Origin of the sequence: Rhodococcus sp. NPDC127593 (assembly GCF_042671975.1) — a bacterium.
GTDB lineage: Bacteria > Actinomycetota > Actinomycetes > Mycobacteriales > Mycobacteriaceae > Rhodococcus_F.
Map to the genome: position 1 here is coordinate 114,181 of NZ_JBHXWI010000017.1, position 54,423 is coordinate 168,603.

The following is a 54,423-nucleotide window of genomic DNA, read 5'->3' on the forward strand; positions in this document are numbered from 1 at the left end:
CCTGATGATCGCGCCGGCCACCTCGTCGGCCGTCTCCCTCTCCTGTGTGTCACCACCCGGCCGGGGCCACACCACGGTCGTCGACCGCACCGCGTGCGGGGCCAACGCCGATACGAGCAGCAATTCGGCGGCGTTCGGCACGGACGGTGTCGGTTTCGCCGACGCAGCCCATGCGGGAGCAGCGCTCGGCGCCGGACTGGGCGGCGGTGTCGGTGCGGCCGAGGCGCGTCGTGGCGCCGTCGCCGCGGTGGCGGTCGGGCCCGAGAGCGTCGCCATCGGAACGGTCGACAGTGCCGGTCCCGCGCTGGTGCTGAGCGGTCCGGGAGGGCAGGCGCTCGTCGCGGATCCGGCCAAGGGCGTGGTGTGCGCCGCAGGACCGTCGCTCGCCATCAATTTCCTTGCAGGTCAAGCGTGTCTGAGCGATGGCATAACAGTGTGGCGCCTTCCCTGAACGGCACCCCGGTCCGCGTCGTATGGTGACGGTAGTCACAATGGGCTGACGCAACTGCCGTAGGACATACGGCAGTGAGATCGGAGGTGGTCGATGACGACCAGCGTTCGAGTTCCCCGGCCCGCGTCCGTGCCACGGACGGAGCTGCACGTCGACCCGCGGTTCCTGCCGCTCGCCGACCGGTTCTTCGCGATGTACCGGCAACCTCAGCACGGTGGCGGGGCGCTCACCGCGTATTTCCGGGGTGAGAAGGTCCTCGACATCTGGGCGGGCTGGGCCGACCGCGACCGCCGTTGGGACCGCGACACCGTCGCCCTGTCGTTCTCGACGGGAAAGGGCGTGGCCGGCACGGTCGTCCACCGGCTCGCCGAACGCCGGCTGATCGACTACGACGCGCCCGTCGCGCGCTACTGGCCCGAGTTCGGCGCGGCAGGCAAAACCGACATCACGGTCCGCGAACTCCTCACCCACCGAGCCGGACTGCACAAGGTCCGGGGTCTGATGCGGAGCCCGCTCGATCTCCTCGACTACGACGCCGTCGTCCAGGCCCTCGCGGCCACCCCTGCGGATCCGCGCAGGCTGCGCGGTCCCGGGTATCACGCCGTCACCTACGGGTGGCTGGTCGCCGAACTGATCGCCCGCGTCACCGGAAAGCCGTTCGTCCAGGTCGTGCAGGACGAGATCGCCGGCCCGCTCGGCGTCGACGACTTCTGGTATCAGGTTCCCGGACAGCACCGTCCGCGGATCGCGAAGCTGTTTCCGCACATCAACCCGGCCGGGCTCAACTGGGAGCTCACGTCGAACGTGCTCTCGCTCGTCGGCCCCACCCGCGGCCTCGCCGAGGCGGCAATGCCTCAGGGATTCGACATGCTGGTCCGGAATCCGGCGGTGCACGACGCGGTGATGCCCGGCTGGAACGGCGTGTTCAGCGCGCGGGCGCTCGCGCGCATGTACGGCGCCATCGCCAACGGAGGCAGGTTGGACGGGCACCGGTTCCTGCGCAAGTCCACCATCGCGCAGATGTCGCAGGTGCAGACCAGCGACCGCGACTACGTCCTCGGTATCCGGCCGCAGTGGTCCCTCGGCTACCACCGGCCGATCCTCGCGTCCCGGGAACAACCACGGAACGCGATCGGGCACTACGGCGTCGGCGGGTCCGGCGCCTACGCGGACCTCGACAGCGGACTGTCCCTGGGCTTCGTCACCAACCGCCTCGGCAGTTCCCTCACGGCTCTCGGTGATCTTCGTCTGGCCCGGCTCGGTGTCGAGGCGCAGGCGATCGTCCGGAACGGCAAGTAACCACGAAAGGAATCCTGATGAGTGATCACGTGTACCGAGTTGTCGAGGTCGTCGGTTCGTCGAGCGACAGCACCGACGCGGCCATCAAGAACGCCATCGCGCGGACCAACGAGACCGTGCGCAACGTCGAGTGGTTCGAGGTCGTCGAGACCAGGGGCCACGTCGAGAACGGCGCCATCGCGCACTACCAGGTCACGGTGAAGGTCGGATTCCGTGTGGAGCCGGGCGACGCGGTCTGACATCCGCACGGTTCTCGCGCAAAATTGGAACACGTTATAGTCTGGTGTCACATCCCGACGTCGAACTGCGCGTACTCAGGTAGGGGAGAACCGTGGCTTATGTGATCACGCAGCCGTGCTGCAACGACGCCTCGTGCGTCGATGTCTGTCCGGTCAACTGCATCCATCCCACACCGGACGAGAAGCCGTTCGCCACCACGGAAATGCTGTACATCGACCCGGACACCTGCATCGACTGCGGGGCCTGCGTCGAGGAGTGCCCGGTGGAGGCCATCTACGCGGAGAACGACCTCGAAGAGGTCGACGAGCCGTACCTCGACATCAACGCGCAGTACTACACCAAGCACCCCATCGGCCCCGACTGGCCCGAGCCGCTCACGCTGCCGCAGATCGACGCAGCCCTCGGCACGCTCCACGTCGCGGTCGTGGGGTCGGGCCCGGCCGCCTGCTACGCCGCGATGGAACTGACCGCGAAGCCACGCGTCGAGGTCGACATCTTCGACCGGCTGCCCACCCCGTACGGGCTGGTGCGCGCCGGTGTCGCGCCGGACCATCCGGGCACCAAGGGCGTCACGGACCAGTTCCGCTCGGTCGTCGGCAAGCGCACGGTGCACTGCCACTTCAACGTGGAAGTGGGCCGGGACGTGAGCCACGAGGAACTGCTCGCGCACCACCACGCCGTCATATACGCGGTCGGCGCGGCAGGCGACCGCGCACTGGGCATTCCCGGCGAGGATCTCGTCGGCAGCCACGCCGCCACCGAGTTCGTGGCCTGGTACAACGGTCACCCCGACTACGCCGACCGCACGTTCGACCTGTCGGGGGAACGGGCCGTCATCGTCGGCAACGGCAACGTGGCACTCGACGTGGCCCGCATCCTCGTCACCGATCCGGAGATCCTGGCCAAGACGGATCTCGCGGACCATGCCCTCGAGGCCCTGCGGGCGAGCAACATCCGTGAGGTCGTCGTTCTCGGCCGCCGGGGCCCCGCCCAGGCCGCCTACACCAACCCCGAACTCCTGGCGCTCGGGCGAATGCCGAACGTGGACATCGTCGTCGACCCGGAGGAAGCGGTGCTCGACCCGGCGAGCCGCGCGTTCATCGACGGCGACGAGGCCGAGCCGTCGCAGCGCCACAAGGTGCGGCAGGTCGAGGAGTTCGCACGGCGCACCGCAGATCCGGCGAAGAAGCGGATCGTGCTGCGTTTCCTGACGTCACCCGTGGAGATTCTCGGCACCGACGCTGTCGAATCGGTGCGCATCGCGAAGAACGAGTTGGTCGCGGACGCATCCGGCAGGCTCAGCGCCAAACCGTCCGACGTCACCACGACGCTGGACACCGGCCTGGTGCTGCGCTCGATCGGCTATCGCGGTCAACCCGTGGCCGATCTCCCCTTCGACGACCGGCGCGGCGTCATCCCCAACGAGAACGGCAGGGTGATCGATCCGGAGACCGGAGCGCCGGTGCCCGGCGTATACGTGGCCGGCTGGATCAAACGCGGGCCGACCGGCGTGATCGGCACCAACAAGTACTGCTCCGCGGAGACGGTCAGGATGCTGATCGACGACTTCTCCGCCGGGCGGCTCGACGCGCCCGCCGAACGAGAGGCCCTCGACCGGCTGATCGCCGAGCGTGCGCCCGACGCCGTCGACTACCAGGGCTGGCAGCGGATCGACAAGACCGAACGTGCCGGGGGCAGGGCGGCCGGCCGGACGCGCACCAAGCTGATCACCATCGAGAGCATGCTCGCCGCCGCCCGCGCCGATACCTGATCGTGAGCGCTTCTTGACCACACGGTGACTCCACTTCCCCGCAGGCCGCGGAGCGGCAACGATTGCGGGCAAATTGCTCGCGGCCGGATGATGTGTGTTAATGGCAGTGCGCGATTGATAGGTCCGTCGGGGACGCGCGTTGCACACGTCGTCGAACGAGAGTGGTCATATGGGCAAGTCAGGAATCGGTTTTTCCAGGAACAAGCACTGGTCTTCGCGCGTCGCCGTCGCACTGACCGGGGCCGTCGTCTCCGGAACTGCGCTGGTCGGGGCCGCACAGGCCGCGCCGCTCTTTCCCGGTGGACCGGAGATTCCGAGTCTTCCCACCCTGCCGGGACTGCCCGGCGCGCCGCAGCTGCCGCTTCCCGAACCGGCACCCGCGCCCGCGAACTTCTCGGCTCCGTCCCTCAACCCGGGTGCGGGCGAGGTCGTGGGTGTCGCGCAACCGGTGATCATCCGCTTCAACGAGGCGATCGGCGACCGCGCCGCCGCCGAGCGTGCGATCAAGGTCACCACCAGCCAGCCGGTCGAGGGTGGTTTCTACTGGATCAACGACAGCCAGGTGCGCTGGAAGCCCACCGAGTTCTGGCCCGAGAACACCGAGGTCACCGTGGATGCCGGCGATTCGCACTCCACGTTCACCATCGGCGACGCGCTGGTGGCGACCGCGGACGACAACACCAAGCAGATCACCGTCACCCGGAACGGCGAAGTGGTCAAGACCATGCCGACGTCGATGGGTAAGACCGATCACGAGACGCCGAACGGCACGTACATCATCGGCGACAAGTTCCGTGACATGTACATGGACTCGTCCACGTACGGTGTCCCGGTCGACTCGGCCGAGGGGTACCGCACGTACGTGGAGTACGCCACCCGCATGTCGTACAGCGGCATCTTCGTCCACGCCGCACCGTGGTCGGTGGACGCCCAGGGCAACACGAACGTCAGCCACGGCTGCCTCAACGTGAGCACCGAGGACGCCAAGTGGTTCTACGAGAACTCGAAGAAGGGCGACGCCGTGGTCGTGCAGAACACCGCGGGCGGCGTGCTGAACGGCTCCGACGGTCTCGGCGACTGGAACCGCTGAACCTGATCCGACCGCGTTCTTCCCGTAGCCCGCACAGTTCAATGTGCGGGCTACGGCAATTTACCGGCTATTCGTAAACGGTCGTCAGACTGCGGCAGTGAGATCGAGTCCGGAACGAACCCTGCCGTCGCCGGGAAAGCAGGGATTGCTCGGGCGTCCGTGGCGGGACTACGCGCTGTTCGCAGCGCTGGTGGGCCCCAATCTGGTTCTGCTCGTTCTGTTCACCTACCGGCCCCTGGTCGACAACATCCGGCTGTCGTTCTTCGACTGGAACATCGCCGACCCCGTCGCCACGTTCGTCGGCTGGGGCAACTACCGCGAGTGGTGGAGCCGGCCCGACACCTGGCAGATCGTCGGGAACACCGTCGTGTTCACCGTCGCGACCGTTGTGGGATCGATGGTCGCCGGTCTCGCGCTCGCCGTGCTGCTGGACCGTAACCTGCACGGCCGCAACCTCGTCCGCTCGGCGATCTTCGCGCCGTTCGTCATTTCGGGCGCCGCGATCGGCGTGGCGTTCCAGTTCGTGTTCGATCCCCGTTTCGGGTTGATCCAGGACCTCCTGCACCGTGCCGGGGTCGACTCCGTTCCCGACTTCTATCAGGATCCGCACTGGGCGCTGTTCATGGTGACGGTCACCTACATGTGGAAGAACCTCGGCTACACGTTCGTGATCTACCTTGCGGCACTGCAGGGTACGCGACGTGAGCTGACGGAGGCCGCGGAGATCGACGGGGCGGGCCGGTGGACGACGTTCCGCCGGGTCGTGCTCCCGCAGTTGCGTCCGACCACCTACTTCCTCTCGATCACGGTGATGCTGGGCTCCCTTCAGGTGTTCGACATCATCAACGTGATGACCCGGGGCGGTCCACTCGGTACCGGAACCACCACGATGGTCTACCAGGTCTACAACGAGTCGTTCCGCAACTTCCGTGCCGGCTACGGCGCCACCGTTGCCACGATCATGTTCCTGGTCCTGCTCGGGATCACCGTCTACCAGGTGCGGATCATGGATCGCGGTGACGCCCGGTGACCGCGGACATCGTGCGCGATCAGCGCAGCACGGATGTGCCGGTGACGGCAGACCCGGCCCGTGACCATCGCCGGCGGGAAGCGCTCGTGACGGTCCTGGGATACGCCGCGACGGTGGCGGTGCTGGTCATGGTGGCCCTGCCGCTGTACTGGATCGTGATGACGTCCTTCAAGGATCGTCCGGACGTCTACACCCTGCCGGTCACCTGGTGGCCCGGCACCTTTCATCCCGAGAACTACTCGGAGGCCACCACGTCGGTGCCGTTCTGGACGTTCCTGCGCAACTCGGTGATCATCACCGGGGTGCTGGCCGTCGTGAAGTTCGCGCTCGGCGTGTTCAGCGCCTACGGTCTGGTGTTCCTGCGGTTCCCGGGCAAGAACCTCGTGTTCCTCGGCATCATCGCCGCATTGATGGTGCCCAACCAGATCACGGTCATCTCCAACTACGCACTCGTCGCCGAATGGGGCTGGCGAAACAGCTTTCACGGCATCATCGTTCCGCTCGCCGGAGTCGCGTTCGGAACGTTCCTGATGCGCAACCACTTCCTGTCGATACCCACCGAGATCATCGAGGCCGCCCGGATGGACGGCGCGGGCCACTTCCGGCTGCTGTGGCGGGTGGTCCTGCCGGTATCGGGCCCCACCATGGTGGCGTTCGCGATCATCACCGTCGTCACCGAGTGGAACGAATACCTGTGGCCGTTCCTGATGGCCGACGATGCGTCCGTCGCGCCGCTGCCGATCGGGCTGACTCAACTCCAGAACAACGACGGGCTCACCAACTGGGGCCCGGTCATGGCGGGAACGGTACTCACGATGCTGCCGATTCTCGCGGTTTTCCTTGTGCTGCAACGGCACATGATCAAGGGCCTCACATCGGGTGCGGTCAAGGGATAGCGGAGAACGAGGAGAGACATGAATCGGATGAACCGTCGGGGATTCCTCGGGCTGGCGGGCGCGGTGGCCGCCGGCGCCGCGCTGACGGCGTGTGCCGGGTCGGGGTCGGGCTCGTCGGCGACGTCCGGTGCGGCGGGCGACGCGAACACCATCACGTTCTGGTCCAACCACCCCGGCAAGTCCCAGGACGTCGAACGTGAACTGATCAACCGGTTCCAGGCGAAATACCCCGATCTCACCGTGAACCTCGTCGACGGCGGAAAGAACTACGAGGAGGTGTCGCAGAAGTTCAACGCGGCCCTGTCGGGCGGCGAACTGCCCGACGTCGTGGTGCTGTCGGACGTCTGGTGGTTCAACTACGCCCTGACCGGTGCCATCGAACCGCTCGACGGACTGTTCGGTGAGGTCGGGGTCGACTCCTCCGATTACGTCGATTCGCTGCTCGCCGACTACCTGTTCGCGGGCAAGCACTACGCCCTTCCGTACGCGCGGTCGACGCCGCTGTTCTACTACAACAAGCAGGTGTGGACGCAGGCCGGACTGCCCGATCGCGGGCCCGCCACCTGGCAGGAGTTCGACGAATGGGGTCCCGAACTGCAGCGGGTGATGGGCGGTGGCAAGCTGGCCCACGGCTGGGGCGACGCCAAGAACTACCTGGGCTGGACGTTCGAGGGACCGGTCTGGACGTTCGGCGGGGCGTATTCGGACCAGTGGGACCTGAAGTTCGGCGACGAGAAGACGCTCGCCGCGGGGACGTTCCTGAAGGACATGATCCACACGAAGAAATACGCGGCCGTGTCGAGCGACATCGCCAACGAATTCGGCGCGGGCATCCTCGCCTCGACGATCGCGTCGACCGGTGACCTGTCGGGGATCACCAAGTCGGCCGCGTTCGACTTCGGCACCGCCTTCCTCCCCGCGTCGGGCGCGCCGGGCTGCCCGACCGGCGGCGCGGGCCTCGCGATTCCGGCGCGGATCTCCGACGAGCGGAAGAAGAACGCGCTGACGTTCATCGACTTCGTGACCAACGGCGAGAACACCGCGTACTTCTCCCAGAACGTCGGGTACATGCCCGTCCGCAAGTCCGCTGTCGAAGACCCGAGCATGAAGGCGTACCTCGCCGCGAACCCCAACGCGCGCACCGCCGTCGACCAGCTCGCGAAGACCCGGTCGCAGGACTACGCCCGGGTCTTCGTACCCGGCGGCGACCAGATCATCGGCACCGGACTCGAACAGATCGCGCTGCAGAACGCGGACGTGGCGACGACGTTCGCGGGCGTCGGGACGCAACTCCAGCAGATCATCGACCGTCAGATCACACCCAAGCTGCCCCAGTAGGAGGAGAAGGAACATTCATGGCCCACGTGCAGTTCGCAGGTGTCACCCACCGCTATTCCGGAGCCGATCGACCCGCGGTCGATCGGCTGGACCTCGACATCGCGGACGGTGAGTTCCTCGTCCTCGTGGGTCCGTCCGGGTGCGGTAAGTCGACCAGCCTGCGGATGCTGGCCGGCCTCGAGGCCGTCGAGGCGGGCCGCATCGCGATCGGCGGCACCGACGTCACCGCGCTGCCGCCCCGGGCGCGGGACGTGGCCATGGTGTTCCAGAGTTACGCGCTGTACCCGAACATGACCGTCGCCGACAACATGGGTTTCGCGCTCCGCAACGCCGGCGTCGGGAAGGTGGAACGCACCGAGCGGGTGCTGGAAGCGGCGCGGATGCTCGAACTCGAACCGCTACTGGATCGCAAACCGGCGAAACTGTCCGGCGGGCAACGTCAACGGGTCGCGATGGGCCGGGCCATCGTGCGGCACCCCAAGGTGTTCTGCATGGACGAACCGCTGAGCAACCTCGACGCCAAGCTGCGGGTGAGCACGCGCTCGCAGATCGCGGGCCTGCAGCGCCGGCTCGGCACGACCACCGTGTACGTCACCCACGACCAGGTGGAGGCCATGACGATGGGCGACCGGGTCGCGGTCATGCAGGGCGGGCGCCTCCAGCAGGTCGCACGGCCCCGCGATCTCTACGACAACCCGGTCAACACGTTCGTCGCCGGGTTCATCGGCTCGCCCGGGATGAACCTCATGGACACCCCGATCCGCGACGGCGTCGCCGAGCTGGGCGACCTGCGAATTCCGGTGCCACACTCGGCGATCGGGGACGGTTCCGTGATCGTCGGGGTGCGTCCGGAGGCGTGGACGCTGGTGGGGGCGTGGCGCAAGGACTCGTACACGGTCGAGACCGACCTGCTCGAGGAACTCGGGGCGGAGTCCTTCGTGTACGGGTCCGGCACGTCCGGGAAGGTGGTGGTGCGGGTGGATCGCACCCGCACCGTCGCCGCGGGGGAGAGGTTGCACCTGCAGCCGAAGCCGGGCGAGGTGTACTTCTTCTCCGCGGCGACGGGGAACCGTCTGCGGTAGCCGGGCTCTCATCTGTTGCCAATGTATCTAATACTCGCTATCAGTTTCTGGCTGTCTGTCACCGCGGATTGATGTCTGCGGAATTCGTGGGCTGCCGGTCGTTGGGGTGCGCAAGGGCGCCGACGGAGGGCCGGTTGCCTTCTCGGCGCACGGGTTCGAGTCCCCAACTCTGTAGCCGCGCGGGCCGGGGCGCTGATCTGTGCAGGTCTGTATCAGGTTGTGCGGGAGCGACTCCCGAGAGTGCGAAGGTATTATTGGGGTGCCGGGTGCCGGGTGCCGGGTGCCGGGTGCCGGGTTCGGCAGGATGGGAGGCGTCGCCAGCCGATCAGCGCAATGTTGCGGACGAGCGATATTGGTGCGATGTATCGGATCTGCAAGGATCGCGGTTCGTGTCTCGAGGGAGCAGCGGGCGGGGCGCGGCCGGATGCTCGACGACGCGGCCCGGGGCCAGCCGATGGTGATGCGGTGTGGCGGGATCGATTGACCCGGTTCACAGGTGGCGCGGATCGAGCGGTTCTTGTCGGAGGTCGGCGTTACAGTCGAGGCCCTGCGAGAGGTGGCGTGGCAGAGGGCGGGGAAAGGGGGGTGATCGATGAGCTTGTCGGGGATGGCAGCTCTTCTCGGAAGACCGATCGGGCCGGGTTTGTTCGGGTTGTGCCTGGCGCCGGGTCGGCCGGCATGATCGGGCCGGGATCAACTGCGCCGCGGCAGTTCGCGTTCACCACCCGCGCCCACGTGGCGGTCGACGACGCGACCGGCGAACCGATCGGACTCGACGATGTCGACACCAGGGTGGGGTGGCTGCTCGACCTGATTGCGGCGGCCGGCACCGAGTTGGTGGCGCGGTTGTGGCAGCCGGTCACGTTCGACGTGCTCGCCGCCGGACGGGACCACCAGGACCGCAGGCTGCCCGCACAGGGTCACGTCGCCGCGGCCCGCCTCGGCTGGAACCCGACCTACCCGCACGGGGTGTATGTGCCCTCGCGCGTGACGCGGGTGGTGACCGCGCAGGTGATGGCGACCCTGCGAACCGTTGCCTATCGGGACGCTGCGATCACGGCACTGTCTGCGCAGTTCGACCCGGCCACCGGTCGTCTGACCACACCCACCTCCGCCGCCGACTTTGTGCCACCGGGCTTCGCCCGGGGAGTGCAACGCCAGCTCATCGCACACTTTCACCGCACCGACGGGGCACAGTCGATTCGGTTGCGGATCACCGACGTTCAGCGACCACCGCAGACGAGCGCGATGGCCCGGCTCTCGGCCGCCGATCGGGAGCTCGCGCAGATCACCGCGACAGGCGGTGAGCTGGTGTTGACGGTGAAGCTGCCGACCTGCCCGGCCCCGGCGGGGCGGGCGCAGTGGCGGCGGGTCCGGCTGACCGCCGCGATCCCCGCGCACCTGCACGGTCGGGCGATCACCGACTGGCATCTGCCGACCCTGGTCCTCGACCACCGGGGTCTGTTGTGGCGGTGCGCGGCGACCGAACTCGTCCCCACCGACGACGACCTGAGATCACCGGCCGTCGCTGTCGGGGTGGACTGGTCCCCGTCCACGCTCGGTGCCGCCGCCATCACCACCGAAACCCCGGAGGGGCTGGTGTCTTATTACCGGGGCTGGACGTACGACGACCGCGGCCTCGGGATCAAACTGGCGCGCCTGCAGGCCGAGGGGCAGCTGCTGCACGGCAAAGCAGCCCGGTTGACCCGACTGGCCGCCACCGCCGAACCCGAGGTCCGCGCCCGGCTGGAGGAAAAGATCGCCATCCTCAACGGGCACCGCGACGCGGTCGGCGCCAAACGGGGGAAGATCAACCGGGAACTGGCCTTTCACTTCGGCCGTCAGGTCACCGATTACGCCACCGCCGCCCAGGCGCAGGTGATCGCGGTCGAAGACCTCACCACCCTCGAGACCCGCGGGCACGGTCGGGTCAACAACAACCGGGCCGCGCAGTCCGCCCGCCGTAAAGCGGTCACCGCCCTCGCACACGCCGCCGCCGGTGTCGGTGTGACGGTGGTCTCGGTACCGGCACGCGGATCCTCCGCACTGTGTCCGGGCTGCGACGAACCACTGGCACGCCCCGGCGGCTATCACACCGCATGGTGCCCGGGATGCCGTCTCGGCGGCAACCGCGACCACATCGCCGGGGTGAACCTGGCCAAACGAGCCCTGCTCGGCAAAGGCAAAGTGACCCGTCGGCGGGGTCAGCTACCCGCGATCCGGGTCGCCGAGCACGCACCGGTCCGCAAGTCCCGGGACAAGACCAGTCCCACCCCGAGCCGGCCGCGGCATCGCCGGGTCCGCCGCAGCCTGCCCACCGTGACACCGCGGTTGGGGGTGACTCCGGAACAGCATGTTCCTGCACCTCGAGCGTCGGTGTGGGACACGGTCAAACCCACACCACCGCACGGTGATACGGGTAGCCGTGACACACGTACATTTCAACCATCAGCCACACCAGTGGCAGAGAGTATGAGATCTACGTAGTCGCTACCAGATCTTGACGCGCTCCTCCGGATCGAGGTACAGCGCGTCACCGGGCTGGACGTCGAACGCGTCGTGGAACGTGTCGAGGTTACGGATCACGCCGTTGCAGCGGAACTCCGGCGGCGAGTGCGGGTCGACGGCGAGCCGGCGGAGCGCCTCCGCGTCCCGGGCCTTGGTGCGCCACACCTGCGCCCAGCCGAAGAACACCCGCTGGAGGCCGGTGAGACCGTCGAGAACCTCGGGGTCGGACCCGTCCGTGGCGATCCGATACGCCGCGATGGCGATGGACAGGCCACCGAGGTCGCCGATGTTCTCACCGATGGTGAACTCACCGTTCACGCTGTGGCCGGGCAGCGCCTTCGGCTCGAACTCGTTGTACTGCTCGATCAGCGCCTTCGTGCGCTTGCCGAACTCGGTCCGGTCGTCGTCGGTCCACCAGTCGACCATGTTGCCGTCGCCGTCGTACTTGGCACCCTGATCGTCGAAGCCGTGGCCGATCTCGTGACCGATGACGGCACCGATTCCACCGTAGTTGGCGGCGTCGTCGGCCGCGGCGTCGAAGAACGGCGGCTGCAGAATGGCTGCGGGAAAGACGATTTCGTTCATGCCCGGGTTGTAGTAGGCGTTGACCGTCTGCGGTGTCATGAACCACTCGTCGCGGTCGACGGGGCCACCGAGCTTCGCGAGGTCGCGGTCGTACTCCGCCGCGTAGCCGCTGCGGTAGTTGCCGACCAGGTCGTCGCGGGAGATGGTGACGGCGGAGTAGTCGCGCCACTTGTCGGGGTAGCCGATCTTGGGCGTGAACTTCTCCAGCTTGCGCAACGCGGCCTGCCGCGTCTCGGGGCTCATCCAGTCCAGGTCGGAGATGTTGCGCCGGTACGCCTCCTGCAGGTTGGCGACGAGTTCCTGCATGCGGGCCTTCGCGTCCGCCGGGAAGTGGCGTTCGACGTAGAGCTTGCCGACGGCCTCGCCCAGCAGATCCTGCACCAGGGACACGCCGCGCTTCCAGCGGTCACGGATCTCCTCGGCGCCGGTCAGCGTCTTCCCGTAGAACGCGAAGTTCTCGTCGACCAGTGCCTGCGTGAGGTACGGGGCGCGGGAGCGGATGACGTTCCAGGTCGCCCACGCCTTCCAGTCGTCGAGGTCCTCGGACGTCCACAGCCCGGTCAGGGTGGTGAGGAAGTCGGGCTGGCGGACCACGATCTCGGCGAACTGCTCGGACGTGCCGCCGAGCGCGCCGATCCACGAAGACCAGTCCAACCCGGCGGGGAGCTGGTCGAGGGTGAGCAGGTTGTAGCTCAGCTCGGCGTCGCGGCGCTTCACGACGTCCCAATGACCTGCCGCGATCTTCGTTTCCAGGTCGAACACGCGCTGCGCGTCGTAGTCGACGCCGGCGAGGGCGAACATCTTCGCGATGTGCTTCACGTACGCCGCGCGGATCTCCGCGTGGTCGTCCTGGCGGTAGTACGACTCGTCGGGCAGGCCGATGCCCGACTGGCTGAAGTGGACGAGGTAGCGCTCGGAATTCTTGGCGTCCGTGTCGACGTAGTGACCGACGGCTCCGCCGACTCCCGTGCACTGCTGGCGGCCGATGACGGCGGCGAGCGCGGAGAGGTCGGCGGCCGAGGCCACGTCGGCGAGTTCCCCGGCGATCGGTGCGAGCCCCGCGGCCTCGACGACGTCCGCGTCCATGAAGCTGCCGTACAGGTCGCCGATGCGCTGCGCGTCGGTCCCCGGTACCGCGCCGGAGCCGGCCGCCTCCTCGATGATGGTCTGGACGTCGACCTCGGCCTTGTCGTACAGCGTGCGGAACGCGCCGTCGATCGCCCGGTCCGCGGGAATCTCGTAGTCGTCGATCCACTTGCCGTTCACGTGAACGAAGAGGTCGTCCTGGGCGCGGGTGTCGTTGTCGAGGTGAGTGAGGTCGATGCCGGAGCGCTGAGCCGTGGTCATGCGTTCCATCCTTACACCGTTACTCGGGGAGCGGTCCACCACTGCGCTCAGGGCGAAACAGACGACCGGGGATCGATCAGACGTCGATGCCGAGGTTGATCGCCGCGAGGTAGCCGTCCGACTGCGTGACGACGGTCATCAGGCCGGCGTCGTCGTAGATGCCGTCCGTGGCGTTGGTCACGTTGTTCTCCCGTCCAGTGTGGTCCGAGTACGGCGCGGTCGCGTACACCTCGTCGAGCAGGGCCTCGTCGAAGAACAGCTGGGTGGTGAGCACCGTCTTCTTGTCGATGTGCACCTTGAGATGGATGTGCGTGGTCCGGCCGGTGTACCAGCCGGGGAAGATGGTGGTGAACTGGGCGATGCCGTTCGCGTCCGTGGTCTGGGCTCCGCGCAGGTAGGTGCCGTCGTCCGTGGTGGTGGCCTCGCTGTCGCCGACGCTGTAGGACCCGTCGGACGTCTCACCCGAACCGCCGGACATGTCGCCACCGGGACCACCGGCCGGGGGCTGGCCGCCGCCACCCGGTCCGCCAGCCGGCGGCGCGCCTGCGGGGGCACCGTTGCCGCTGAGGTCCGCGGCCTTGGAACCCGACTCGAAGCCGGAGTACACGCCGCCCGCGTCGCAGTGCCAGATCTCCACGACGGCGTTGCTCACCACCGCAGCGGAGCCGTCCGCGGAACAGTTCGTCAGATCCTGCACGCGCAGTGCGAGCTGCAGGTTCGTGCCCGGCCGGTCTTCGCGGATGTCGCTGCGGATGGAGTCGACGTCGAACCAGTACGGTCCCTGCGTCTCCTCGACGGCCAGGACGCATTGCGGTGCCTGGTCGAGCAGGGCGGTCACCGTGTCGGCGCTCGTCGTCGCGGCACCGGATCCGGCTGCAGTCGACGTGGCCGCCGCCGACGTGCTGCTGCTTCCGTTCCCGGTGCAGGCGGCGATGAGCCCACCCAGACTCACCGTTCCACCGACCGCCAGTGCGCGGCGGCGGCTGACGCGCAGACGGCTCTTCTCGACATCCTTGTTCACAACGTGTACCTCTCCATGATCGGGCTGTGATCCGATCGTGGCGCACGAACCTGCACGCGGCGTGCCGCCCGGCTGTGAACTTGCTGGGAACTCACCCGCCGAGGCGGGCGTGCATCTCCCAGACGAGGACCTCGGCGCCGGAGTGTGAGGTGAGCTGCTGGCCGCCGGAGGCGCTCAAACGGACGGCGTCCCCCTCGTACAGGGTGCCGACGCCCTCCATCTCTGCGGTGCCCCGGGCGACGAAGACGTGGAGAAACGGCGCTTCGGGAAGCGTCACCGATGCGCCGGGGAAGAGTCGCGCGACATGCAGGGCCGCGTGCCTGTTGTTGATCCGGATCGCCGAATTGTCCTTGTATTCAGGCATTCCGGACGCAACGGGCACGAGCCCGCCCTTGAGGATCTCGTCCTCGATCTCGAGTTGTTCGTAACCCGGAGCGAGGCCGGCTTCGTCGGGTACCACCCACATCTGGACGAAATGCACCGGCTCGTGGTGCTGCTCACCGTCGAGGCGCCAGCTGTCGTTCTTCTCGGAATGCATGATGCCCTTGCCTGCGCTCATGCGTTGCGCAAGGCCGGGATAGATGATGCCGGAGTGGCCGATCGAATCCTGATGCACGAGCGAGCCGCGCAGCACCCACGTGACGATCTCCATGTCCTTGTGCGGATGCGTGTCGAATCCCTGACCGGGGAGCACGGTGTCGTCGTTGTTCACGAGGAGCAGCCCGTGGTGTGTGTTGTCGGGGTCGTAGTGCTGGCCGAAGGAGAAGGAGTGCTTCGAATCCAACCAGGAAATCCTGGTTTTCAGCCGATCGCCGGCGCGATGCACATAGACGTGAGGGGTGGTGACTGCCGGCATATCGGTCCTCCTTCGGGTGGTACCCGGTCCAGAGTACGAGGTGCCGGCTGCGGGTACTCGCGAGACGGTGTCGATTGTGCATCGAATTCGTCGCCTCCCGGCAGCGGTGGAGGACCCGCGGCGAAGACGAAATGAGGTTGCGCAGTGCGACATTGGAGTACCGAGCGCTCGTAAGACGGTGTTCGGCAACAGCTTTCACCGACGGTCGAAAATGTGTAAAAGACGGGCGTCCAGTTCGTGCCGCCGCGAATGCCCGCTTCGGCCGGGCCCGCGGCGTACAGTTCGAATGGTGCGTCCGGAAGTCGCAGGATTTCCGGCACGTCGCACCCAGCGGAAGGAGCGTGATGAAGGCGAATTCGGATCGACACGATCAGCACCTCCCCGAGCACCAGCGGATCGCAGACCTCGTCGACGACATGGAAGACCGGCTGGTGGCCGAGCGCGAGGCGAAGGGAATTGCAGGCAACGCGTCCGAGCGGAAGCAGGCGGAACAGGTCGAGCCCGACGATCAGGCTCCCGAATAGCAGCTGTGAGTACTTGTTAACCGCCCGCGGTTAACAAGTACTCACAGGGCAGGTCACTCGAAGAAGCGGTACACGGCCTCGACGACTACCGCGGGACGCTCGCTGCCCTCGAGTTCGATCTGCCCGGCGACGGTCACCTGGACGCCACCCTTGGGCAGTTCCTCGACGGACTGCAGCGTCGCGTTCAGCCGGACGCGTCCCTCGGCGGGTACGGGGTTGGTGAATCGGACCTTGTTGAGACCGTAGTTGACGGCCATGGTCACGCTGTCGACGGTCAAAACCTCGTCCCACATGGGGATGATCAGCGACAACGTGAGGTAGCCGTGTGCGATGGGCCCGCCGAACGGGCTCTCCGCCGTGGCGCGCTCGGGGTCGACGTGGATCCACTGGTGATCGTCGGTGGCGTCGGCGAACGTGTTGATCCGCTGCTGCGGGATGTCGATCCACGAGCTGGTGCCCAGCGGCTGGCCTTCGAGTGCGGCGAGGTCGGCGAGGGTGGCGACCCGGGTGGTGGTTGCGGTGGTCACGATAGGTCTCCTGGTGGTTCGGTGGGGCCGGGTCAGTGTTTGATGCCGAGGACGCGCAGCGCGTTCTGCTTGAAGATCAGCGGCGCGACCTCGGGTTTGATGTCGAGGTTCTCGAAGTCCTTGATCCAGCGGTCGACCTGGATGACGGGGAAGTCGGAGCCGAACAGCACCTTGTGCCGGAGCATGCTGTTGGCGGCCTTGACCAGCTGCGGCGGAAAGTACTTCGGCGACCACCCGGACAGGTCGATGAAGACGTTGGCCTTGTGGGTGGCGATGGAGATCTGCGCGTCGACCCACGGCACGGCCGGGTGGGCCATGATCACGGTGAGGTCGGGGAAGTCGGCCGCGACGTCGTCGAGCAGCATCGGGTCGGAGTAGCGCAGTTTGATGCCGTGTCCGCCCGGCAGGCCGGCACCGATCCCGGTCTGACCGGTGTGGAACAGGGCGGGGACCCCGGCCTCGGTGATGGCCTCGTAGAGCGGGTAGAACCGCCGGTCGTTCGGTTCGAAGCCCTGCATGCTGGGGTGGAACTTGAACCCCTTCACGCCGTAGTCGTCGACGAGTCGGTGGACGCGCCGCACGGCGGCCTTGCCCTGCCAGGGGTCGACGGATCCGAACGGGATCAGGACGTCGTTGTGGCGGGCCGCGCCCTCGGCGATTTCCTCGACCGAGTTGGTGGGGTGTCCGCTGGCCGAGGCCGCGTCGACGGTGAACACGACCGCGGCCATGTTGCGGGAGCGGTAGTGGTCGGCGATCGCGTCGATGGACGGGGTGCGTTCCTCGCCGGACTTGAAGTACTTCTCCGAGGCGGCCATCAGTTCGTCGTCGAGGGACCGGTGGCCGCAGCCGTCGATCTCGACGTGGGTATGGATGTCGATGGCGTCGATCTTGTCGAAGTCGATGCCGTACTCGTAGCGGCTCACTTCGCCATCAGCTCCTCGGGGAACTCCTCGCCGACGGACTGCACGGACTCGCCGAACGCGGCCGTCCACTGGGCGGCGATGTCGTCGGCCGACCAGCCACCGTCGTGGTACTCGACCGCGGTCAGGTCGGGGTGCGACCACAGCGCGAGGCGGTCGCCACCGACGGCGAAGGCCTGCCCGGTGATCGCGGCTGCCGCGTCGGACGCGAGGAACGAGATGATGCCTGCGGCATCCTCGGGGGTGCCCATCCCCACCTCACGGCGGATGGTGTCGGGCAGCGGCTCGCCGTTCTTCATGCCCTCGATGTAGGGGGCGAGGAACGGGACGGTCTCGGTCATCGCGGTCGCGGCGACGGGGCAGACGGCGTTGGCGGTGATGCCCGCGCGCTGCAGTTCCAGCGCCCAGGTGCGGACCATGCCGACGATGCCGGACTTGGCGCCCGAGTAGTTGGTCTGCCCGAAGTTGCCGCGCTGGCCGGCGGGGGAGCCGATGCAGATGATGCGACCGCCGTCGCCCTGCTCGCGGAAGCGCAGGACGGCTTCGCGGACGCACGTGAACGTGCCGCGCAGGTGAACGCCCACCACGGCGTCGAAGTCGTCGTCGGTCATCTTCCACAGCACCTTGTCGCGGAGGATGCCGGCGTTGGTGACCATGACGTCGAGGCGTCCGAACGCGTCGACCGCGCCGGCGACCAGTTGCTGGGCGGTCTCGGTGCTGCCGACCGGGGCGACGACGGCGACGGCCCGGCCACCCGCGGCGGTGATCTCGGCGACGGCGGCGTCGGCGGTGGCCTGGTTGACGTCGTTGATCACGACCGCGGCGCCGTGCCGCACCAGGTCCTTGGCGTATGCCAGTCCGAGGCCCTGTCCGCTGCCGGTGACGACGGCGACTTTGTTGCTGAGGTCCATGTCGTGATTCTCCTAAGGTCGTGTTCGCTGAATCACACGTAATCATTGATGATTGAGAATGTCAATGATTAAGATCTGCTACTCTACCGGCAGTCATCAGAAGGGGGTCGTCGCATGGCGGAGTCGCAGGCGTTATCAGACGACATCGGGTTCCTGCTCTCGCGCGTCGGCGGAATGGTGCTGGGCGCGGTGAACAAAGCCCTCGTTCCCACGGGTCTGCGAGTGCGCTCCTATTCGGTCCTGGTCCTCGCCTGTGAACAGGCCGAGGGCGTCAACCAGCGCGGGGTGGCCGCCACCATGGGTCTCGATCCCAGTCAGATCGTGGGGCTGGTCGACGAACTCGAGGAACGCGGACTCGTCGTGCGCACCCTCGACCCCTCGGATCGCCGCAACAAACTGATCGCGGCCACCGAGGAAGGGCGCCGGCTCCGCGACGACGCCAAGGCGCGTGTCGACGCCGCTCACGGACGCTACTTCGAGGGCATCCCCGACACGGTCGTCAATCAGATGCGGGACACGTTGCAGAGCATCGCCTTTCCCACCTTCGTCGAGTAGGGCGCGATGACGGACCTTCTTGCACCGGCCCCGCCCGGCATGTCGTTTCTCGCCACGTTCGTCGTACAGGTTGCCGAGCCGGTGGAGATCGGGTCCACGCCCGAAGGCGCACGTCGCATCATCCCCATCGTCGGTGGCCGGGTCGAGGGCCCCGAGCTGCGGGGCACCGTGTTGCCGGTGGGGGCGGACTTCCAGTTGCTCAGCTCGCCCACGCTCACCGAACTCGAGGCCAAGTACGCCATCGAGACCGACGACGGCGACCGCATCTACGTCACCAACTTCGGGCTTCGCTCGGGTACCGCGGAAGACATCGCCCGGCTGGTCGACGGCGAGCCCGTCCCACCCGAGCGCATCTACTTCCGCTGCACACCACGGCTCACTGCCGCCGAGGGCCGGTGGTCGTGGCTGCGCTCGCGGATCCTCGTCGGCACCGGCGAGCGCCTTCCCGGCGAGGTGCGCCTCACGGTGTTCGTGGTGGACTGACCGGCCGTGGAAATCCGCTGGATGAAGTCGTTCGTCGCGGTCGCCGAAGAACTCAACTACGGCCGGGCGGCCGAGGTGCTGCACATCGCGCAACCGGCCGTGAGCCAGCAGGTGCAGCAACTCGAGAAGCGCCTCGGAGTGAAACTGTTCGACCGCACCACGCGATCGGTCCGGCTCACCGCGGCGGGGGAGCGCTTCCTGCAGCCGTGCAAGGACGCGCTCGCCGGGATCGATCGCGCCGTCGATGCCGCGGTGATCGCGGATCCGGCGGTCGAGGGTCGCGTCCGGGTCGGTTTCAGCGGCGCCTACGGGCAGACCGAATTGTCCTCTCTGGCACGGTCGGTGCGCCGTCGGTACCCCCTGATCGATCTCGTCCTCGACGGGGCGACGGTCAGTGGGCAGATCCTCGAACAAATCTGGGAGGGGCAACTCGACCTCGGCATCGTCTCGGACGCGGTGTCCCACCCCCATGTGCTCACGCGGCAGATCTCGGTGGAGTACCTCAGTGCGCTGCTCCCCAGCGATCACCCACTCGCCGAACGGGAGTCGATCGACCTCGCGGAACTGCGCGACGAAACGTTCGTCGCGAATCCCGCCGCTACCGGATCGACGCTCCGCCGCGATCTGCTCGCCGCGTGCCGGGATTCCGGGTTCACGCCGAACATCGTGCAGGAGACCACCGACGGTATCGTGCTGACCGCCCTCGTCGCGGCGGGGGTCGGTGTGGCGCTCGTGCCGGGTGACGTGCAGACGTATCCCAATCGGGTGGTGCTCGTTCCCCTCGATACCGGCCGATACGAAGTCCGGGCCGCGCTGGCCTGGTCGGACCGTCCCGTGTCGCCCGTCGTGCAGACGGTTCTCGACCTCGCCGCCGAGGTGCTGCCGTCGCCGGACGCCGTCCCCGACGTTCAATAACGATCGCTTATCAATCGGTGCCGATACTGCTCTTGGACGGTGATCGGTTTCTTTGGCAGAGTCTCCCCCGGCGGCAGCGGATGTGACCTGGACAACTCCGATCCCCGGTGCCGCACCCGCCTCGAGGCCTCTCCGAACTCCCGGATGCCCTTCACATTCAGGTAGGAACCACATGACTTCCACATTCGACGGCCGCGCCGTACGCGCCGACACGAGCGTCCGCTCGCCCCACGCGCGCCGGGCAGCCCTGGCCTCCTTCGTGGGCAGCACACTCGAGTACTACGACTTCTTCATCTACGCATCCTTCTCCGCGCTCGCGTTCAACACCCTGTTCTTCCCGGATCTCGGTTCGTTCTGGGGCACCATCGTGTCGATGGCGACCATCGGGATCGGTTACGTTGTCCGACCTCTCGCGGCCCTCGTCTTCGGGCACTTCGGGGACACGCTCGGCCGTAAGCGGATGCTGGTGGTGACGCTCGTGATGATGGGCGTGGCCACGTCGCTCATCGGCTGCCTGCCGACGTACGGGGCGATCGGCGTCGCGGCGCCGATCCTGCTGGTACTGCTCCGGGCCGTCCAGGGTGCGTCGGCGGCGGGCGAGTCGGCGGGAGCCGCGTCCCTGGCGCTCGAACACGCACCCGCCCATCGCCGGGCGCTCGCGGCCAGCTGGGTGAACACCGGCGCCGCCGCGGGAATGCTGCTGGCATCGCTGGTCGTCCTCGTGTTCTCCGGACTGCCCGAGGACGCCTTCCTCAGCTGGGGATGGCGTATCCCGTTCCTGCTCAGCCTCTTCGTCGCACTCGCCGGGCTCGTGATCCGCCGGATGCTGCCCGAGAGCGAGGTGTTCGAGGAGGCCGTGTCGAGCGACGAGCCCAAGGAGATGCCGGCGAAGGTAATCTTCCGCGACCACTGGCCGAGCGTGCTGCGGGTCGTGGGTTGCGGACTGTTCGCGGTGGTGTCCACCATCTTCAGCGCCTTCGCCCTGTCGTGGGGCACCCACGAGGCCGGTGTGTCCCGGACCGTCATGGTCGGCGCGACCGTGCTCACCGCCGCACTCGCGCTCGTGGCCCAGCCCGCCGCGGGGATCCTCGCCGACCGGATCGGACGCAAGCCGATCTTCATCACCGGCAACCTCGTCTGCGCGGTCGCCATCTCCGGATTCTTCTGGGCGGTCAGCCAGCGTTCGACGGCCCTGATCCTGATCACGGCGTGCGTCGTGATGGTGGCCGGCTACTCGCTCGTCAACGCCGTCGGTCCCGCGCTGTACGCCGAAATGTTCGAGACGCGCATCCGGTATTCGGGGATGGCGATCTCGGGGCAGCTGGCGCTGGTGGCCACCGGATTCGCCCCACCATCGCCGCGGCCCTCGTCCGGCCCGGACCGAACGGCTGGATACCGGTGGCCGTGTTCACCGCGTGCTGCTGCCTGGTCAGTGCACTCACCACGCTCACGGTCCGCGAAACCTACCGGATCAGCACCACCGACCTCGGCAAATGATCGAACTCCCGTCGAAAGTGACCGAACCTGTGAAACACGATGTACTGATCGAGAACGATGTCGAGGCGACGATGCGGGACGGGGTGGTTCTGCGCTCGACCGTGTACCGCCCGGCCGGATCCGGACGCTTCCCGGTTCTGCTCACCCGCACCCCGTACGGCCGCGACCTGTCCGTCAACTCGGGATACCTCAACCCCACCACAGTCGCGGCCGCCGGATTCGTCGTGATCATGCAGGACGTCCGCGGCAGGTTCGGTTCGGACGGCGAGTTCGTACCGTCCGAGAACGAAGGTCCGGACGGCTACGACACGGTGCAGTGGGCCGCCGCACTGCCCTACTCGACCGGCGCCGTGGGCATGTGGGGACGGTCGTACTTCGCCGAAACCCAGTGGCGTGCAGCCCAGGAGAAGCCGCCCGCCCTGCGCGGCATCGCCCCGGGCATCTCCGCCGGCGGCAATGCGCGGTCCGGTGGGCTCGTGCGCGGCGGCGCGGTGGAATTCGGTGCCCGGCTCGGGTGGGGGCACCTGTCGGCCGGACCGGCCGAGATCGCGAGACTCTCCGGGACCGATCCCGCACGCGCGGAGGGTGAATGGAAGTCGTGGGCGCGGATCGATCGGGCGATGTCCGAGGACGCGTTCTTCGACACCCTGCCCGTCCGCGACATGGCCGTCGACGCCCCGGCGTTCTTCGCGTCGCCGATCGTCGAATCGCTCGGATTCCCGATCGATCACCCCACCCGGGACCTGTGGGACAGCGCCAGCGACCGGGCCGTCGACCTTCCCTCACTGCACATCGGCGGGTGGTACGACATCTTCGTGAACAGCACCCTCGACCAGTACTTCGGCCAACTGGCACAAAGTGATTCCGGGGCGGCCCCCGCGCCGTACCTGATCGTGGGCCCCTGGAGTCACACCAACTTCTCCGGGCTCGGTGGGTCGGTCGTGTTCGGCAGTCCCGCGAACCAGGCGGTGCTCGACTCGGGTCAGGACCTGTCGTCGGTTCACGCGCAGTGGTACGCGTCGGTGCTCGGCGACGAGGAACCCGCCATGCCCCGGGTCCGGATCTTCGTGATGGGTGAGAACCGGTGGCGGACGTACGACCGTTTCCCGGAACCCGCGCGGACGGCCGAACTCTTCCTCGCTCCCGGCGGAACCCTCGGCGCGGACCCCGAGGTGACCGAAGGACGTTTCGAATACGACTACGACCCGGCGGATCCTGTGCCGACGGTCGGTGGGGCGACCATGATGCCCGGAACGTTCGCGCCCGGCGCATTGGAACAGAGCCGCGTCGAATCCCGCGACGACGTCCTCGTGTTCACCGGTGCCGCACTCACCGAGCCGTTGACCGTGATCGGCCGAGTGTCCGCGACACTGTTCGCGTCGTCCAGCGCGGTCGACACCGATTTCGTCGTGAGACTGTGCCGGGTGACCGCGGACGGCACGTCGATCACGCTCACCGACGGCATGGTGCGGGCCCGCTACCGCGACTCCTACCGGACCCCCGGGACGTACACGTCCACCGAACCGAGCCTGCTCGTGCCCGGGGAGGTGTACGAGTACGCGATCGACCTGTGGTCCACGGCCGTCACCTTCCAGCCGGGTGAGCGGATCCGGGTCCAGGTGACGTCCAGCAACCATCCCCGCTGGGACCGCAACCTCAACACGGGCGAATCCGCCTTCGGCTCCGCAGAGTTCGTGGTGGCGCACCAGACCGTGCATACGGGACCGCGTTACCCCAGTCGCGTGTTGCTCTCCGTGGTGCGCTGACGCGCCTGTGAGTACTTGTCAACCGCCCGCGGTTAACAAGTACTCACGGCTCGTACTGGATGTATCGACGCACGTCGCGCGCCCGCTCCGCTCCGGCGAAGCGGGCGACGAGGTGCAGTGCCATGTCGATACCCGCGGAGACACCGGCCGAGGTGATCACGTCGCCGTCGTCGACGAACCGATCGTCCGGCCGCACGTCGATGGTGGGGTCGATCTCCGCCAGCAATGCCAGTGACGCCCAATGCGTCGTAGCCGGCCTGCCTTTCAGCAGGCCGGCTTTCGCGTAGACCAGGGAACCCGTGCACACGCTGGTCATCAACGGAACGTCGGCGCGCTGCCGACGCACCCAGTCGAGATGGGCGTCGTCGAGCAGTTGTGGCCGCGTGCCCTGACCGCCGGGATGGATCAGCACGTCGAGCGGCGGCGCGTCGGCGTGGGAATGATGAGCGCCCAGGACGAGGCCCTTGGCGCACTGCACACTTCCGCCCGACGCGGAGAGGCAGGACACCGCGTATCCGTCGTCGGGGTACATGCGCGTCCACGCGGACAGCACCTCCCACGGTCCGACGGCGTCCAACTCCTCGACGTCGTCGAACAACACGATCCCGATGTGCTTCACCCCGAAATGCTACCGCCCGTGAGTACTTGTCAACCGCCCGCGGTTAACAAGTACTCACGGGCGGAGGTTCGCAGGTCGGGTTTGCGGATCTTGCCGGTGGCGGTGCGGGGGAGTGCCTCCGCGATCTGGATGAACGTGGGAATCTTGAACCCCGCGAGCTTTTCTCGCAGCCGGGCACGCACCGTCTCCCCGTCGAGTACCGTGCCGTCGGCGGCGACGACGAAGGCCATACCGGTCTCACCCCACTTCTCGTGGGGGACGCCGATCACCGCCGCCTCCCGGATGCCCTCCAGTCTCAGCAGCGCGGCCTCGACCTCGGCGGGGTAGACGTTCTCGCCGCCCGAGATGTACATGTCCTTGTAGCGGTCGCAGATGAAGAGGAAGCCTTCGTCGTCGAAGTATCCGGCGTCGCCGGTGTGCAGCCAGCCGTCGACGATCGTGCGGGCAGTCGCCTCGGGCTGATTCAGGTAGCCGAGCATCACGTTCGGGCCCTTGGCGACGATCTCGCCGATCTCGTTCGGTTCGGCGCTCGACCCGTCCGGGCGGACGACGTCGACGTCGGTGAAGAACGTCCGCTTGCCGGCGGAACCGATCTTGTCGCGCACGTCCGCACTCGACAGCATGGTCACCGACGGCGCGGTTTCAGTCAGGCCGTACGCCTGCGCGATCGCGACGCCGCGCTCCTGCCACGGGGAGATCAACGCTTCGGGCAGCGGAGCCCCCGCGACGCAGATGGCCCGCAGGCTGGACAGGTCGGCGTCCGCGAATCGGGGGTGGTGCCAGAGTTCCTGGATCATGGTGGGGACGGCGAAGAACGTGGTGATGCGTTCCTTCTCGATCGTGTCGAGGACGACGCCGGCATCGAACTTGCGCAGCAGCACCACGGTGCCACCGTTGAGCAGCGTCGGTGTGACGGCGCCGCCGATCCCGCCGATGTGGAACAGTGGCGCCACCGACAGTGTGCGTTCCTTCGACGTCATGTCCTGGGCGAGAAGCTGGTTCAGTGCGTTCCACAGCATGTTGCCGTGGCTGAGCATGACGCCCTTCGGTGCGCCGGTGGTGCCCGACGAGTACATCAGCACGGACAGGTCGTCGAGGCCCACGTGCTCGTCGATGCGGGTGTCCGGCTGCCCGGCCCGCACGCCCTCGTACGTGAGGGTGGACCACGAGCCGCCCAGGCCGATCCACGTGGTGACGGGGGTGTCCGACTGCGCCAGCTCCTGCGCGACGTCGGCCTGCTGATCGCCGAAGATCACTGTGGTGCAGCGTGAATCGCCGAGCACGTAGCGCGCTTCCTCGGCGGTGAGGCGTGCGTTGAGCGGGAGATACGTGGCGCCGAGCAGCCCGGCCGCGAACATCACCTCGAGCGCCGCCGGGTCGTTGAAACCGAAGAAGCCGACGCAGTCACCCTTCTCGACGCCGAGGGCGCGCAGACCGTGCGCGAGCCGTCGTGTCCGCAGGGCCATCTCCTCGTACGTGACGGCCTGTCCGTCGAAGACGAGCGCCTCGTTCTTCGGTGTCATGGTGATGCGGCGCTCGAGCCACGAGCCGATGCCTTCGTTGTCCATGGTGACTCCTCGTTGTCTTCGAAACTACTCTCGAGCTTGTGGCGGGGTGGTGTGTCAGGCCGACGGGGTGTCGGCGCTCAGGTCGTTGTCCTTGCTCTCCTTCGTCGCGACGAGGAAGACGGCGCTGACCACGCACAGTGCGATGATGAACAACCCGACCGGGAGGATCGATTTGCCGGACGACGCGAACAGCGACGCCAGGATGACGGGGGTGAATCCCGCGCCGATGAGGGTGGCCAGCTGGTATCCGAGCGAGGCTCCGGTGTAGCGCGCCCGGGTGCCGAACTGCTCGGAGATGAACGCGGCCATCGGACCGTAGGTGGCCGAGTGGCAGATGGTGTAGCCGACGAAGGCGAGCGCGATGAACGGGAACTGTCCCGTGCTGAGCAGCAGGAACAGTGGGTAGACGCTGAGGATCATCGCGCCGAGTCCCGCGAGCATGACCGGTCGGCGGCCGATCCGGTCGGACAGTCGCGCCGATCCGAGGACCAGGAAGATCGCGCAGAACTGGCAGAAGGAGAACGCCAGCAGCGCGTCGGACCGCGGGGCGCCGCTCGACACGGCGTAGGTGATGGCGAATGTGGTGAATGCGGTCTGCATTCCGAAGCTCGCGATGCAGCTCATCGATGCCACGACGACCGCGCGGGGCCGCTTCAGGATGGTGACGATAGGCGGGGTGGTCTCCTTCTTCGCGGATTCCTTCAGCGCCGCCGTGAACAGCGGGCTCTCCGACACCTTGGACCGGATGAACAGGCCGAGGGCCAGCATGAACGCGGAGATCAGGAACGGGATACGCCAGCCCCACGTCAGGAACTGCTCGTCGGGGAGGAGGGACACGGCCGCCAGCGCGAGCGTGCCGAGCAGTGCGCCGGTCGGGGCGCCCGCGTTGGTGAACGCTGCGGCGAAACCGCGCTTGCCGGATTCGGCGTGCTCGAGCGACATCAGCGCTGCGCCACCCCATTCGCCGCCGACGGCGAGTCCCTGGCAGACGCGGAGGATGACGAGGATCACCGCGGCCCAGGAGCCGATCATCTCCGGTGGGGGAATGAGCCCGATCGCGAACGACGCGGTACCCATGACGGTCATCGAGATCAGCAGCATGGCCTTGCGGCCGCGGGTGTCGCCGAAGTGACCGAAGACGATTCCGCCCAGGGGGCGCGCGACGTAGCCGGCGGCGAACGTTCCCATCGACGCGATGCTCGCGGCCAGGGGGTCCAGATCGGCGAAGAACACCGGTCCGAACACGAGGGACGCTGCGGTGGCGTAGAGCAGGAAGTCGTAGAACTCGATGGTGCTGCCCAGGTAGCTCGACAGGATCACCCTGCGAACTTCCTTCTTGCGTTGGGTGGCCGGCATGGTGCCGGCGGTGGCGGTGACCGTCATCGATACTCCTTGGCCGAGCGTGGGACAACAGAGCGGATCGCGTGTGTAGCGCGGATCACAATTAAACATTAATCATTGAACTTGTCAATGGAAGAGATCGCCAACGCTTCTGTGGTAATCCACCCATCAGGCACGCGTGAGCTTGCGCCCGATGATTTCCTTCATGATCTCGGTGGTGCCGGCGTAGATCGGCCCGCCGCGGCAGTCGAGGTAGTCCTGGGCGACGTCGTACTCGCGCATGTATCCGTAGCCGCCGTGCAGTTGGACCGCGCGCTGGACGACGCGTTGCTGCAGCTCGGTGATCCACCATTTGGCCATCGCCGCGGTTACCTCGTCGAGCGTGCCGTGTGCGGCGTCGAGGATGCAGCGGTCGGTGAAGCACTGCGCGATCTCGATCTCGGTGGCGAGTTCCGCGAGGTAGAAGCGGTTGGCCTGGAAGTCGGCCACCCTCTGGCCGAACGCCGTGCGGTCGCAGCTGTACGTCAGGGCCTGGTCGAACGTGCGTCGCATCGACGCCATGGACGTGACGGCCACGCTGAGGCGTTCCTGCGGCAGATTGTGGCGCAGGTAGCCGAAGCCGTCGTTCAGTTCGCCTAGGACGTTCTCGCAGGGGACTCGGACGTCGTCGAATACCAGTTCGGCGGTGTCCTGCGCGGTCAGGCCAACCTTGTGCAGTGGTCCGTTGCGGGTGAAGCCGGCCGTCCCGTGTTCGACCACCAGTAGGCTCACGCCCTTCTTGACCGCTGCCGGATCCGTCTTGGCCACGACGATCACGAAGTCGGCAAGCATTCCGTTGCTGATGAAGATCTTGGTGCCGTTGAGGACCAGATGGTCCCCGTCGGGAAGGGCGGTCGTGGAGATCGCGGCCAGGTCGCTACCCGCGCCCGGCTCGGTCATGGCGATGGCGCCGATCTTCTCGCCGGTGCACAAGGGCGTCAGGAACCGACGCTTCTGCTGCTCGTTCGCCAGCGAGACGAGGTACGGCGTGACGAGGTCGTTGATGCCCGACAGGCCCATCACCACGGCGGGGGCCCCGACGCGGCAGAGCTCTTCGATGACGATGGCGTTGAAACGGAAGTCGTCGATACCGCCGCCGGCGAATCGTTCCTCGACGTTGATCCCGAGGAGCCCGAGCTTTCCGGCCTGACGGTAGACGTCCCGGTCGACCTGTCCCGCATCGGCCCAGTCGCGAAGATGCGGGGCCACGTCACGTTCGGCGAACCGGCGCACCGTTTCCCGGAACGCATCGTGATCGGCGTCGAAGATGGTCCGTTCCAGTGCAACCGAAGACATGCAAGGTTCCTTTCGTCGGCAACGCGTGCGACGCACGCGTGCATACCCGAAAGGAACCTATCTATCAATCATTGATAATGTCAATGATTGAGATTGTCCGGCCGCTGAGCGCCGGTGTCAATACCAGTACTTCCGCCCGCCGACCGCGCGACCCGTCGTACCCAGCAGCAGAAGCACGAGGCCGATGACGAGGAGGATGATTCCGATCGTCGTGAGGATCGAGATCCCCGCGACGAGGCCGATGACGAGCAGGATGATACCGAGAACGATCACGGTCTTCCCTCTTTCGGTTGACGGTCTGGAACTACTGACTCGGTTGCGGCACTTCACAATCGATCTTCGGGTTCACGCCCGCGTAGTTGAGTGGGCCGGCGAGCACGGTGACCGCGATCGTTCCGGCGCTGGCGCAATCGGCCGTGGCGTCCTTGAAGTAACCGCGCTGCCACACGGCAACCGCGCCGATGATCAGCCAGATGATCACGATGAGCGTCACGAGCCGTCCGATACGCATTTCCGACCTCCCGTGTGGGCACCGGTGCCAGTCCGGTGCACGTGTCGAACTCGAACGCTATGTCGACGACGTGTCGGTCGGCTTCGCGTGTGCTCCATGGGTATTCGTGGAGTCCGTGCCGTTTGGGCGAGCGTTGGCGGGACCTGCATCGGTGGTTCGGGCGTCGGTGGCCCGGGCATTAGTGGGCCCCGTTCCGGTGGTTCGGGCGTCGGTGGCCCTGGCATCGTTCGGCGGAGTGTCCGTCTTCTTGACGTCGGGATCGAGCTCGTCGGCCCGCTGCCACTCGTGCTTCAGGTCGTCACGAGACGTGGTCGCCGTGTTCTTGTGCGTCTGCGCATCGACCTGCAGTCTCTTGGCCTCTGCCGCCTTGGCCTCTGCTTCTGCTTGGGCCCTCCTGGCGTTGGCCGAAGTCTCCTCTGCGATCGCCTCGCGCTTCTCGACGACGGACGTCTGCTCCTGCGCCTTCGCGCGGATGCTGTCGGCCTGCTGACGGTTGCGGTCGTTCCGCTTGCGCGATGCCGCAACGGCCAGCGCGATCAGGGCGAGAACGACGACGATCGCGACGATGATCCAGATGACAGTCATGGTGTCCATTGGTTGCTCCCAGCGGTTGTGTTTTTAAAGTACCCCGCGCCGAAACCCGGCAAACAGACCGAGAGCCAATCGCAATCAACCGTCGAATTTCGGCACGACATCAGGGTGCGAGCATGGAGATCCGCTGGATGCGCGCGTTCCTCGCGGTAGCCGAGGTGTCGAACCACGGCCGGGCCGCCGAGTCGTTGCGCATAGCCCAGCCCGCGGCCAGCCAGCAGATCCAGCAGCTGGAGAGGCATCTCGGAGTGAAGCTGTTCGACCGCGGTACGCGACCGATTCGGCTGACCGCCGCGGGCGAGCGATTTCTCGAGCCCTGCCGGGCCGCGCTGAAAGCCGTTGCCTGGGCCGAGCAGTCGGCGTCGGTGACCGATCCCGCTGAGGAGGGCCGCGTACGTGTCGGATTCAGCGGTGCCTACGGCCAGTCGAAACCGCCTCTGTTCGCCCGCACCGTGCGCAAGAGATATCCGAAACTCGAGCTGGTTCTCGACGGGGCGAGACCGAGCGGGCTGATCCTCGACGACATCTATTCCGGCAAGCTCGATCTCGGTTTCGTCTCGGCGGCGCTGTCGTATCCCGAGATCCGGACGAGAGTGATCTCGATCGAACCACTGGGGGGCGCTGCTCTATGCCGACCATCCCCTGGCGAAACGCTCGGAGATCTCGCCGTCCGAACCGCGCGACGATCCGTTCGTCACCAACCCTGCGGCTTCGGGATCCACTCTCCGTCCGGGCGTGCCGGCTGCGTGCCACGCCGCGGGGTTCACACCGGAGATCGCGCAGGAAACGTCCGATGGAACACGCTGACCGCACTGTTGGCGGGCGGCGTGGGCCGACAGGCCCCTGACACCGCTGCAAGAGACCATCCTCGCGCTCGCGGAGGAGCTCATGCCGACGATCGACGAGTTCGACAAGCAGATCTTATCGAAAGTATGCCAAGTTGATCTTGGACCGTGATGAACGTGTTTGGCGAGCGTGCCCGTGCGTCAGCCCCGCAAGGCGGCTTTCGCAAGTTTCCCCGGCAGCCTCGTCGAGCACTACGACTTCTTCATCTACGGGTCGGCGGCCGCCCTGATCTTCCCGACGGTCTTCCTTCCGTCGGAGAGTCCGGCGACCGGCACGTTGGCGGCACCGGCGACATTCGGCGTCGGGTACAACGCCCGCCCGGTCGGGGCCGCCGCCCGTGTATCTCGCCGAAATCGTCGGCGCCGTCGCCGCGTTCGTTCTCTACTTCGGGAGCATGGGTCGTGCCTCGCGCCAGCGAGCTCGCGAACCAGCTGTGCGAAGAACTGGCGGAGTTGCTCGCCCCGCAGTAGCCCGGCATTCCGTTACCGTGAATCGCATGAGCGAGTTGCTGGAACGGAACGGTGTGCGCGGACATCTCCACCGCCCCGCGGGTGACGGTGTGGCGGGGCTGGTCCTGACTCACGGAGCGGGAAGTGACTGCGACACAAAGCTGTTGCGTGCCGTGACGGACGGGTTCGTCGAGCGTGGGGTCGTCGTCCTGCGGTTCGATCTCCCCTTCCGTCAGCGCCGCGCGTCGGGCCCGCCGCACCCGTCGAGGGCGGCCGAGGATCGGGATGGCATCGCGGCCGCGGTGGCCGCGATGCGGGAGCTGGTGACGGCGCCGGTGTGGGCCGGCGGGCACTCGTACGGCGGGCGGCAGGCGTCCATGCTCGCCTCGGAGCGACCGGGTCTCGTCGACGCCCTGTTGTTGCTATCGTACCCGCTGCATCCGCCGGCCAAGCCGGAGAAGCTCCGCACCGAGCACCTGCCCGGTCTCCGCACCCCGTCCGTGGTGGTGCACGGTTCGAAGGACCCGTTCGCGACCACCGGCGAAATGCGGTCGGCACTCGAACTGATCCCCGCACCGACGACGCTCGTCGAACTCGAGGGCGCCCGCCACGATCTGGCCGCGGACAAGTTCCCGGTGGTCGAACGGGCGGTCACGGCCATGCTCGACCTTCTGTAGGGCGGCCGCACGTGGTCGGTATGTTCGGTGAATGAGCAACGTGCAGACGGACGCGCCCCACTGGTTCACCACGGCGTTGGCGTCGCCGGTCGACATCGGCCGGGTCGACGTCGCCGGTGCACAGGTCCACTACCGTGCGTGGGGGCCGTCGGGCTCACCCGGAATCGTGCTCGTTCACGGCGGCGCCGCCCACAGCCGGTGGTGGGACCATGTGGCACCCATGCTGGCGACGGGCCGTCGCGTCGTCGCACTCGACCTGACCGGGCACGGCGACAGCGACCGGCGCGCGGAGTACGGCCTGGAGCAGTGGGCGGAGGAAGCCCTGGCGGTGGCGAAGCCGGCGGGCATCTCGGGAGCGCCGGTGTTCGTCGGGCACAGCATGGGCGGAATGGTGTCCTACGTGGCCGCGCAGCTGTTCGGTGAGGATCTCGCCGGTGTCCAGCTGATCGATTCGCCCGTCCTCGCCCGCACACCGGAGGAGGAGGAAGCGCGGAAGCAGCGTGCCTTCGGTCCGAAGAAGGTCTACCCGTCCAGGGCCGAGGCGCTCGAGCGGTTCCGGTTCGTCCCGCCGCAGGACACTGCGGTGCCCGCGGTCCTGCGTCACGTGGCCGAGAACTCGATGGAGGAGGTGGACGGCGGTTGGTCGTGGAAGTTCGACTCCACGTTCTTCGCGCGCCACAGCAGTGATCACCTGGGCGGATCCGACCCACGCTGCCGCATCGCCTACTTCCGCGCCGAGAACGGCATCGTCACCGACGCCATGATGGACGGCATGCGCCGCCGATTCGGGCCCACCGCTGTGGTGGTCGAGATCCCCGACGCCGGACACCACGTGATGATCGACCAGCCGCTCGCGCTGGTCGTGGGCATCCGGACGGTGCTCGCGTCGTGGGACGTGGAAGATTCCGTGGCCGGGATGCCGGGCTGAATCAGTCGCCGGATCGGACGGCGGCGACGAACTGCTCGATCAGCGCCGCATCCTTCACACCCCGCGAGGATTCGACGCCGCTCGACACGTCGACACCCCATGCGCCGGTCGCGTCGACGGCGGCCCGCACATTGCCGGGATGAAGTCCGCCGGCGAGGATCCACTCGCCGTCTGGTCGGCTCTGGCTCGCCCAGTCCCAGGGCACGCCTGCCCCGGCGGTCGCCCCGTCGACCAGGATGCGGTCGGCGCCGAAATCGCCCGACGTGTCACCGGCGACCACGGCACGGATCACGCCGAGCCCCGCCTCCCGCAGCCGGGCCACGTCGTCGGCGGACTTCAGGTCGTGCACCTGGACGGTTCCGAGACCTGCCGCGGCGGCGACCTCGATCACCTCCCGCACGGGGCTCCCCTTGAACACACCCACCGCGACCGTGGAACCGGTGACCCGGCGGACCAGCGGCGCGGCATCCTCGGGGGAGATCCGGCGGACGCTGTCGGCGAACACGAAACCCACGGCGTCGACGCCGAGGCGCACGGCCAGATCGACGGAGGCCTCGTCTCGCAGACCGCACACCTTGATGAATGTCACCCCGGCAATTTTACCGGTCGCTCCGAGTCGCCGACGCAGTGCGGGTTCGCGCTCTAGGCTTCGTGACGTGGAATGGCTCAGCGACCTCAGCGTGATCTCAGGGCCTCTGCCCTGGATCCTCACGGTGATCGGTGTGCTCGGCGGCGTGTGGCTGCTCGCCGCCCGCGCCCCCTGGTACCGCAGAAAAGCGATTCCGATCTGCCTGGCCGTGTCGGTGGTCGTCACCGTCGTTCTGTACGTGATGGTCGAGAAGGTGCTCCGGCCGTTCCCCGACCCCATCGAGATTTCCATCTACGTGTGGATCGGTCTGGGGCTCTTCGCGATCGTCCTGCTCGTGCCGCGGATCCGCGTCGGCCGGACGGTGAAAGCCGCCGTCGTGTCGGTTCTCGCGGTACTCGCCGTGATTCTCGCGTCCGCGACGCAGATCAACCTGGTGTTCGATGCCTATCCCACGGCGGGCACGGCTTTCGGGGCGGAGCCGTTCGACCGGGTTCAGATGAACGACCTCGGCAGCGCCACCGAGAACGTGGTGACGGGAACACCTCTCGACGCGTCGTGGACCGCCCCGCCCGGAATGCCGAGCGAGGGGCGGGTCCTGACGGCGGCCATCCCCGGAACGGAGTCGGGGTTCGCCGCCCGCGACGCCGAGATCTACCTTCCGCCCGCCTACTTCGCCAACCCGCGTCCCCTGCTGCCGGTGCTCGTGATGCTGGCCGGCCAGCCCGGTTCGCCGGAGGACTGGTTCGCCGGAGGCAAGCTCGCCACCACGATGAACGAGTTCGCCGCGAAACATGGGGGACTGGCTCCGATAGTCGTGGTGGCGGACGGCACCGGCTCGCAGATCGCGAACCCCCTGTGCGTCGATTCGAAGCTGGGCAACGTGGCCACGTATCTGGCGAAGGACGTTCCGTCGTGGGTGAAGTCGAACCTGCAGGTGAATCCGGACCCCGAGGCGTGGGCCATCGGCGGCCTCTCCTACGGCGGCACCTGTTCGCTGCAGATGGCCACCAACTATCCCGACGTGTACCCGACGTTCCTCGACATCTCGGGTCAGGAAGAACCCACGCTCGGCGACCACCAGCGCACCCTCGACGACGGATTCGGCGGTGACGAGGCGGCGTTCGAGCGGGTCAACCCGCTCGATCTGATGGCGTCGAAGAAATACCCGGATTCGGCGGGGGTCTTCGTGATCGGCAGCGACGACGACGCCTACAAGCCGGGGGCCCAGAAGGTCTACCAGGCCGCGAAGGCCGCGGGCATGGACGTGCAGTACGTGGAAGTGTCGGGCGGGCACAGCTTCGCCGTGTGGTCGGCCGGACTGGAGAAGGAAATGCCTTGGCTGGCACAGCGGTTGGGGCTGATCGGCGCGTAGGCGCTCGTCACGGCGGAGAGGGATGAGATGACGGCGGCAGCGGGGGACCTGCGGGTGGGTTCGGCGTTGCCCGACCCGCCGTTCGAGTTCCGGGACGGTGGCGCTCCGGCGGGTTTCGATGTCGAGTTCACGCGGGCCGTCGCGCAGGTCCTCGGCCTCGAATGGTCGCTGGTCCCGTACCGGGGCACCGATTTCAACGGCATCTTCGATGCGCTGGCGGACGGTGAATTCGACTGCATCGCCTCGGGAACCACCGTGACGCCGCAGCGGAGGGCGCGCGCGGATTTCTGCGCTCCGTACCTCGTGTCGGGTCAGTCCCTCGCCGTCGACACCTCGCGGCATCCGGGAGTGCGCGGGGTGGACGACCTGGGCGGTCTGACCGTCGGTGTCCAGCACGGCAACACCAGTCAGCCGATCGTGGAGAAGCTGGTCGCGGAGGGCCGCGTGGGCGCGATCCGGGTCTACGCGTACGACCGGATCGGGCAGGCCCTCGACGACCTGTCCTCGGGCGGGTGCGATGCCGTCATGAAACTCGCGCCTGTCCTCACCTGGCTCGTCCGGGACGGCCCGCACGTGGAAGTGGTCGAACGGGGAATCTCCCGCGAGGAGATCGCCGTCGCCGTCCGCAGGGGTGATCACGCGCTGCTCGAACGCATCGAGTCGGCGCAGCGCACCCTGGCCGCGGACGGCACCCTCGACCGGCTGAGGTCGGAGTGGCTCGACATCGGTGAAACGGGAGGTGGCCCGTCATGACACCTGTCCAAGAATAGGAACGTGTTCTATATTTGCGGCAACCCTTTGTCTCTCAGTGACTGGAGTGCCCGGCATGTATGAGTGGTCAGATACCGACCTGATGTTCCGCGACGCGATCCGCGGTTTCATCGACAAGGAGATTCGACCGCACGTCGACAAGTTGGAGACCGGCGAGCTGCCTCCGTTCGACATCATCCGCAAACTCTTCGCCACCTTCGGCCTGGACGAGATGGCCCGCGATGCGCTGACGAAATCGCTGGACCGCGAGCGCAGCGGGGATGCCGCGTCCGGCGCGAAGGAGGAGAAGTCCGGCGGCCTCGGCGGTGCGGGCAGCATGGGCGTCATCATGAACGCCGAGCTGGCCGGCGTCAGCCTCGGCCTCGTCGCGTCGCTCGGGGTGAGCCTCGGGCTGGCGGCGGGCACCATCCGCAGTCGCGGAACGCTCGCGCAGAAGGAGTGGTGGCTGCCCGGACTGGTCACGTTCGAGAAGGTCGGAGCCTGGGCCATCACCGAGCCCGACTCCGGCTCGGACGCGTTCGGCGGCATGAAGTCGTACGTGCGCCGCGACGGCGACGACTACATCCTCAACGGGCAGAAGACGTTCATCACCAACGGTCCCTACGCCGACGTCATCATCGTCTACGCGAAGCTCGACGAGGGGGACTCGTCCGTCGACCGCCGCGACCGGAAGGTTCTCGCGTTCGTCCTCGACTCGGGTATGGAGGGGCTCACCCAGGGGGCGCCGTTCAAGAAGATGGGCATGAACTCCTCGCCCACCGGAGAACTGTTCTTCGACAACGTGCGCCTCACCCGCGACCGTCTGCTCGGCGAGACGGAGGACGGCGGCAAGTCCGACGGCAAGTCCAGCGCGAAGGAGAGCTTCGCGGCCGAACGGATCGGCATCGCGTCGCTGTCGCTCGGCATCATCAACGAGTGTCACCGGCTGTGCGTCGACTACGCCAAGTCCCGCAAGCTGTGGGGCAAGGAGATCGCCCAGTTCCAGCTCATCCAGCTCAAGCTCGCCGAGATGGAGATCGCCCGCATCAACGTGCAGAACATGGTCTTCTCCGCCATCGAGCGCACCGCGGCGGGCGATCAGGTGAGCCTCGCGGAGGCGTCGGCGATGAAGCTCTACTCCTCGCGGGCGGCCACGGAGGTGGCGATGGAGGCGGTGCAGTTGTTCGGCGGCAACGGGTACATGGCCGAGTACCGGGTCGAGCAACTCGCACGCGACGCGAAGTCGCTGATGATCTATGCCGGTAGCAACGAGATCCAGGTGACCCACATCGCGAAGGGCCTGCTGGCGATGTGACGCGGGGCGCTCGGGAACAAATGTCGTACGGCGTACGTTAGTGGGGTGTCGTCAACGAAAGGAACACCGTGAAGGTCACCGCGAGCGCACTGTCCCTGAACGTCGCAGACCCGAGTGCGTCGGCCGATTTCGCCAAGTCCCACCTGGGCTTCGTCGAGGAGATGGCCGCCGAGGGCTTCGTGTCCCTGAAGCGTGCGGACGTCGGCTTCAATCTGGTCTTCCTGAAGACCGGACTGGAGACCTTCAAGCCCGCGCGGATCGCCGGCGACGCCGGCCAGGGGTTGCTGATCGCGCTCGTCGTCGACGGTATCGACGGCGAATACGAGCGACTGCAGGCGGAGGGCGTCCCGATCGTGACGCCCATCGAAACCGAGCCGTGGGGCGAACGCTACTTCCAGATGAGCGACCCGAACGGGGTGATCATCCAGCTCGTCGAGTGGGTGTAGCGGTCACACCGAGGCGAGGAACGGCTCGACGGCCGCGAGTACTTCGGTACTCGCGGCCACGGCCGTCGAGTGGTCGAAACCGGGCAGGATCGTCAGCGACGCACCGGGAATCAGTGCCGCCACCCGCTGGGTGTCGCCGATCCGCTCGGCGTCGTTCGAGCCGACGAACAACAGGGTGGGGACGGCGATCCCGCGCAGGACGTCGTCGTCCACTCCCGGCTCCACACCGGAACGCCGCATGTACGCGGCGAGCGCCTGCGCGTCGTTCGCCGTGAACGCGGCCCGGGTGCCGGCATCGATCGGCCACGAGCGCCGGGCATTCCACTGCCCCAGGAACGCATCCATGCCGTCCCGTTCGAGGACGTCGATGCAGCCCGGGAAGAACAGGCGGTCGAACGCGCCGGCCTGCGGCCGGCTGCTGCCCCCGCCGACGATCAGGCTCTCCAGCCGTTCGGGCGCCCCGACCGCCAAGGCCAGCGCGACCCGGCCGCCGAGCGAATACCCCAGCACGTGCGCGCTGGGCAGCTCCAGGTGGTCGAGGACCGCCAAGACGTCGCCGCTTACCAGATCCATGGCGTACGCGCTCTCGTCGTGCGGCTTGTCGCTGCGCCCATGGCCCCGCAGATCGACCAGGATCAGCCGGTACCGATCGCGCAGCGCGGCGACGTAGCCGAAACCGCGCCAGATCGCGTGGGAGAGGGCCGTGCCGTGAATGAGAACGAGAGGCTCCCCGTCGCCGACGGTTTTGTACGCGATCCGAACGCCGTCGACGGGATTGGTAGCGTGCTGCACCCGCCCAGTCTGCATCACTCATAGTTCGCGGCCCTCCGACACCCACTGCAGATCCTCCGAACGCGCACCCGCGACGTGGTCCCGCGCCGAGTTCAGCACAGCCAGCTGCGCCGCATCGAGTTCGATACCGAGAGCACCGGCGTTCTCCGTCACCCGTTCCGCACTGCGGGTTCCGGGGATGGGCACGACCGGCAGTCCGAACGCGCGACCCTGCGCGTAGAGCCACGCCAGCGCAACCTGTGCGGGCGTGGCACCAAGGTCGCCTGCGACCGAATTCACCGCCTCCACCACACCGAGGTTCCGCTGCAGCGCGCCCTCCGCGAACCGCGGAAGTGTCCGCCGGAAGTCGTTGGGCACCAGGTTATCTAGGTCGGTGACGGTTCCGGTGAGGAACCCTCGGCCGAGCGGCGAATAGGGGACGAATCCGACTCCGAGTGCGGCCGTGGCCGGCACGATCCGTGCCTCGACGTCGCGGCTCCAGATGCTCCATTCCGACTGGACGGCCGTGATGGGATGCACCGCGTGCGCGGCCTCCAACTCTCCGGCGGTCACCTCCGACAGCCCCAGGTGCCGCACCTTGCCCGCCTCCACCAGTTCGGCCATCGCACCGACGGTCTCCTCGATCGGAACCGACAGGTCGGGGCGGTGCAGGTAGTAGAGGTCGATCGTGTCGATACCGAGCCGGCGCAAGCTGGCGTCCACCGCCTCGTGGACGTAGGCGCGGTCGCCGCGGGTCGAGGCGCCACCCTCGCTCCGCTTCCTCGGATCCCCCAGGATCCCGAACTTGGTTGCCAACGTGACTTCCTCGCGCCGATCCTTCAGCAACTGCGCGATCAACCGCTCGTTGTCGCCGGCCCCGTACACGTCGGCGGTGTCGAGGAAGCTCACTCCGAGATCCACCGCGTGATGCAGTGTCGCGAGAGCCTTCTCCGGTTCGACCCCGCCGTAGACGGGTGTGAGAGCCATTCCTCCGAAACCCATGTCGGAGACGGTGAGCGAGTCACCCAGGGTTGTCGTACCGATGTCCGTCATGCTTCTCCTTCTCGTTGTCGGGCACGGTCGGTGCCCGCGATGAGGGCCCGGTAATGATCGACCTTGGTGTCCAGGGCTGCCAGGGCGTCGTCGAGCCTCGCCTGCTGGGCGAGGATGCGTTCGCGGTGCGCGAGCAGCAACGACAACCGCCGCTCGTGGGTCTCGGCGCCCCGGCCAGTAGCACCGCGAATCGCTGCATGTCACTGGTCGGCATGCCCGTGGTCCGCAGCTTCACCAGTAGTTCGATCAGTCGCACGTCCCGCTCGCTGTAGCGGCGGCGGCGGTCCGAACCCCGCGCGATTCTGGGGATCATCCCCTCGCGCTCGTACCAGCGCAGGGTGTCCTGCGTGAGGCCCGTGATCGCCGCGACTTCCGAGATGCTCACGAACGCTCCGGTCGACTGCTCCAACTGGGTGGCCATGACTGAACCGTACGACCTGGAGTGCACTCCAACGCAAGACCCGGGGCGACTACGTCTCGTCGATCTGTCCGCACCGAGAGCCCGTTTGACGGACACATTGTCGGTTGTCGCCGCCGGCCTGGGCGAACACAGTGCTTCTATGGCAATTACCGAGGGCACCACCAGCGATGCGACCGCTGCCGAACGCGAGTACGGCGACCGCGTCCTGGCCGTCGAACCGGGCGGAAACGAGTTCATTCCGCACGAGGTCCGCCACGGAACTCCACGCCAACTCTTCTGGACATGGATGTCGCCGAACCTCGAGTTCGCCACGATCTTCATCGGGGTCCTGTCGGTGGCGGTGTTCGGGATGACGTTCTGGCAGGCGACGCTCGGGCTCGTCCTCGGCACGGGTCTCGGGGCCGCCGCGCATTACGTTCTGTCCGCGCGCGGTCCCCTGCACGGCGTTCCGCAGATGGTCCTCGGACGCCTCGGCTTCGGCTATTGGGGCAACGCCCTCCCGTCGGCGTTCATGTCGATCATGTGCGGCGTCGGCTGGTTCGCCACCAACAGCGTCAGCGGCGCATTCGCACTCAACACGCTGACCGGTCTGGCGCCCCTGCCCTCCCTGCTCGTGATCGTCGTCATCCAGACCGTGTTCGCGTTCTTCGGGCACAACCTGGTCCAGGCGTTCGAGCGGTACGCGTTCCCCGTGCTGGCCGTGATCTTCGCGATCACCGCAGCGGTGGTACTCGCGAAGTCGAACCCGGGCGCCCCCGCGGTCGAGGGTGGTGTCGGCGGAATGGGCGGGTTCCTCCTCACCGTCGGAACGGCGTTCGGCTACGCGGCCGGGTGGACGCCGTACGCCGCCGACTACACGCGGTATCTGCCGGCCACCGTGTCGAGGGTCCGCACCGGCTTGTTCGCCGCGGCCGGACTGTTCGTCTCGTGCGTCGCACTGTCGGTCGTCGGCGCCGCCTCCGTGACGATCGGCGCACCGGCATCCGACAACCCGACCGACGCCTTCACCGCGAATCTTCCCTCGGCACTGGCAAACCTGACGCTGCTCGCCATCGCACTCGGTGCGGTCGCCGCCAACGCCCTCAACGTGTATTCCGGGTCGATGGCCTTCGTGACCATCGGGCTGAAGTTGCCGCTGAAGACGCAGCGGGCGGTGGTCACCATGATGTTCGGAATCGTCGGTTTCCTCGTGGCGTGGTGGGCGCTCGCCGACGCCGCCGCGAGCTACGAGGCCTTCCTGCTCATCGTCGCCTACTGGATCGGACCGTGGCTGGGCATCATGTTCGCTGACCAGTATCTGCGCCGCGGACAGCGGATCGACAACCTTCTGTACAACCGTGAGTACAGCAACTGGGGTGGGCTGACTGCCTTCGTGATCGCCCTCGTCGGATCCGTCCTCTTGTTCTCCAACCAGGAGAAGTTCGTCGGCTACGTGGTGCGCGCGGTACCCGAATTCGGCGACATCACGTTCTTCGTCGGCTTCGTGCTGGCCGGAGCGCTCTACCTCGCGATCAACGGTGCGAAGATCTCACGTGGCCAACCTGTTGGCGCACAGGGCAAGTAGCAGCGAACCGTACATCGACGGCGAACCCGGGTCGTATCCGAGCAGCGCCCGGATACGCTCGAGTCGCTGGTACATCGATTGCCGGCCGAGATGCAGCGCCGACGCCGAACTGGTGGCGCTGCACCCGTGCCGAAGATGTACCTCCAGGGTGCGGACCAGGTCGCTCGAATGGGTTCGATCCCACTCCACGAGCGGCGCAATGGTTGTCGCGACCATCCGCTCCCTGACGTCGGGAGGTAGCCGGTCGAGCGCGAGTTCCGGGGCGAGCTCCCGCGTCGTCGTCACCACCCGTCCCGCCAACCACGACCGCCGGGCAGACATCGCGAGGCGCAGTCCCGAGCGGGCGGTGTGCAGCGCGGCCCCGACGTCTCCGGGAGCGAAGTCGCACGGATCGCCGACCACCACCGTCACCCCGTCGGTGATGTTGGACGCCAACGATTCCTGAAAGCAGTCGACGGCAGTCCCCACCGGGTCGACCACGGGTGCGGGGACCGCGATCAGGCCGAACGTGCTCGCGTGCACCTCCGCACGCAGGCACGGCTGCCCGAGTAGTTTGGCGGCCGAATCCAGCAAGCGGGTCGCGATGCGCGAACCCGGCGAGTCGATGGCGACCGCGACCACCCGGTTGCCCGGCGCGGGATGGAACCCCGCCGCGGCGGATCGCACCATGAGGTCGATCTGCCGAACGTCGCTGCGGTCCAGCAGATCCGACACCAGCGCGGCCGCGGCACGCTGGGGACGTCCCGCGAGACTGCCGGAGTAGGTGAGTGCAAGCCCCAGTGACGCCGTGGACCGTTCGAGCAGGGCGCGCAACACGGATGAGTCCATCGCGGAACCGGGGCCGGCCGTCAACGTCCCCCACGCGCCGTCGCGCGAATGGATGGTGGCCGTGACGGTTCCGGCGTCGGCCGCCGCCCAGGCCGCGCGGTCGTCGTCGACGCCGTGCGCCGCGACCAGCGCCCCGCTGCCACTGGTGACGATCAGCGGGCAGCCGCTCGCCTCGCTGATGCGCTCGAGCAATCGGGCCACCCCGTTGCCTGCCGTCAACTCCGCCTCCAGGACGCGGGACAGTTCGTTCTGGGTCCGCAGGGCCGACACCTCGCGGGAGATGATCTCGGTATTGGCGTTCTGGCAGAGTTCGATGAACGGGACCACCGTCCGGAGCGCGATCAGCGGCAGGTCCAGGGCGGCCGCCTCCTCGATCATGTCACCCGGAACGACGTCGAACGTCCGGCCCAGCTCGATCGCCACGCCCGCAACATTGCGTTCCCCGACCTCGCGGAGGTAATGCCTGCGGGTGCCGGGATCCACACCGGACAAACCCAGCCCGGTGGTCAGCAGCAACTCGTCTCCGGACAGCAGCGGGCTGATCTCGTAGATTTCACTGGAATGCACCCAGCGCACCGTGCGGCCGAGCTGCGCCTTCCCGGCCAGAACCTGCGGGTTCGCGCTGCAGAACTGGTTCCGGAGCAACTCGCGCACGGTCAACGACATCGTCGAACCCTCCTCGGGAGGCGGACAGTCTGTACAGGTTAAGGCCCGTTCGTTACCACAGTGTGTCCGTTGTGGTCGCGGCGTCCGAGACGGAAGGTAGAGGCATGTCGATCTCTGTGAACTCTGCGCGGATGGCCCTCGACCCCGAGGAACTGCTGACCGTGGCGATCGCCGAAGCCGAACTCGGCAAACGCGAGGGCGGAATACCGATCGGGGCCGCACTCTTCGCCGGCGACGGAACCCTGCTGGGCAGCGGTCGCAACCGACGGGTCCAGCACGCCGATCCGTCCGTCCACGGTGAGACGGACGCATTCCGCGCCGCGGGGCGCCAGCGTGACTACCGCTCGACGATCATGGTGACGACCCTGTCACCGTGCTGGTACTGCAGCGGCCTGGTCCGGCAGTTCAACATCGGCGCGATCGTCGTGGGGGAGAGCGTCACGTTCACCGGCGGTCACGAATGGCTCCGCGAGAACGGCGTGGACGTGACCGTTCTGCGCGATCAGCACTGCATCGACCTCATGACCGAATTCATCGAGAACCAGCCCGAACTCTGGAACGAAGACATTGGAGTAGCCGAATGACCCCGATCGCCACCGTCGACATCGCGCTCTGGCGGGCGGGCGGACCTGCCGCCGCGGTCGTCGCCCGGGACGTCGACGAGGGACTGCAGCGTGCCGGGTTCCTCCTCGTCCGCGGCCACGGAGTCACCCGCGAACTGGCCGCGGACGTGCGGGCGGCCGCGCGCCGGTTCTTCGCACTCCCCGAACAGGTGAAGGCGCAGTACTCGGCGATCGTGGGCGAACGCGGCTGGATCGGGCCCGGGATGGAGGCCAACGGCTATGCCGAAGGGACCGAGACGCCGCCGGACCTCAAGGAGACGTTCGCGGTCGGGGCCGAGACGCGCACCGGGGATCCCGTCGTCGACGACGTGTGGTTCAAGCCCAACGTGTGGCCCACCGAAGTGGTGGAACTGCGCGACCTACTCACCACCTACACCGAGGCGATGCGCCGGCTCTCCGACGACCTCCTCGCACTGTTCTCGGCGGCACTCGCGCTGCCCGCCAACCCCTTCGACGGACTCGCGGACCGCCCGACGTGGACGTGCAACATCAACCACTACCCGCCGATGTCGTCGGTGGGGGAGCCCGAGCCGGGCCAGTTCCGCATCGGGCCGCACACCGATTTCGGCACCGTCACCGTCCTGGACCGGGAACCCGGCGCAGGCGGACTCCAGGTGTACACCGACGAAGGCGGCTGGGAGGACGCGCCTTACGACCCCGACGCTCTCACCGTCAACATCGGCGACCTCCTCGAGTACTGGAGCGGCAGGCGCTGGCCGTCGGGTCGGCACCGGGTGCTGCCGCCGCAGGCCGACGCCCCCGAAGAAGACCTGGTGTCGCTCATCTACTTCTACGAACTCAACCACGACGCGCAGGTGACACCCCTCGAGCCGCCGATCGGAACCGTCACCGGGCTCGGGCCCGTCACGTCGGCGGACTTCATCAAGACCCGTCTCGACGCGATCACGCTGTAGGCGCCTCCGGCGCCCGTGCGCCTTTCTGGTAGCTGGAGCTACCGAAAAGGCGCACAAGCGCGAAGGGCCTCGTCGGTCAGTTCCAGCCACCGGGTGACGCCGATGTCGTGGAGGAACTGCCGGTCGTGGCTGACCACGATCAGCGCACCGCGGTAGCTGCGGAGAGCCTGCGTGAGGTGCGCGAGACTCGGCAGGTCGAGGTTGTTCGTCGGCTCGTCCATCAGCAGCAGCCGCGGGGCGGGTTCGGCCAGCAGGATGGTCGCGAGCGCGGCCCGCAACCGTTCCCCACCCGACAACGCCGATGCGAGCACGTCGGAATCGTTGCCCCGGAACAGGAACCGGGCCAGCTGGGCGCGGATCTGTTCCTGCGACGCGTGGGGCGCCGCCACGGCCACGTTCTCGGCGACCGTCAGCGACTCGTCGAACACGTCGAGTCGCTGCGGCAGGGCCTTGAACGGAACCCGTGGTCCCGCGGCCACGACGGCGTCGAGCAGGGTAGTCTTCCCGACGCCGTTGCGGCCGACGAGGGCGATCCGCTCGGGACCGACGACGTCCAGCGACACCTGCTGTCCGCTGAGCAGGCTCACGTCCCGGACGGAGACCACCTCCTGGCCTGAGTGCACCTCCGTGGCCGGGAGGTCGATGCGCACCTCGCGGTCGTCCCGCAGGGCACTCTCCGCTTCCGTCAACGACTCCCGCGCTTCGTCGACCTTCGCGATGTGGTTGTTCCGCAGCTTCCCCGCGGATTCCTGTGCCTGACGCTTCCGCAGCCCCATGACGATCTTCGGTTCGCGCTTGTTCTCGAACATCTTCTGCCCGTACCGCTTACGTCGGTCGATCTTGATGCGGGCCTCGACGAGTTCCCGCTTCTGCTTCTGCACGTCGCTGCGGGCATCGCGCACCGCCGCCCGCGCGGTCTCCTGCTCCGCCTCGACGATCTCCCGGTAGGCACTGAAGTTCCCACCGAACATGCGGATTTCGCCACCACGCAGCTCCGCGACGGAATTCATGAGATCGAGGAGGTCGCGGTCGTGGCTGACCACCAGCAGGGTGCCCGGAAACTGTTGCACCACCTCGTAGAGCCTGCTGCGGGACGCGCTGTCGAGATTGTTGGTGGGCTCGTCGAGGAGCAGCACCTCCGGTTCCTGCAACAGTTGCGCGGTGAGGCCGAGCAGCACCGTCTCACCGCCGGACAGGGTGCCGACGGTGCGGTCGAGGTCGGAAGTTCCGGCGAGCACGCGTTCGAGACCGAGGCGGTGCAGGGTCGAGACCGCCCGCTCCTCGATGTCCCAGCGGCCGGTCGCGGCATCGAAATCGTCGGCTGTGCCGTCGCCGGACTCGATGCGGTGCAGCGCCGCCCGGAGGTCGGCGATGCCCAGGATCCGGTCGACTGTCAGCGTGGGATCGAGCGTGATGTCCTGCGGCAGGTACGCCACCTCGCCCTGCGCCGTCACCGACCCGCGGTCGGGGTGCAGGCGCCCGGCGATCAGCCGGAGCAGGGTTGATTTGCCGGAACCGTTGAGACCGACCACGCCGGTGCGTCCGGGACCGAAGACGGCGTCGAGGCCGTCGAAGACAGGTTCGCCGTCGGGCCAGGTGAACGTGAGGTCGGACAGGGACAGATATGACTGGGCCATGGGGTACTCCCGAGGTGTGTGCGGATGAAGACTCGCGTGACTACCTCGTCAGGAGCAATGGACCGTTCCCCTCTGTCTGACGCGCCCGGTGCGCATCGGTGACGTTCACGATAGGACGCCGCCGATGCCCGCGCAATCGAATTAGATCTGGGGACCCTCGGCCCGGAGGTCGTCCACCTTGGCCATGGCTTCGCGGAGTTCGGTGAGCCACTGTTCGCTGTGCTGGCCGGCCAGCCTGACCGTCCACATCAGGGCGTCCGACCGCGACCGCGCCACACCGGCGTCGACGAGCGTGTCGAGAACCTTGCGTTCGGGTTGGCGGAGCCGGGTCATCACCGGAACCGCGAGGTGAGTGAACAGCGTCTTGTGGCCGTCGAGGCTGACGCCCCACGCGACCTTGCGCCCGTATCGCATCTCGGCCTCGTCGGCGATGCGCATCCGATCGCCGCGCGTCGTTTCGCGGAACCGCGAGATGCGCCCGTCGATCGCCGCGTCGGAACCGGAGTCGGCGGACTCGACCGGCGGCAGTTCGCCGACCACGACGATCTCCTCGCGGTCGACCTCGACGGTGGCGGGACCGGTGAACCAGTCGTCGGGAAGACGGCCGGCGAACCAGTCGGTTGCATCGCCGGCGTCGGGGACGTCCGCCTGTTGCCATCCACCGGGCCTGCCGAAACGTCGGCCGCCCGGACCGTGTGCGTTCTTCATGGCGTCCTCCTGGGAGCCGGGTGCCCCGATCGGTGTGATGAAGCACTGATTACATGATTACACCGATTTTTCGAAGCGCGCCACCACGTCAGGCATGATCGAGTTCGTGCGCACCTCAACCGTTCGTCACAGCCCCATCCGTCCCACCTCCACCCGCAAGGCAGTGGCCGGGATCGCGGTCCTCGCGACCGTGCTCTCCGCCTGCGGACTCTTCGGGCCGGACCAGCCCGACACTGTCTCGCAGCAGTTCGCCGACGCCCTGAACAGCGACGACGTGCAGGTCGCCGCCGAACTCACCACCGATCCGGCCGCCGCCACCGCCGCGATCACGGCGATGTACGACGGGCTCGGAAACAAGGACGGAACGTTCACCCGCACCGACGTGCAGGAGTCGGGCGACGACGGCGGCACGTTCACGATGGACGTGTCGTGGCCGTTCGGCCCGGGGCAGGAGTGGAAGTACAGCACCACCGGCAACGCCACCAAGGAAGGGGACGACTGGAAGATCGTCTGGGACCCGGCCGTGCTTGCACCCGGTCTCACCGACGACACCACCGTCCGGTACACCACCACGACCGGGGCGCCGCCGAAGGTCCTCGCCGCGGGTGGGGCACCGATCCTCGAGCAACAGGTCGTGACGCTCGTCAACGTCGATCAGGGTGCGGACACCGCGGCGGTGGCCGCGTTGCTGTCACCCATCGCACCGACGATCACCACCGCCTCGCTCCAGCAGGACCTGGCCGGCGCCCAGGGAAAGCCGGTCACGGCCATCTCGTTGCGCGCCGAGGACCTGGCGCCGATCGAACCGCAGTTGCGGGAACTCGCGGGAGTGACGCTGGCCCCGCAGGCCAGGCTGCTCAGCACCGACAAGGCGCTGGCCTCACCCACCCTGGCGGGCCTCGGCGACCTGTGGCAGGAGGGGCAGGACGCATCCGCCGGCTGGGCGGTGCAGCTGGTCGGCCAGGACGGCGCGGCGAAGGGCATCGCCGGCGAGCAGGGTCCCGCCGCGACCGACATTGCGACGACCCTCGATCTCCCGATGCAGATGGCTGCCGAGCGGGCGCTCGCCGACGTGCCGCAGCAGGCCGCGATCGTCGCGCTGCGACCCTCCACGGGGGAGGTTCTGGCGGTGGCGCAGAACGCCCCGGCCGACGCACTCGGCCCGATCGCGCTGACCGGCCTCTACCCGCCGGGATCCACGTTCAAGACGGTGACGACGTCCGCGGCCCTGCAGGCCGGCGAGGCCACACCGGACACCGTCCTGCCCTGCCCCGGCACCGAGAACATCGAGGGCAGGCAGATCCCCAACGACGACGAATTCGACCTGGGCGCGGTCCCGTTGCACACCGCGTTTGCGCGTTCGTGCAACACCACCATGGGACGGCTGGCGGTCGGGTTACCGCCCGACGCCCTGCAGCAGGCCGCGCTGCAGTTCGGGCTCGGCGTCGACTACGTCACACCCGGGCTGACGACCGTGACGGGCAACGTGCCCGTCGCCGGCAGTCCGGCGGCCCGTGTCGAGTCCGGGATCGGGCAGGGGCAGGTAACCGCGACGCCGTTCGGGATGGCCATGGTGGCCGCCTCCATCGCGAACGGTTCGACGCCGTCGCCTATGATCGTGCAAGGCCAACCGGGAACCGCCGACAAGACGGCGCCCACCGTGCCTGCAAACGTCACCGCGGACCTCCGGACGATGATGCGCGAAACTGTGACGGGCGGTACCGCTACTGCGCTGCAGGACATTCCGGGACTGCTCGGCAAAACGGGAACGGCCGAGTCGGGGAATGGTCCTGCGCACGGCTGGTTCGTCGGAATCAAGGACGACCTAGCATTTGCCGTATTTATAGCAACAGGTGACAGTTCGGCCCCTGCTGTGCAGGCTGCGGGGCGTTTTCTTCGATAAACCCGTTCGCGCGTTGCTGTTCGGGGATAAGTTGTGGCTCAACCGTAACTCCTTCGTAGGCAAATGGTGCTTGTTACGCATGTGACTGAAAGCAAGATGGTGGACATGGGGAATGGACGATCGCTTGGCCGCCGCAACAGATACGTGATCGCCCTGACGTCGGCTGTCGTTCTGGCGGTGATTCTGGCGTCGTGTGTGCTGTCGAAAGAGGAGGCGACCGCGCAGTCGGTCGTCGACGACTTCGTCAACGCGCTGAACGAGGGCGACGCCGCTGCTGCTGCAGCGCAGACCTCGTATCCCAACGCCGCGGAGACGGCGATTCAGCAGATGTTCGACGGTCTGAAACCCGAGGACGCCAAGTTCGACCTGACCCAGTTCATGGATCTCGGCTCGGACTCCGGCTTCTTCACCGTCGGTGCCGCTTGGCATTTCGGTGAGGGCAAAGATTGGACCTACCAGGTTCAGGGCGGTGTGCGGAACCTGTCCGTCGGCTGGCGCATCTCCTGGGATCCGTCGATCCTCGCGCCCGACCTGGGCAACGGGCGTATCGTCCGCTTCGACCGGACGGACGCCGCTCCGCCGCGGGTCTTCGACGCGTTCGGCGGGTTGCTCATGAACGAGCAGACCATCAACTCGGTCACCCTCGATCCCGCCACGATGCCCGATCCCGTCGCGACCACCCGGCGTCTCGCGGAGGTCCTCGAGCCGGTGGCTCCCCTCGTGACGTCCGACACGATGATGGCGGAGATGGCCGAGAAGCCCGGCCAGCAGGTCACCGCCGTGCTGCTGCGCGACCAGGACTACGAGTTCCTCGAGCAGGACCTCGCGATCCCCGGTGTCGTCACCATCAAGACGCCGAAGCTCATCACGTCGGATCGCCGGATCACGACGCCGCTGCTGGATCCGCTGCGGAAGGTGTGGCAGGCCAACCGGGACGCGACGGCCGGCTGGGCCGTCCACCTCGTGGACCCCGACGGCACGCTCATCCCGCAGGCCGGGTTCCAGGGCCCGCCCGGGCCGGATATCGCCGCGACCCTGGACTCCCACCTGCAGTTGGCAGCCGAGGAAGCCGTGGTCAGCGTCGGCACACCCGCGACGATCGTCGCGATCCAGCCGTCCACCGGCGCCGTGCTCGCCGCAGCGCAGAACAACCAGGCAATGGAGCAAGGGCCGATCGCGTTCCAGGGCCTCTACCCCGCCGGATCGAACCTCGACCTGGTGAAGAAGGCCGCCGGACTGCAGAAGGGCGTCGACCCGTCCTCGCTGTCGATCGAGGACATCGAGAAGGCGGGCAATCAACTCGGGCTCGGCATGAACTACAAGATCCCGGGCCTCGACCAGCAGACCGCCGTCTTCACCACCGACCAGTCGGGGATGAACCAGGTGATGAACCGTAAGGACAGCGACCTGCCCGCCGTGACGCCGTTCGGGATGGCCATGCTGGCCGCGTCGATCGCGAGGGGCAGCGCGCCGGCGCCGATGATCGTCCAGGGACAGCCGGGCACCACCGATATGACCGCTCAGCCGCTTCCGGCGAACGTCAACGACCAGCTCCGCGGCATGATGCGCGACAACGTGGTCCGCGGCGGAGCGTCGTTCCTCAACGGCTACCCGGACCTCATGGGCATGAACGGTGCCAGCGGCGACGACCGCTGGTTCTACGGCTCACGCGGCGACCTGGCCTTCGCTGTCTTCGTCGCCGACGCCGACGGTGGCGACCGCGCGGTGAAGATGACCGACATGCTCTTCCGTGAGATGGCGAAGCCAGCGAACTGAAGACACGGAGATGGCGAAGCCAGCGAACTGAAGGGCGGGGCCGTCCGCGCTGAGGGAGTAATTGAGCAAGGGTAAGTTTCTACCTTGTGTCCCTGCTTGATATCGGTCTTCTCGTCGTAGCAGGGTTCTTCGCGGGACTGGTCGGCTTCGTCACCGGCCTGGCGTCCATCGTGTCGTATCCCGCACTCCTCGCCGTCGGTCTGCCGCCGGTGACCGCGAACGTCACCAACACCGTTGCGATGGTGGCTGTCGGCGTCGGCGCCCTGTCCAACTCGGCACGGGAGGTCGCCGATACCGGTCCCAAGCTGTGGCGCTGGGCGCTGTACTCGGCTGCGGGCGGCCTGGTCGGCGCGGGAATCCTGCTGGTGGCCCCGGCGGGGTCGTTCGAAGCGATCGTTCCGTTCATGGTGGCGTTCGCCGCGCTGGCGCTGCTGCTGCAACCCCGGCTCCGCGCGCTGGCGGGCGACCGGGACATGCCACGCACGTACTCGGTGTCGCTGTTCGTCGTCGCCATCTACGGCGGCTACTTCGGCGCGGGCGCCGGCGTGATCTTCCTGGCGATCGCATTGATCCTCACCTCGGAGAAGATCTGGCGCGCGACAATCCTGAAGAGCTTTCTCCTCGGCGTCGCGAACCTGGTGGCGGCGATCGGTTTCGCGGTCTTCGGCCCCGTCCACTGGGGCGCCGCCGCCGCGATGGCGATCGGCGCCCTGGCCGGTGGCTGGTGCGGCCCGCCCGTCGTCAGGCGGATACCACCGTCCGTCCTCCGCGTCGTCATCGCGATCGCGGGATTCGGGTTGGCCGTGTGGTTGTGGGTGCGCTGAGACGACGCTCAGTGCGCCGTCGGTGCCGAAGTGCCGCCCAGCGTCAGTGCACGCCCTTCATCAGACGCCGGATCCACGGTGACCCGATGGCGAGGAGCACGCCGACGGCGATCGAGCCCAGCCCGACCGCGGTGAAGTACGGGACTTCGTTGTTCTCGTCGTAGTAGCCGGCCAGCGTGCCCGCCATGGCGGTGCCCAGGGCAACGGACAGGAAGAACAACGCCACCATCTGGGTGTGGAAGGCCTCGGGCGCCAGCTTGGTCGACAGCGACAGCCCGACCGGGGACAGCAGCAGTTCGGCGAACGTGAACAGCAACAGGATTCCGGCCAGACCCAGCAGCGGTGCGCTGTTCGCGCCGCCACCCGACATCGGGATGAACGCCAGGAACGCGATACCCATGATGACGGTGCCCGCCGCGAACTTGATCGGCGACGACGGCTGGCGGGGTCCGAGCTTCGTCCACGCGGCCGCGAAGACGCCCGCGAAGATGATGATGAAGACCGGGTTGATGGACTGCACCCACGACGGCGGGAACTCCCAGCCGAACAGGTTGCGGTCGAGTCGCTTGTCGGAGTACACCGCGACGGTGGTGAACTGCTGCTGGAACAGCGACCAGAACACCGCGCTGGCGATGAACATCGGGATGAACGCGTAGACGCGACTGCGCTCGACGGCCGTGATGCGGCGGCTCGACAACATGATCGCGAAGTAGCCGATCGCCGCGATGATGGTGAGGCCGACCACGATGTCCGACATGTTGGCCGCGGTGATCACACCGGTCAGGGACAGGGCCGCAATCACCACGACCGCGGCGGCGCCGATCGCGATCCACTTGGGCCGCTGGGCGCGGGGGAGGGGATTGGGCGGTTCCGCCCCGATGCCCCGGAGACGCTTGCGGCCGAGCGTGTACTGGATCAGTCCGAGCGCCATGCCGACTGCGGCGAGCGCGAAGCCGGCGTGGAAGCCGATGGAGTCCTGTGCCCAGCCCGTCAGCAGCGGGCCAACGAGGGCGCCGATGTTGATACCCATGTAGAAGATGGAGAATCCGGCGTCCCGGCGCTCGTCGTGCTCGTCGTACAGGTCACCGACGAGGGAGGTGGCGTTGGCCTTGAGCCCGCCACTACCGAATGCGACGCAGACCAGGCCGATGCCCACACCCCACAGGCCCGGGAACACGGCCAGGGCGATATGGCCGAGCATGACGAGGATGGCGCTGTAGAACAGGGTCCGTTCGGAGCCGAGGAGCCGGTCGGCGATCCACGCGCCGAGGATGGTGGACAGATACACCGTGCCGCCGTAGGCGCCGACGATGCTGGTCGCGGACGATTCGGCGATTCCGAGGCCACCGTCGGCGGCCGAATAGTAGAGGTAGTAGATCAGGATGCCTTGCATCCCGTAGAAGGAGAATCGCTCCCACATCTCGACGCCGAACAGGTTCGCGAGGGCGAACGGCTGGCCGAAGAAGCCGCGGTCGGACCGCTTCTCGTCCCGGGCCGGATCGATGGTGTCACTCATGGGAAAACTGTCTCACCTCGAGCGGAAGTTCGTGTGCCGTCGGGGCGGATTCGCCGGTATCAGGTGGTGGCGCGCGACTTCGTCACGATCTTCGCGACGGCACGCCAGCCGAGGAGGAATACCGCGAGCGCGGTGCCCGCCACGATGACGAAACTGAACGCCGTTCCCTGGCCGCTGACGACGCGCAACAGCATGCCCACCACCAGCGTCGACAGCCACACCACGATGCCCGTCGGGACGATGAGGAACGCGTCGAACTTGTCGCGGTAGAGCGCGACGGTGGCGAGCCAGCCGACCACGAGGCCGGTCAGGAACGGCCACGCCGTGGTGGCCAGACCGGTCAGGGCGTTGGCTTCGTCGTGGCTGCGTCGGCCGATCGCGCAGAACACGATGACGAGCACGACGTCGAGGGCGAGCGCGGGGAGGTACTTCTTCACACGGCCAGCCTAGAGGGGCCGCATTCGCGATGAGATGTGGACTCACGCCAACAGTGGACCGGGAAGAAAATTGTACTCGGTCCAAGTTGGGGTTAGGGTTCGATTCATGGCGACGGACAGCGGATCGGGTCTTCGCGTCTCGAAGAAGCACGAGACGTGGCGGACGCTGCACGCGTGCGCCCTCGACCTGGTGGACACGCGCGGTTACGACGACGTCAGCGTCGAAGAGATCGCGGCGGCGGCGCGCGTGTCCAAGAGCACGCTGTTCAATTATTTCGACTCCAAGGAAGCGCTGCTCTTCGACCCCGGACCTGGAGACCGGGAACGGTGGCAGAAGCTCGCCGACGAGCGTCCCGCCGGGGAACCGATGTGGGTGTCGGTCCGCGAGATCATCCGCGCGAACATCGCCCACAACGCCGCCACCCTCACCGTGCAACGGCGGATTCTGGATGCGGCGCCCCACCTCGCGCAGTCGACGAAGGCCGCCGGCGAGCGATTCCAGCAGTTCGTCCAGGAGTGGGTCGACGCCCGGGTCCGCCCGGACCGGGTCGACCCCCTTTGCAGTGTGCTGCTCGTCAACACGGCGTTCGCGGTACTGCGCACGGCGTATCTGCAGTGGCAGCCCGGCGACGACGCGCAGCGGTTCCTGGGGTTGCTGGATTCGGCTTTCGCGGAGATCGAGGCCGGGGTCCTCGACCTACCCCAGTCGCGGACCGGCGTCGCGTCCCATGAACGTCACTGAAGTGTGGCGCGGGCGCTCGGTACCCAGGACGGCATTGGCGATCGCCGCGGCCGGAGCGCTGGCCGTCGAGGTTCTGGTGTTGAGCCCGTACATCGCGCGAGCGTCGGGCACGTTGCTGCACCCGCGGTGGCGGTGGCTCGTGCTGGCGGTGATCGCCGAGATCGCGTCGATGACGACCTTCGCGCGACTGCAGCGGCAATTGCTCGCGGCCGGCGGTCTCAGGGTGGCACTCCATCGTTCGATCGCACTGACTTTCGCGTCCAACGCACTGTCCGTCACGCTCCCCGCCGGACATCTCGTGTCCGCGGGATTCACGTTTCGGAGGTTGCGCACGTGGGGTGCGAGCACCCCGCTGGTCGCCTGGACGATGCTCGCGTCGGGGATCATCAGCTCGCTGGCGCTCGGGGCCCTCGGAATTCTCGGGGCGACTGTCGGCGTCCGGGCGCACGCCGATCCGCTCACCGTCGGCGGCGAGATCCTGGGAGTCCTCGGCCTCGCATTCGCGATCCGGGAGCTGGTGCGTCGACCGAAACTGCTCGTGCGTGCAGGGGAGCGGGTGCTCGGCTGGGCCAACGCGTTTCTGCAGAGACCCGCGGCGTCGGGCGTCGAACGCGTCCGCGTCCTCGTCGAGCAACTGGCCCTCGTCCGGCCCCGCCCGAGGGACTGGGTGCTCGGGGGTGTGTTCGCGGGACTGAACTGGATCGGCGACCTGCTGTGCCTGGTCGCCGCGTGTCGCGCGGTGGGCGTCACCGACGTCGGGATCGGCCTCGCAATGACGGCCTACGTCGCAGGCATGGCCGCGTCGAGCATCCCCCTGATCCCCGGCGGGATCGGCGTCGTCGACGGCGCCCTGATCGTGGCGTTCGTCGCCGGCGGGCTGGGCACGGACGAGGCGACGGCCGCCGTGATGCTGTACCGGCTGATCAGTCTCGCGCTGATCGGCGCGATCGGGTGGGTAGTGCTGTTCGCCGCTAGATACGCCCGGAGCACGACCGCGCCCCGCCATCCGGGTGGATGACGGGGCGCGTGGTGCGGGTGGGGTCAGGCCTGGAGGCCGGCCTCGATCTCGAGGGTGATGGTGATCTTGTCGC

The 54,423-nt window shown here is 67.5% G+C and carries 51 protein-coding genes and 4 pseudogenes (1 of these 55 only partly in view); 33 read left to right on the plus strand and 22 right to left on the minus strand.

Going from position 1 to position 54,423, the window contains the following annotated elements:
* The 10 genes from ACFVJ3_RS17755 to ACFVJ3_RS17800 all read left to right on the plus strand — a co-directional run.
* On the plus strand, positions 1-451 hold the 3' portion of the coding sequence (locus ACFVJ3_RS17755) for a DUF6764 family protein (RefSeq protein ID WP_378453272.1). It extends 65 nt beyond the left edge of the window; only the last 451 of its 516 coding nucleotides appear in the window; its start codon lies beyond the left edge, outside the window; it ends in the stop codon at positions 449-451.
* A 93-nt stretch (positions 452-544) separates the two neighbouring features.
* Positions 545-1,750, plus strand: a complete 1,206-nt coding sequence (locus tag ACFVJ3_RS17760) for a serine hydrolase domain-containing protein (RefSeq protein ID WP_378453273.1) — start codon at positions 545-547, stop codon at positions 1,748-1,750.
* A 17-nt stretch (positions 1,751-1,767) separates the two neighbouring features.
* A complete protein-coding gene (locus ACFVJ3_RS17765) occupies positions 1,768-1,989 on the plus strand; it encodes a dodecin (RefSeq protein ID WP_025431948.1) in 222 nt (73 codons plus the stop codon).
* A 92-nt stretch (positions 1,990-2,081) separates the two neighbouring features.
* A complete protein-coding gene (locus ACFVJ3_RS17770) occupies positions 2,082-3,761 on the plus strand; it encodes an FAD-dependent oxidoreductase (RefSeq protein ID WP_378453274.1) in 1,680 nt (559 codons plus the stop codon).
* A gap of 169 nt (positions 3,762-3,930) precedes the next feature.
* Positions 3,931-4,851 carry an Ig-like domain-containing protein gene (locus ACFVJ3_RS17775; protein WP_378453275.1) on the plus strand — a complete coding sequence of 307 codons (921 nt, stop codon included), beginning with the start codon at positions 3,931-3,933 and terminating at the stop codon, positions 4,849-4,851.
* Between the two features lie 58 nt (positions 4,852-4,909).
* The gene (locus ACFVJ3_RS17780; protein ID WP_378453317.1) at positions 4,910-5,881 is read left to right on the plus strand and encodes a carbohydrate ABC transporter permease; all 972 of its coding nucleotides are present in this window, start codon (positions 4,910-4,912) and stop codon (positions 5,879-5,881) included.
* Positions 5,878-6,777, plus strand: a complete 900-nt coding sequence (locus ACFVJ3_RS17785; protein WP_378453276.1) for a carbohydrate ABC transporter permease — start codon at positions 5,878-5,880, stop codon at positions 6,775-6,777. The genes ACFVJ3_RS17780 and ACFVJ3_RS17785 overlap by 4 nt, the downstream gene beginning before the upstream one ends.
* A gap of 18 nt (positions 6,778-6,795) precedes the next feature.
* Positions 6,796-8,115 (plus strand): ABC transporter substrate-binding protein, encoded by a 1,320-nt coding sequence (locus ACFVJ3_RS17790; RefSeq protein ID WP_378453277.1) that lies wholly within the window; start codon positions 6,796-6,798, stop codon positions 8,113-8,115.
* Between the two features lie 17 nt (positions 8,116-8,132).
* Positions 8,133-9,197, plus strand: coding sequence for an ABC transporter ATP-binding protein (locus tag ACFVJ3_RS17795; protein WP_378453278.1), 1,065 nt, complete (start codon positions 8,133-8,135; stop codon positions 9,195-9,197).
* Positions 9,198-9,875: 678 nt separating this feature from the next.
* Positions 9,876-11,684, plus strand: a complete 1,809-nt coding sequence (locus tag ACFVJ3_RS17800) for a zinc ribbon domain-containing protein (RefSeq protein WP_378453279.1) — start codon at positions 9,876-9,878, stop codon at positions 11,682-11,684.
* A gap of 3 nt (positions 11,685-11,687) precedes the next feature.
* Here ACFVJ3_RS17800 and ACFVJ3_RS17805 read toward each other — a convergent pair whose 3' ends face one another.
* The 3 genes from ACFVJ3_RS17805 to ACFVJ3_RS17815 form a co-directional block, all read right to left on the minus strand.
* A complete protein-coding gene (locus ACFVJ3_RS17805; protein ID WP_378453280.1) occupies positions 11,688-13,637 on the minus strand; it encodes a M13 family metallopeptidase in 1,950 nt (649 codons plus the stop codon).
* Between the two features lie 76 nt (positions 13,638-13,713).
* Positions 13,714-14,658, minus strand: a complete 945-nt coding sequence (locus ACFVJ3_RS17810; protein ID WP_378453281.1) for an intradiol ring-cleavage dioxygenase — start codon at positions 14,656-14,658, stop codon at positions 13,714-13,716.
* A gap of 91 nt (positions 14,659-14,749) precedes the next feature.
* A complete protein-coding gene (locus tag ACFVJ3_RS17815; RefSeq protein ID WP_378453282.1) occupies positions 14,750-15,514 on the minus strand; it encodes a pirin family protein in 765 nt (254 codons plus the stop codon).
* Between the two features lie 344 nt (positions 15,515-15,858).
* Here ACFVJ3_RS17815 and ACFVJ3_RS17820 point away from each other — a divergent pair, with 344 nt between their 5' ends.
* On the plus strand, positions 15,859-16,038 hold the full coding sequence (locus ACFVJ3_RS17820; protein WP_005243850.1) for a hypothetical protein: 180 nt from the start codon (positions 15,859-15,861) through the stop codon (positions 16,036-16,038).
* A 53-nt stretch (positions 16,039-16,091) separates the two neighbouring features.
* Here ACFVJ3_RS17820 and couM read toward each other — a convergent pair whose 3' ends face one another.
* Genes couM through couN form a run of 3 tightly spaced genes read right to left on the minus strand, consistent with a single transcriptional unit; the run spans position 16,092 to position 18,396 of the window.
* On the minus strand, positions 16,092-16,565 hold the full coding sequence (couM, locus tag ACFVJ3_RS17825) for a p-hydroxycinnamoyl-CoA hydratase (RefSeq protein WP_144285422.1): 474 nt from the start codon (positions 16,563-16,565) through the stop codon (positions 16,092-16,094).
* Between the two features lie 32 nt (positions 16,566-16,597).
* The gene (gene couO, locus ACFVJ3_RS17830) at positions 16,598-17,488 is read right to left on the minus strand and encodes a 4-hydroxyphenyl-beta-ketoacyl-CoA hydrolase (protein WP_378453283.1); all 891 of its coding nucleotides are present in this window, start codon (positions 17,486-17,488) and stop codon (positions 16,598-16,600) included.
* The gene (couN, locus tag ACFVJ3_RS17835) at positions 17,485-18,396 is read right to left on the minus strand and encodes a 4-hydroxyphenyl-beta-hydroxyacyl-CoA dehydrogenase (protein ID WP_378453284.1); all 912 of its coding nucleotides are present in this window, start codon (positions 18,394-18,396) and stop codon (positions 17,485-17,487) included. The genes couO and couN overlap by 4 nt, the downstream gene beginning before the upstream one ends.
* A gap of 114 nt (positions 18,397-18,510) precedes the next feature.
* Here couN and couR point away from each other — a divergent pair, with 114 nt between their 5' ends.
* The 5 genes and pseudogenes from couR (at position 18,511) to ACFVJ3_RS17860 (ending at position 23,612) form a co-directional block, all read left to right on the plus strand.
* On the plus strand, positions 18,511-18,951 hold the full coding sequence (couR, locus tag ACFVJ3_RS17840; protein WP_009478157.1) for a MarR family transcriptional repressor CouR: 441 nt from the start codon (positions 18,511-18,513) through the stop codon (positions 18,949-18,951).
* Between the two features lie 6 nt (positions 18,952-18,957).
* Positions 18,958-19,434, plus strand: a complete 477-nt coding sequence (locus ACFVJ3_RS17845; protein ID WP_378453285.1) for a DUF3237 domain-containing protein — start codon at positions 18,958-18,960, stop codon at positions 19,432-19,434.
* A gap of 6 nt (positions 19,435-19,440) precedes the next feature.
* Entirely contained in the window at positions 19,441-20,349 is a 909-nt protein-coding gene (locus ACFVJ3_RS17850) for a LysR family transcriptional regulator (protein WP_378453286.1), read from the plus strand.
* A gap of 172 nt (positions 20,350-20,521) precedes the next feature.
* Positions 20,522-21,628: pseudogene (locus ACFVJ3_RS17855) on the plus strand (MFS transporter); the annotation flags it as partial.
* Between the two features lie 214 nt (positions 21,629-21,842).
* On the plus strand, positions 21,843-23,612 hold the full coding sequence (locus ACFVJ3_RS17860; protein ID WP_378453287.1) for a CocE/NonD family hydrolase: 1,770 nt from the start codon (positions 21,843-21,845) through the stop codon (positions 23,610-23,612).
* A gap of 43 nt (positions 23,613-23,655) precedes the next feature.
* Here ACFVJ3_RS17860 and ACFVJ3_RS17865 read toward each other — a convergent pair whose 3' ends face one another.
* The 7 genes from ACFVJ3_RS17865 to ACFVJ3_RS17895 all read right to left on the minus strand — a co-directional run bounded on the left by ACFVJ3_RS17865 (position 23,656) and on the right by ACFVJ3_RS17895 (position 29,580).
* Positions 23,656-24,231 carry a DJ-1/PfpI family protein gene (locus tag ACFVJ3_RS17865; protein ID WP_378453288.1) on the minus strand — a complete coding sequence of 192 codons (576 nt, stop codon included), beginning with the start codon at positions 24,229-24,231 and terminating at the stop codon, positions 23,656-23,658.
* Between the two features lie 29 nt (positions 24,232-24,260).
* Positions 24,261-25,799 (minus strand): p-hydroxycinnamoyl-CoA synthetase, encoded by a 1,539-nt coding sequence (couL, locus tag ACFVJ3_RS17870; protein WP_378453289.1) that lies wholly within the window; start codon positions 25,797-25,799, stop codon positions 24,261-24,263.
* 54 nt (positions 25,800-25,853) lie between these two features.
* Positions 25,854-27,182 carry a p-hydroxycinnamate MFS transporter gene (couT, locus tag ACFVJ3_RS17875; RefSeq protein ID WP_378453290.1) on the minus strand — a complete coding sequence of 443 codons (1,329 nt, stop codon included), beginning with the start codon at positions 27,180-27,182 and terminating at the stop codon, positions 25,854-25,856.
* 126 nt (positions 27,183-27,308) lie between these two features.
* A complete protein-coding gene (couH, locus tag ACFVJ3_RS17880; protein WP_378453291.1) occupies positions 27,309-28,475 on the minus strand; it encodes a dihydro-p-hydroxycinnamoy-CoA dehydrogenase in 1,167 nt (388 codons plus the stop codon).
* Positions 28,476-28,592: 117 nt separating this feature from the next.
* The gene (locus tag ACFVJ3_RS17885) at positions 28,593-28,748 is read right to left on the minus strand and encodes a DUF6131 family protein (RefSeq protein ID WP_005263616.1); all 156 of its coding nucleotides are present in this window, start codon (positions 28,746-28,748) and stop codon (positions 28,593-28,595) included.
* 31 nt (positions 28,749-28,779) lie between these two features.
* The gene (locus tag ACFVJ3_RS17890; RefSeq protein ID WP_073362474.1) at positions 28,780-28,986 is read right to left on the minus strand and encodes a hypothetical protein; all 207 of its coding nucleotides are present in this window, start codon (positions 28,984-28,986) and stop codon (positions 28,780-28,782) included.
* A gap of 57 nt (positions 28,987-29,043) precedes the next feature.
* On the minus strand, positions 29,044-29,580 hold the full coding sequence (locus ACFVJ3_RS17895; protein ID WP_378453292.1) for a hypothetical protein: 537 nt from the start codon (positions 29,578-29,580) through the stop codon (positions 29,044-29,046).
* 128 nt (positions 29,581-29,708) lie between these two features.
* Here ACFVJ3_RS17895 and ACFVJ3_RS17900 point away from each other — a divergent pair.
* The 5 genes and pseudogenes from ACFVJ3_RS17900 to ACFVJ3_RS17920 all read left to right on the plus strand — a co-directional run.
* Positions 29,709-29,819 (plus strand): annotated as a pseudogene (locus tag ACFVJ3_RS17900) (LysR family transcriptional regulator); the annotation flags it as partial.
* 418 nt (positions 29,820-30,237) lie between these two features.
* Positions 30,238-30,384, plus strand: coding sequence for a hypothetical protein (locus ACFVJ3_RS17905; protein WP_378453318.1), 147 nt, complete (start codon positions 30,238-30,240; stop codon positions 30,382-30,384).
* A 168-nt stretch (positions 30,385-30,552) separates the two neighbouring features.
* Positions 30,553-30,750 (plus strand): annotated as a pseudogene (locus ACFVJ3_RS17910) (MFS transporter); the annotation flags it as partial.
* A gap of 169 nt (positions 30,751-30,919) precedes the next feature.
* The gene (locus ACFVJ3_RS17915; protein WP_378453293.1) at positions 30,920-31,549 is read left to right on the plus strand and encodes an alpha/beta fold hydrolase; all 630 of its coding nucleotides are present in this window, start codon (positions 30,920-30,922) and stop codon (positions 31,547-31,549) included.
* A 31-nt stretch (positions 31,550-31,580) separates the two neighbouring features.
* Entirely contained in the window at positions 31,581-32,477 is an 897-nt protein-coding gene (locus ACFVJ3_RS17920) for an alpha/beta fold hydrolase (protein ID WP_378453294.1), read from the plus strand.
* A gap of 1 nt (position 32,478) precedes the next feature.
* On the opposite strand, the gene ACFVJ3_RS17925 is transcribed toward ACFVJ3_RS17920, so the two are convergent.
* Positions 32,479-33,066 carry a phosphoribosylanthranilate isomerase gene (locus ACFVJ3_RS17925; RefSeq protein ID WP_378453295.1) on the minus strand — a complete coding sequence of 196 codons (588 nt, stop codon included), beginning with the start codon at positions 33,064-33,066 and terminating at the stop codon, positions 32,479-32,481.
* Between the two features lie 67 nt (positions 33,067-33,133).
* On the opposite strand from ACFVJ3_RS17925, the gene ACFVJ3_RS17930 reads away from it, so the two are divergent.
* From ACFVJ3_RS17930 to ACFVJ3_RS17945, 4 genes are all read left to right on the plus strand, one after another.
* On the plus strand, positions 33,134-34,438 hold the full coding sequence (locus ACFVJ3_RS17930; RefSeq protein WP_378453296.1) for an alpha/beta hydrolase: 1,305 nt from the start codon (positions 33,134-33,136) through the stop codon (positions 34,436-34,438).
* Positions 34,439-34,465: 27 nt separating this feature from the next.
* Positions 34,466-35,191: an ABC transporter substrate-binding protein gene (locus ACFVJ3_RS17935; protein ID WP_378453297.1), complete on the plus strand. Its 726-nt coding sequence runs from the start codon at positions 34,466-34,468 to the stop codon at positions 35,189-35,191.
* Positions 35,192-35,264: 73 nt separating this feature from the next.
* Positions 35,265-36,503: an acyl-CoA dehydrogenase family protein gene (locus ACFVJ3_RS17940; RefSeq protein ID WP_378453298.1), complete on the plus strand. Its 1,239-nt coding sequence runs from the start codon at positions 35,265-35,267 to the stop codon at positions 36,501-36,503.
* A 68-nt stretch (positions 36,504-36,571) separates the two neighbouring features.
* Positions 36,572-36,949, plus strand: coding sequence for a VOC family protein (locus ACFVJ3_RS17945; RefSeq protein ID WP_378453299.1), 378 nt, complete (start codon positions 36,572-36,574; stop codon positions 36,947-36,949).
* 3 nt (positions 36,950-36,952) lie between these two features.
* Here ACFVJ3_RS17945 and ACFVJ3_RS17950 read toward each other — a convergent pair whose 3' ends face one another.
* From ACFVJ3_RS17950 to ACFVJ3_RS17960, 3 genes and pseudogenes are all read right to left on the minus strand, one after another.
* A complete protein-coding gene (locus tag ACFVJ3_RS17950; RefSeq protein ID WP_378453300.1) occupies positions 36,953-37,756 on the minus strand; it encodes an alpha/beta fold hydrolase in 804 nt (267 codons plus the stop codon).
* A 3-nt stretch (positions 37,757-37,759) separates the two neighbouring features.
* Positions 37,760-38,773, minus strand: coding sequence for an aldo/keto reductase (locus ACFVJ3_RS17955; RefSeq protein WP_378453301.1), 1,014 nt, complete (start codon positions 38,771-38,773; stop codon positions 37,760-37,762).
* Positions 38,770-39,194: pseudogene (locus ACFVJ3_RS17960) on the minus strand (MerR family transcriptional regulator). Before ACFVJ3_RS17960 ends, ACFVJ3_RS17955 begins: the two are co-directional and overlap by 4 nt.
* 139 nt (positions 39,195-39,333) lie before the next feature.
* Between ACFVJ3_RS17960 and ACFVJ3_RS17965 the strand changes: the two are divergent.
* Entirely contained in the window at positions 39,334-40,758 is a 1,425-nt protein-coding gene (locus ACFVJ3_RS17965) for a purine-cytosine permease family protein (protein ID WP_378453302.1), read from the plus strand.
* On the opposite strand, the gene ACFVJ3_RS17970 is transcribed toward ACFVJ3_RS17965, so the two are convergent.
* Positions 40,723-42,252, minus strand: coding sequence for a PucR family transcriptional regulator (locus ACFVJ3_RS17970; protein ID WP_378453303.1), 1,530 nt, complete (start codon positions 42,250-42,252; stop codon positions 40,723-40,725). The genes ACFVJ3_RS17965 and ACFVJ3_RS17970 overlap by 36 nt on opposite strands.
* A gap of 104 nt (positions 42,253-42,356) precedes the next feature.
* Between ACFVJ3_RS17970 and ACFVJ3_RS17975 the strand changes: the two genes are divergently transcribed.
* Entirely contained in the window at positions 42,357-42,836 is a 480-nt protein-coding gene (locus ACFVJ3_RS17975) for a nucleoside deaminase (protein ID WP_052024015.1), read from the plus strand.
* Entirely contained in the window at positions 42,833-43,789 is a 957-nt protein-coding gene (locus ACFVJ3_RS17980; protein ID WP_378453304.1) for an isopenicillin N synthase family dioxygenase, read from the plus strand. Before ACFVJ3_RS17975 ends, ACFVJ3_RS17980 begins: the two co-directional genes overlap by 4 nt.
* Before the next feature lie 38 nt (positions 43,790-43,827).
* Here the strand turns inward: ACFVJ3_RS17980 and ACFVJ3_RS17985 are convergent, their stop codons facing one another.
* Positions 43,828-45,426, minus strand: a complete 1,599-nt coding sequence (locus ACFVJ3_RS17985) for an ABC-F family ATP-binding cassette domain-containing protein (protein ID WP_378453305.1) — start codon at positions 45,424-45,426, stop codon at positions 43,828-43,830.
* Between the two features lie 141 nt (positions 45,427-45,567).
* On the minus strand, positions 45,568-46,134 hold the full coding sequence (locus ACFVJ3_RS17990; RefSeq protein ID WP_378453306.1) for a hypothetical protein: 567 nt from the start codon (positions 46,132-46,134) through the stop codon (positions 45,568-45,570).
* A gap of 94 nt (positions 46,135-46,228) precedes the next feature.
* On the opposite strand from ACFVJ3_RS17990, the gene ACFVJ3_RS17995 reads away from it, so the two are divergent.
* The 3 genes from ACFVJ3_RS17995 (at position 46,229) to ACFVJ3_RS18005 (ending at position 50,637) form a co-directional block, all read left to right on the plus strand.
* Positions 46,229-48,037 (plus strand): penicillin-binding transpeptidase domain-containing protein, encoded by a 1,809-nt coding sequence (locus tag ACFVJ3_RS17995; RefSeq protein WP_378453307.1) that lies wholly within the window; start codon positions 46,229-46,231, stop codon positions 48,035-48,037.
* Between the two features lie 96 nt (positions 48,038-48,133).
* Positions 48,134-49,813: an NTF2-like N-terminal transpeptidase domain-containing protein gene (locus ACFVJ3_RS18000; RefSeq protein ID WP_378453319.1), complete on the plus strand. Its 1,680-nt coding sequence runs from the start codon at positions 48,134-48,136 to the stop codon at positions 49,811-49,813.
* An 86-nt stretch (positions 49,814-49,899) separates the two neighbouring features.
* Positions 49,900-50,637 carry a sulfite exporter TauE/SafE family protein gene (locus ACFVJ3_RS18005; protein ID WP_378453308.1) on the plus strand — a complete coding sequence of 246 codons (738 nt, stop codon included), beginning with the start codon at positions 49,900-49,902 and terminating at the stop codon, positions 50,635-50,637.
* 43 nt (positions 50,638-50,680) lie between these two features.
* Here the strand turns inward: ACFVJ3_RS18005 and ACFVJ3_RS18010 are convergent, their stop codons facing one another.
* Positions 50,681-52,153: a peptide MFS transporter gene (locus ACFVJ3_RS18010; RefSeq protein WP_378453309.1), complete on the minus strand. Its 1,473-nt coding sequence runs from the start codon at positions 52,151-52,153 to the stop codon at positions 50,681-50,683.
* A gap of 59 nt (positions 52,154-52,212) precedes the next feature.
* A complete protein-coding gene (locus ACFVJ3_RS18015) occupies positions 52,213-52,590 on the minus strand; it encodes a DUF3054 domain-containing protein (protein ID WP_378453310.1) in 378 nt (125 codons plus the stop codon).
* A gap of 106 nt (positions 52,591-52,696) precedes the next feature.
* On the opposite strand from ACFVJ3_RS18015, the gene ACFVJ3_RS18020 reads away from it, so the two are divergent.
* Entirely contained in the window at positions 52,697-53,332 is a 636-nt protein-coding gene (locus ACFVJ3_RS18020) for a TetR/AcrR family transcriptional regulator (protein WP_378453311.1), read from the plus strand.
* On the plus strand, positions 53,319-54,350 hold the full coding sequence (locus tag ACFVJ3_RS18025) for a YbhN family protein (protein WP_378453312.1): 1,032 nt from the start codon (positions 53,319-53,321) through the stop codon (positions 54,348-54,350). The genes ACFVJ3_RS18020 and ACFVJ3_RS18025 overlap by 14 nt, the downstream gene beginning before the upstream one ends.
* Positions 54,351-54,423 lie beyond the last annotated feature (73 nt).

Excerpts from the sequence above, each read along its gene's own strand:
- ACFVJ3_RS17990 (WP_378453306.1), bottom strand. The coding sequence starts at position 46,134 with ATGAAGAACGCACACGGTCCGGGCGGCCGACGTTTCGGCAGGCCCGGT.
- ACFVJ3_RS17790 (WP_378453277.1), top strand. The coding sequence starts at position 6,796 with ATGAATCGGATGAACCGTCGGGGATTCCTCGGGCTGGCGGGCGCGGTG.
- ACFVJ3_RS17795 (WP_378453278.1), top strand. The coding sequence starts at position 8,133 with ATGGCCCACGTGCAGTTCGCAGGTGTCACCCACCGCTATTCCGGAGCC.
- ACFVJ3_RS18000 (WP_378453319.1), top strand. The coding sequence starts at position 48,134 with ATGGTGGACATGGGGAATGGACGATCGCTTGGCCGCCGCAACAGATAC.
- ACFVJ3_RS17920 (WP_378453294.1), top strand. The coding sequence starts at position 31,581 with ATGAGCAACGTGCAGACGGACGCGCCCCACTGGTTCACCACGGCGTTG.
- ACFVJ3_RS17985 (WP_378453305.1), bottom strand. The coding sequence starts at position 45,426 with ATGGCCCAGTCATATCTGTCCCTGTCCGACCTCACGTTCACCTGGCCC.
- ACFVJ3_RS17860 (WP_378453287.1), top strand. The coding sequence starts at position 21,843 with ATGATCGAACTCCCGTCGAAAGTGACCGAACCTGTGAAACACGATGTA.
- ACFVJ3_RS17765 (WP_025431948.1), top strand. The coding sequence starts at position 1,768 with ATGAGTGATCACGTGTACCGAGTTGTCGAGGTCGTCGGTTCGTCGAGC.
- ACFVJ3_RS17760 (WP_378453273.1), top strand. The coding sequence starts at position 545 with ATGACGACCAGCGTTCGAGTTCCCCGGCCCGCGTCCGTGCCACGGACG.
- ACFVJ3_RS18020 (WP_378453311.1), top strand. The coding sequence starts at position 52,697 with ATGGCGACGGACAGCGGATCGGGTCTTCGCGTCTCGAAGAAGCACGAG.
- ACFVJ3_RS17940 (WP_378453298.1), top strand. The coding sequence starts at position 35,265 with ATGTATGAGTGGTCAGATACCGACCTGATGTTCCGCGACGCGATCCGC.
- ACFVJ3_RS17965 (WP_378453302.1), top strand. The coding sequence starts at position 39,334 with ATGGCAATTACCGAGGGCACCACCAGCGATGCGACCGCTGCCGAACGC.
- ACFVJ3_RS17970 (WP_378453303.1), bottom strand. The coding sequence starts at position 42,252 with ATGTCGTTGACCGTGCGCGAGTTGCTCCGGAACCAGTTCTGCAGCGCG.
- couN (WP_378453284.1), bottom strand. The coding sequence starts at position 18,396 with ATGGACCTCAGCAACAAAGTCGCCGTCGTCACCGGCAGCGGACAGGGC.
- couT (WP_378453290.1), bottom strand. The coding sequence starts at position 27,182 with ATGACGGTCACCGCCACCGCCGGCACCATGCCGGCCACCCAACGCAAG.
- ACFVJ3_RS17775 (WP_378453275.1), top strand. The coding sequence starts at position 3,931 with ATGGGCAAGTCAGGAATCGGTTTTTCCAGGAACAAGCACTGGTCTTCG.
- ACFVJ3_RS17890 (WP_073362474.1), bottom strand. The coding sequence starts at position 28,986 with ATGCGTATCGGACGGCTCGTGACGCTCATCGTGATCATCTGGCTGATC.
- couL (WP_378453289.1), bottom strand. The coding sequence starts at position 25,799 with ATGGACAACGAAGGCATCGGCTCGTGGCTCGAGCGCCGCATCACCATG.
- ACFVJ3_RS17935 (WP_378453297.1), top strand. The coding sequence starts at position 34,466 with ATGACGGCGGCAGCGGGGGACCTGCGGGTGGGTTCGGCGTTGCCCGAC.
- ACFVJ3_RS18025 (WP_378453312.1), top strand. The coding sequence starts at position 53,319 with ATGAACGTCACTGAAGTGTGGCGCGGGCGCTCGGTACCCAGGACGGCA.
- couH (WP_378453291.1), bottom strand. The coding sequence starts at position 28,475 with ATGTCTTCGGTTGCACTGGAACGGACCATCTTCGACGCCGATCACGAT.
- ACFVJ3_RS17820 (WP_005243850.1), top strand. The coding sequence starts at position 15,859 with ATGAAGGCGAATTCGGATCGACACGATCAGCACCTCCCCGAGCACCAG.
- ACFVJ3_RS17975 (WP_052024015.1), top strand. The coding sequence starts at position 42,357 with ATGTCGATCTCTGTGAACTCTGCGCGGATGGCCCTCGACCCCGAGGAA.
- ACFVJ3_RS17955 (WP_378453301.1), bottom strand. The coding sequence starts at position 38,773 with ATGACGGACATCGGTACGACAACCCTGGGTGACTCGCTCACCGTCTCC.
- ACFVJ3_RS17980 (WP_378453304.1), top strand. The coding sequence starts at position 42,833 with ATGACCCCGATCGCCACCGTCGACATCGCGCTCTGGCGGGCGGGCGGA.
- ACFVJ3_RS17895 (WP_378453292.1), bottom strand. The coding sequence starts at position 29,580 with ATGGACACCATGACTGTCATCTGGATCATCGTCGCGATCGTCGTCGTT.
- ACFVJ3_RS17995 (WP_378453307.1), top strand. The coding sequence starts at position 46,229 with ATGATCGAGTTCGTGCGCACCTCAACCGTTCGTCACAGCCCCATCCGT.
- ACFVJ3_RS17845 (WP_378453285.1), top strand. The coding sequence starts at position 18,958 with ATGACGGACCTTCTTGCACCGGCCCCGCCCGGCATGTCGTTTCTCGCC.
- couR (WP_009478157.1), top strand. The coding sequence starts at position 18,511 with ATGGCGGAGTCGCAGGCGTTATCAGACGACATCGGGTTCCTGCTCTCG.
- ACFVJ3_RS17915 (WP_378453293.1), top strand. The coding sequence starts at position 30,920 with ATGAGCGAGTTGCTGGAACGGAACGGTGTGCGCGGACATCTCCACCGC.
- ACFVJ3_RS17815 (WP_378453282.1), bottom strand. The coding sequence starts at position 15,514 with ATGCCGGCAGTCACCACCCCTCACGTCTATGTGCATCGCGCCGGCGAT.
- ACFVJ3_RS17800 (WP_378453279.1), top strand. The coding sequence starts at position 9,876 with ATGATCGGGCCGGGATCAACTGCGCCGCGGCAGTTCGCGTTCACCACC.
- ACFVJ3_RS17950 (WP_378453300.1), bottom strand. The coding sequence starts at position 37,756 with ATGCAGACTGGGCGGGTGCAGCACGCTACCAATCCCGTCGACGGCGTT.
- ACFVJ3_RS17805 (WP_378453280.1), bottom strand. The coding sequence starts at position 13,637 with ATGACCACGGCTCAGCGCTCCGGCATCGACCTCACTCACCTCGACAAC.
- ACFVJ3_RS18010 (WP_378453309.1), bottom strand. The coding sequence starts at position 52,153 with ATGAGTGACACCATCGATCCGGCCCGGGACGAGAAGCGGTCCGACCGC.